The sequence below is a fragment of the Rhodococcus sp. H29-C3 genome (genome assembly GCF_030063405.1).
GTDB lineage: Bacteria > Actinomycetota > Actinomycetes > Mycobacteriales > Mycobacteriaceae > Rhodococcoides.
In genome coordinates this window covers 230,686-288,356 of sequence record NZ_JASITC010000004.1, presented here as the reverse complement: position 1 = coordinate 288,356, position 57,671 = coordinate 230,686, and the positions used below count along the sequence as shown (strand labels likewise).

The 57,671-nt window shown below is 62.1% G+C and carries 49 protein-coding genes, 1 tRNA gene and 1 pseudogene (2 of these 51 only partly in view); 39 read left to right on the top strand and 12 right to left on the bottom strand.

What is annotated here, in order from left to right:
- The 7 genes in view from QMK32_RS11500 to QMK32_RS11470 are tightly spaced (at most 60 nt apart) and all read left to right on the top strand, a layout consistent with a single transcriptional unit that may run on beyond the window.
- Positions 1–1,054: the 3' portion of a glycosyltransferase family 4 protein gene (locus QMK32_RS11500; protein WP_283475080.1), read on the top strand. 8 nt of this gene lie to the left of the window's left edge; the window shows 1,054 of its 1,062 coding nt (coding positions 9–1,062); the start codon falls outside the window, past its left edge; its stop codon occupies positions 1,052–1,054.
- A complete protein-coding gene (locus QMK32_RS11495) occupies positions 1,051–2,187 on the top strand; it encodes a glycosyltransferase family 4 protein (RefSeq protein ID WP_283475078.1) in 1,137 nt (378 codons plus the stop codon). The genes QMK32_RS11500 and QMK32_RS11495 overlap by 4 nt, the downstream gene beginning before the upstream one ends.
- Entirely contained in the window at positions 2,184–3,485 is a 1,302-nt protein-coding gene (locus tag QMK32_RS11490) for a lipopolysaccharide biosynthesis protein (protein ID WP_502943572.1), read from the top strand. The genes QMK32_RS11495 and QMK32_RS11490 overlap by 4 nt, the downstream gene beginning before the upstream one ends.
- A complete protein-coding gene (locus tag QMK32_RS11485) occupies positions 3,482–4,486 on the top strand; it encodes a CgeB family protein (protein ID WP_283475077.1) in 1,005 nt (334 codons plus the stop codon). Before QMK32_RS11490 ends, QMK32_RS11485 begins: the two co-directional genes overlap by 4 nt.
- Before the next feature lie 60 nt (positions 4,487–4,546).
- The gene (locus tag QMK32_RS11480; RefSeq protein WP_283475074.1) at positions 4,547–5,941 is read left to right on the top strand and encodes a hypothetical protein; all 1,395 of its coding nucleotides are present in this window, start codon (positions 4,547–4,549) and stop codon (positions 5,939–5,941) included.
- A gap of 3 nt (positions 5,942–5,944) precedes the next feature.
- A complete protein-coding gene (locus QMK32_RS11475; protein WP_283475073.1) occupies positions 5,945–7,339 on the top strand; it encodes a tyrosine-protein kinase domain-containing protein in 1,395 nt (464 codons plus the stop codon).
- Positions 7,336–8,712, top strand: a complete 1,377-nt coding sequence (locus QMK32_RS11470) for a glycosyl hydrolase family 28-related protein (RefSeq protein ID WP_283475071.1) — start codon at positions 7,336–7,338, stop codon at positions 8,710–8,712. Before QMK32_RS11475 ends, QMK32_RS11470 begins: the two co-directional genes overlap by 4 nt.
- 1 nt (position 8,713) lies before the next feature.
- Here QMK32_RS11470 and QMK32_RS11465 read toward each other — a convergent pair whose 3' ends face one another.
- Positions 8,714–9,823, bottom strand: coding sequence for a glycosyltransferase (locus tag QMK32_RS11465; RefSeq protein WP_283475341.1), 1,110 nt, complete (start codon positions 9,821–9,823; stop codon positions 8,714–8,716).
- Positions 9,824–10,220: 397 nt separating this feature from the next.
- Between QMK32_RS11465 and QMK32_RS11460 the strand changes: the two genes are divergently transcribed.
- Positions 10,221–10,919, top strand: coding sequence for a GNAT family N-acetyltransferase (locus QMK32_RS11460; protein ID WP_283475069.1), 699 nt, complete (start codon positions 10,221–10,223; stop codon positions 10,917–10,919).
- On the opposite strand, the gene QMK32_RS11455 is transcribed toward QMK32_RS11460, so the two are convergent.
- Entirely contained in the window at positions 10,861–12,273 is a 1,413-nt protein-coding gene (locus QMK32_RS11455) for a polysaccharide pyruvyl transferase family protein (protein ID WP_283475066.1), read from the bottom strand. The two genes, QMK32_RS11460 and QMK32_RS11455, sit on opposite strands and share 59 nt — an antisense overlap.
- Positions 12,274–12,451: 178 nt before the next feature.
- On the opposite strand from QMK32_RS11455, the gene QMK32_RS11450 reads away from it, so the two are divergent.
- The 5 genes from QMK32_RS11450 (at position 12,452) to QMK32_RS11430 (ending at position 16,950) form a co-directional block, all read left to right on the top strand.
- Positions 12,452–13,801: a glutamate-1-semialdehyde 2,1-aminomutase gene (locus tag QMK32_RS11450; RefSeq protein ID WP_283475064.1), complete on the top strand. Its 1,350-nt coding sequence runs from the start codon at positions 12,452–12,454 to the stop codon at positions 13,799–13,801.
- A gap of 353 nt (positions 13,802–14,154) precedes the next feature.
- Positions 14,155–14,406, top strand: coding sequence for an SHOCT domain-containing protein (locus QMK32_RS11445; protein WP_283475062.1), 252 nt, complete (start codon positions 14,155–14,157; stop codon positions 14,404–14,406).
- A gap of 139 nt (positions 14,407–14,545) precedes the next feature.
- Entirely contained in the window at positions 14,546–14,875 is a 330-nt protein-coding gene (locus QMK32_RS11440) for a heavy-metal-associated domain-containing protein (RefSeq protein ID WP_283475060.1), read from the top strand.
- A 348-nt stretch (positions 14,876–15,223) separates the two neighbouring features.
- Positions 15,224–15,802 carry a Chromate resistance protein ChrB gene (locus QMK32_RS11435; protein WP_283475057.1) on the top strand — a complete coding sequence of 193 codons (579 nt, stop codon included), beginning with the start codon at positions 15,224–15,226 and terminating at the stop codon, positions 15,800–15,802.
- The gene (locus tag QMK32_RS11430) at positions 15,799–16,950 is read left to right on the top strand and encodes an MFS transporter (RefSeq protein WP_283475054.1); all 1,152 of its coding nucleotides are present in this window, start codon (positions 15,799–15,801) and stop codon (positions 16,948–16,950) included. The genes QMK32_RS11435 and QMK32_RS11430 overlap by 4 nt, the downstream gene beginning before the upstream one ends.
- Positions 16,951–17,136: 186 nt before the next feature.
- Here the strand turns inward: QMK32_RS11430 and QMK32_RS11425 are convergent, their stop codons facing one another.
- Positions 17,137–18,195, bottom strand: a complete 1,059-nt coding sequence (locus QMK32_RS11425; protein WP_502943571.1) for a cation diffusion facilitator family transporter — start codon at positions 18,193–18,195, stop codon at positions 17,137–17,139.
- Positions 18,192–18,650, bottom strand: a complete 459-nt coding sequence (locus QMK32_RS11420; RefSeq protein ID WP_283475053.1) for an ArsR/SmtB family transcription factor — start codon at positions 18,648–18,650, stop codon at positions 18,192–18,194. The genes QMK32_RS11425 and QMK32_RS11420 overlap by 4 nt, the downstream gene beginning before the upstream one ends.
- A gap of 129 nt (positions 18,651–18,779) precedes the next feature.
- Here QMK32_RS11420 and QMK32_RS11415 point away from each other — a divergent pair, with 129 nt between their 5' ends.
- The 5 genes from QMK32_RS11415 (at position 18,780) to QMK32_RS11395 (ending at position 23,517) form a co-directional block, all read left to right on the top strand.
- A complete protein-coding gene (locus tag QMK32_RS11415) occupies positions 18,780–19,175 on the top strand; it encodes a GntR family transcriptional regulator (RefSeq protein WP_283475339.1) in 396 nt (131 codons plus the stop codon).
- Positions 19,175–20,032 (top strand): ABC transporter ATP-binding protein, encoded by an 858-nt coding sequence (locus tag QMK32_RS11410; RefSeq protein ID WP_283475051.1) that lies wholly within the window; start codon positions 19,175–19,177, stop codon positions 20,030–20,032. Before QMK32_RS11415 ends, QMK32_RS11410 begins: the two co-directional genes overlap by 1 nt.
- Positions 20,029–21,078, top strand: coding sequence for an ABC-2 membrane transporter-related protein (locus tag QMK32_RS11405; RefSeq protein WP_283475049.1), 1,050 nt, complete (start codon positions 20,029–20,031; stop codon positions 21,076–21,078). Before QMK32_RS11410 ends, QMK32_RS11405 begins: the two co-directional genes overlap by 4 nt.
- Positions 21,075–22,136: an ABC-2 membrane transporter-related protein gene (locus QMK32_RS11400; protein ID WP_283475046.1), complete on the top strand. Its 1,062-nt coding sequence runs from the start codon at positions 21,075–21,077 to the stop codon at positions 22,134–22,136. Before QMK32_RS11405 ends, QMK32_RS11400 begins: the two co-directional genes overlap by 4 nt.
- Before the next feature lie 94 nt (positions 22,137–22,230).
- Positions 22,231–23,517 carry a competence/damage-inducible protein A gene (locus tag QMK32_RS11395; protein ID WP_283475045.1) on the top strand — a complete coding sequence of 429 codons (1,287 nt, stop codon included), beginning with the start codon at positions 22,231–22,233 and terminating at the stop codon, positions 23,515–23,517.
- Positions 23,518–23,811: 294 nt separating this feature from the next.
- On the opposite strand, the gene QMK32_RS11390 is transcribed toward QMK32_RS11395, so the two are convergent.
- A complete protein-coding gene (locus QMK32_RS11390) occupies positions 23,812–26,127 on the bottom strand; it encodes an MMPL family transporter (protein WP_283475044.1) in 2,316 nt (771 codons plus the stop codon).
- A complete protein-coding gene (locus QMK32_RS11385) occupies positions 26,127–26,648 on the bottom strand; it encodes an SRPBCC domain-containing protein (RefSeq protein WP_283475042.1) in 522 nt (173 codons plus the stop codon). Before QMK32_RS11385 ends, QMK32_RS11390 begins: the two co-directional genes overlap by 1 nt.
- A 291-nt stretch (positions 26,649–26,939) precedes the next feature.
- Between QMK32_RS11385 and QMK32_RS11380 the strand changes: the two genes are divergently transcribed.
- From QMK32_RS11380 to QMK32_RS11305, 17 genes and pseudogenes are all read left to right on the top strand, one after another.
- Complete coding sequence (locus QMK32_RS11380) at positions 26,940–28,685, top strand: fatty acyl-AMP ligase (protein ID WP_283475040.1); 1,746 nt, start codon at positions 26,940–26,942, stop codon at positions 28,683–28,685.
- Positions 28,682–30,496 carry an acyl-CoA dehydrogenase family protein gene (locus tag QMK32_RS11375; protein WP_283475038.1) on the top strand — a complete coding sequence of 605 codons (1,815 nt, stop codon included), beginning with the start codon at positions 28,682–28,684 and terminating at the stop codon, positions 30,494–30,496. The genes QMK32_RS11380 and QMK32_RS11375 overlap by 4 nt, the downstream gene beginning before the upstream one ends.
- Complete coding sequence (locus QMK32_RS11370) at positions 30,493–32,130, top strand: acyl-CoA dehydrogenase family protein (protein ID WP_283475036.1); 1,638 nt, start codon at positions 30,493–30,495, stop codon at positions 32,128–32,130. Before QMK32_RS11375 ends, QMK32_RS11370 begins: the two co-directional genes overlap by 4 nt.
- Positions 32,131–32,214: 84 nt before the next feature.
- Positions 32,215–32,475 carry an acyl carrier protein gene (locus QMK32_RS11365; RefSeq protein WP_088945803.1) on the top strand — a complete coding sequence of 87 codons (261 nt, stop codon included), beginning with the start codon at positions 32,215–32,217 and terminating at the stop codon, positions 32,473–32,475.
- The gene (locus QMK32_RS11360; protein WP_283475033.1) at positions 32,472–35,471 is read left to right on the top strand and encodes a type I polyketide synthase; all 3,000 of its coding nucleotides are present in this window, start codon (positions 32,472–32,474) and stop codon (positions 35,469–35,471) included. The genes QMK32_RS11365 and QMK32_RS11360 overlap by 4 nt, the downstream gene beginning before the upstream one ends.
- Positions 35,471–36,475: a 3-oxoacyl-ACP synthase III family protein gene (locus QMK32_RS11355; RefSeq protein ID WP_283475032.1), complete on the top strand. Its 1,005-nt coding sequence runs from the start codon at positions 35,471–35,473 to the stop codon at positions 36,473–36,475. Before QMK32_RS11360 ends, QMK32_RS11355 begins: the two co-directional genes overlap by 1 nt.
- Positions 36,472–38,196, top strand: coding sequence for an HAD-IIIC family phosphatase (locus QMK32_RS11350; RefSeq protein WP_283475031.1), 1,725 nt, complete (start codon positions 36,472–36,474; stop codon positions 38,194–38,196). Before QMK32_RS11355 ends, QMK32_RS11350 begins: the two co-directional genes overlap by 4 nt.
- Positions 38,197–38,198: 2 nt before the next feature.
- Positions 38,199–38,432, top strand: a complete 234-nt coding sequence (locus QMK32_RS11345; protein WP_088945807.1) for an acyl carrier protein — start codon at positions 38,199–38,201, stop codon at positions 38,430–38,432.
- Positions 38,429–39,217 carry a 2-oxo acid dehydrogenase subunit E2 gene (locus QMK32_RS11340; protein WP_283475030.1) on the top strand — a complete coding sequence of 263 codons (789 nt, stop codon included), beginning with the start codon at positions 38,429–38,431 and terminating at the stop codon, positions 39,215–39,217. The genes QMK32_RS11345 and QMK32_RS11340 overlap by 4 nt, the downstream gene beginning before the upstream one ends.
- 4 nt (positions 39,218–39,221) lie before the next feature.
- Positions 39,222–40,328: an alpha/beta hydrolase family protein gene (locus QMK32_RS11335; RefSeq protein ID WP_283475028.1), complete on the top strand. Its 1,107-nt coding sequence runs from the start codon at positions 39,222–39,224 to the stop codon at positions 40,326–40,328.
- Positions 40,325–41,050, top strand: coding sequence for a thioesterase II family protein (locus tag QMK32_RS11330; protein WP_283475027.1), 726 nt, complete (start codon positions 40,325–40,327; stop codon positions 41,048–41,050). Before QMK32_RS11335 ends, QMK32_RS11330 begins: the two co-directional genes overlap by 4 nt.
- The gene (locus QMK32_RS11325) at positions 41,047–42,342 is read left to right on the top strand and encodes an MFS transporter (RefSeq protein WP_283475025.1); all 1,296 of its coding nucleotides are present in this window, start codon (positions 41,047–41,049) and stop codon (positions 42,340–42,342) included. The genes QMK32_RS11330 and QMK32_RS11325 overlap by 4 nt, the downstream gene beginning before the upstream one ends.
- Positions 42,343–42,392: 50 nt before the next feature.
- A pseudogene (locus QMK32_RS25370) lies at positions 42,393–43,055 on the top strand (MFS transporter); the annotation flags it as partial.
- Between the two features lie 126 nt (positions 43,056–43,181).
- Entirely contained in the window at positions 43,182–43,844 is a 663-nt protein-coding gene (locus QMK32_RS25365) for an MFS transporter (RefSeq protein ID WP_502943582.1), read from the top strand.
- Positions 43,841–45,358 carry a class I adenylate-forming enzyme family protein gene (locus QMK32_RS11315; RefSeq protein WP_283475020.1) on the top strand — a complete coding sequence of 506 codons (1,518 nt, stop codon included), beginning with the start codon at positions 43,841–43,843 and terminating at the stop codon, positions 45,356–45,358. Before QMK32_RS25365 ends, QMK32_RS11315 begins: the two co-directional genes overlap by 4 nt.
- Complete coding sequence (locus tag QMK32_RS11310; protein WP_283475018.1) at positions 45,355–46,902, top strand: phosphopantetheine-binding protein; 1,548 nt, start codon at positions 45,355–45,357, stop codon at positions 46,900–46,902. The genes QMK32_RS11315 and QMK32_RS11310 overlap by 4 nt, the downstream gene beginning before the upstream one ends.
- A 178-nt stretch (positions 46,903–47,080) precedes the next feature.
- On the top strand, positions 47,081–47,887 hold the full coding sequence (locus QMK32_RS11305; RefSeq protein WP_088945814.1) for an AfsR/SARP family transcriptional regulator: 807 nt from the start codon (positions 47,081–47,083) through the stop codon (positions 47,885–47,887).
- A gap of 55 nt (positions 47,888–47,942) precedes the next feature.
- On the opposite strand, the gene QMK32_RS11300 is transcribed toward QMK32_RS11305, so the two are convergent.
- Complete coding sequence (locus QMK32_RS11300; RefSeq protein WP_283475015.1) at positions 47,943–49,232, bottom strand: FAD-dependent monooxygenase; 1,290 nt, start codon at positions 49,230–49,232, stop codon at positions 47,943–47,945.
- A gap of 259 nt (positions 49,233–49,491) precedes the next feature.
- Between QMK32_RS11300 and QMK32_RS11295 the strand changes: the two genes are divergently transcribed.
- From QMK32_RS11295 to QMK32_RS11285, 3 genes are read left to right on the top strand one after another with little or no spacing between them, the layout of a single operon-like run.
- The gene (locus QMK32_RS11295; protein WP_283475014.1) at positions 49,492–50,724 is read left to right on the top strand and encodes a cytochrome P450; all 1,233 of its coding nucleotides are present in this window, start codon (positions 49,492–49,494) and stop codon (positions 50,722–50,724) included.
- A complete protein-coding gene (locus tag QMK32_RS11290; protein WP_283475011.1) occupies positions 50,721–51,758 on the top strand; it encodes a ketoacyl-ACP synthase III family protein in 1,038 nt (345 codons plus the stop codon). The genes QMK32_RS11295 and QMK32_RS11290 overlap by 4 nt, the downstream gene beginning before the upstream one ends.
- Positions 51,759–51,760: 2 nt before the next feature.
- Positions 51,761–52,423, top strand: a complete 663-nt coding sequence (locus QMK32_RS11285; RefSeq protein ID WP_283475010.1) for a hypothetical protein — start codon at positions 51,761–51,763, stop codon at positions 52,421–52,423.
- A gap of 127 nt (positions 52,424–52,550) precedes the next feature.
- Here the strand turns inward: QMK32_RS11285 and QMK32_RS11280 are convergent, their stop codons facing one another.
- From QMK32_RS11280 to QMK32_RS11270, 3 genes are all read right to left on the bottom strand, one after another.
- Positions 52,551–53,642, bottom strand: a complete 1,092-nt coding sequence (locus QMK32_RS11280; RefSeq protein ID WP_283475008.1) for a GGDEF domain-containing protein — start codon at positions 53,640–53,642, stop codon at positions 52,551–52,553.
- A gap of 242 nt (positions 53,643–53,884) precedes the next feature.
- Complete coding sequence (locus QMK32_RS11275; RefSeq protein WP_283475006.1) at positions 53,885–54,523, bottom strand: hypothetical protein; 639 nt, start codon at positions 54,521–54,523, stop codon at positions 53,885–53,887.
- Between the two features lie 139 nt (positions 54,524–54,662).
- Positions 54,663–54,735: transfer RNA gene (locus QMK32_RS11270), tRNA-Asn, on the bottom strand.
- Between the two features lie 189 nt (positions 54,736–54,924).
- On the opposite strand from QMK32_RS11270, the gene QMK32_RS11265 reads away from it, so the two are divergent.
- Positions 54,925–55,173, top strand: a complete 249-nt coding sequence (locus QMK32_RS11265) for a hypothetical protein (RefSeq protein ID WP_088944798.1) — start codon at positions 54,925–54,927, stop codon at positions 55,171–55,173.
- Here the strand turns inward: QMK32_RS11265 and dnaG are convergent, their stop codons facing one another.
- Complete coding sequence (gene dnaG / locus QMK32_RS11260; protein ID WP_283475002.1) at positions 55,174–57,105, bottom strand: DNA primase; 1,932 nt, start codon at positions 57,103–57,105, stop codon at positions 55,174–55,176.
- A gap of 42 nt (positions 57,106–57,147) precedes the next feature.
- Positions 57,148–57,671: the 3' portion of a deoxyguanosinetriphosphate triphosphohydrolase gene (locus tag QMK32_RS11255; protein WP_283475338.1), read on the bottom strand. 754 nt of this gene lie beyond the right edge of the window; only the last 524 of its 1,278 coding nucleotides appear in the window; the start codon falls outside the window, past its right edge; the stop codon is at positions 57,148–57,150.

Below are 57,671 nucleotides of genomic sequence, written 5' to 3'. Positions count from 1 at the left end.
ATCGGAGTGGAACTCGGCGGTTCCCGGTGGATTGAATCGATATTTCACCGACTTGTACTGCGCACTGGATCGACGCTCCGACATCGAGGTCTCTGCGGTGGCGTTCGGCAGCCCCGTACGAGGAGGGCAGTCATGGGGCAGCGTCGGCGGATCAACACTGCGCCGCTGCTCGGCAGCTTTTCTGGACTGCACGGCGCTACCCCGTCGCGCTGTCATCGATCGACACTTCTGCCTCTACGGGCGCGCGGTGAAGACGTACCCCGGCAATCATCGGCTCGTGGTGCATTTTCACGGCCCTTGGGCAGACGAAAGCCGAATGGTGGGTTCGACGGAGATCGCGGCGCGGGCCAAGTACATGATCGAGCGGGTTCGATACGCCGGAGCCGACCGATTGGTCGTGTTGTCCAACTACTTTCGGCAACTGCTCGTCGAGCACTATGGTGTAGCAGCCGACGACATCAGTGTTATTCCACCCGGTGTCGATCTCGACCGCTTTCGCTCGACCGACCGAGAGCATCCCGCACCGACGGTGCTGTGTGTTCGACGCCTGGAGCGCAGGATGGGAATCCATGTGCTCATCCGGGCCTGGCGATCAGTCGTGACGGCCCACCCCGATGCTCGCCTCGTCATCGTCGGTACCGGCACTCAGGAATACGCGTTACGCTCCCAAGCCGCGGAATCCGGTTGTGAGAAGTCGATTTCGTTCGAAGGCCATGCCACCGACGAACGACTGACCCGGTTGTACGAGCAAGCAGCCCTGACCGTCATCCCCTCGGTCGCGTTGGAGGGGTTCGGTCTCTTCGCACTGGAATCCTTGGCCTCCGGTCGCGCCCCGATCGTGACCGAGTGCGGTGGCCTTCCCGATTCGGTCAGAGCACTCGACGCCTCCCTGATCGTTCCCGCCTCGGATGCGGAAGCGCTCGGAGATCGAATCGTTCGTGGTTTGAACGGTCAGGTTCCCGGACCACAGCAGTGTCGGGCCCGGGCGGAGTCGTTCTCGTGGGAATCGAGCTCTGCGCGCCACATTTCGATGTACAAGGAACTGAGCTCATGACCAAGGTTCTTTTCGTCACCCACACCGCCGCGCCGTCCGGTGCAGAGTTGGCCACACTTCGCCTGGCAATTTCTCTGCACGACGTCGAGGTCGGTGCAGTGTTCACCGAAGACGGCCCGATGGTCGCGCGCATGCGTGCCCAGGGAATCGACACTCGTGTCCTGCGCAACACGTTCGACAGCCGCTCGATCACAATCGCGAATCGGACACCCCTTCGCCTCGTTGCCGGCTTTGTCGGTCTCGCCAAAGTGGGCTGGGGGGTCGGCGCAGCCGCCAGGGATTTCGGGGCGACCGTCTTGGTTGCGGAGAGCACCAAAGCACTGGTAGTCGCTGCCGTCGCAGCGCGACGTGCGCACATACCGCTTGTCTGGCACGTGCACGATCGGATTTCCGTTGCGTACTTCGGGCGCATGCTGTCCGTCCTCATTCGGATATTCGGATGGGTGGTCAGCCGTGGATATATTGCCAACAGCAGATCCACGATGAGCCTGCTCTTCACCTGGCGCAGAAAATCGCTCGTCGCCTACCCCGGCGTGCTTCTCGACGATCTCGACGATCGAGAAAGTCAACGCAATCCGGCAGAAACGATCATCGCCGTGGTGGGCCGCCTGACACCGTGGAAGGGTCAGGACCTCTTTCTGCGCGCACTTGCCGATGTGAAAGTGCGTCCTAGACACGTCTACCTCGTCGGGGGGACCTTCTTCGGCGAGGAGCCATTCCGTGACGAACTCAGGCGCCTGACTACGAAACTCGATCTGCCCGTTACGTTTACCGGACACGTCGACCACCCTGGTGAGTTCATGGGACGCGCCGACATTCTTGTCCACTGCTCGGTCGTGGCAGAGCCGTTCGGGCAAGTCGTGGTGGAAGGCATGCACGCCGGCTGCGCGGTCATCGCTACGCAACCGGGGGGTACTACCGAAATCGTCGACTCCGGCGTGAACGGGTTGTTGGTCGATGGTGGTGACCAGCAACAACTCACCGATGCTCTGAACGCCTTGATCGGAGACCGTGAACTACGTCAGCGACTGACGGTCGCTGGGCAACTGCGTGCCGAACAGTTCGACGTCTGCGTCTCTGCTCGCGCAGTGGGACTGTTCCTCGAGAACATCGCTTCGCCCGTGGCGTCATGAGAGGGGCAGGGATGCGCGAGGATCGGACCCTGACCCGCGTTGTTGCAATCGTGCGCGACATCTGTTTCGTCAGCTTCGGGAAGTACGGCCAATACCTCGTCACAGTCGTGACTCTCCCCTTGGCTGCGAGACTGCTCGGTACCGAAGGGCTCGGCTTGCTGGCAATAGGCATGGCGTCCTACTTCATCGGTTCCATGCTCGTCGATCTGGGCATCACGACATTTCTTGCCGCAATGATGAACAGCGCAAACGTCAATCAGCTTCGGGGTAGCTATCTGGTAATCCGAGTGGGCACCCTCGGAGCTATCGGACTCGGCCTGATCACGAGCATGGTGATCGGTGTCGACATCCACGTTCACATGGTCTTGCTCGGAATGTTCGCGGGTGGGTTCTGGTCCATGTCGGAAGACTGGGTTCTGATCGGGCAGGGTCGGTTCGGCGCCTCCATGGCTTACCAGGGTGCGGGACGACTCGGATACCTCGTTCTACTGGTGATCGTCCTGCCGCAACTGCCCTCTGCATCGATCGCAATCCTGTGCCTCCTTGCCTCATCCACCCTTACTGTGTCGCTGACCTGGCGAGACTCCTTCAAGAAGTTCGGTCGCCCGGAGCGTCCGCGTCAGGTCAAGACGATTCTCAGAATTGGCGCACCGGTTCTCACGTCGCGATTGCTGGTGACGAGCTACGGCCAGGGGGCTGCGGCGGTGTATTCGTCCGTACTCGCCGCCTCTTCGCTCGGACTCTTCGCGGCCGGTGACAGGCTCGTACGCGCAGTCCAGTCGTTGCTCGATCCGATCGGTTTCGCGATGCTTCCGCGGATGGCACGCAACAGCCAAGACACTCTGTTCTGGCGACGCGCAGTCCAAGCACTACTTGCGTGCGTGTGTGCGGCAGGCCTGGCGACTGCCGCATTATGGATCGCCGCACCGACGCTGATCGACATGGTCTTCGGCAGCGCCTTCGCCGACGCTGTCCCGCTGCTGCGGGCCGAAGTACTCATTCTCCCCGCGACCGCTGTGTCGTCGTTCATCACCACCGCCATACTGCCGGTGCGACAAGACACTTCCGGTGTACTGATCGGCGCAATCATCGGAACCTCCGTAGCCGCTGTCGCGCTGTATTTCGCGTTTCGAACACACTCGGTCTGGGCGCTGGTCTACGGCACGTTGTGCTGCGAATTTCTCGTCGCGTGCTGGTACCTCCTGAGGTTGAGGAGGCTCGTCGTGCGTGACAGGAGCGCACGGAGAACCGGGCCAGATTTGGTCCACAGCGCCGTTCTCGAGGAGCATCTCCGATGAAAATCCTGTATGTCGGTGACGACTGGGTCGGGAGCAATGCGCGTTCTCTTGCCAACGGCTTTCGCCAGGCAGGCCATGAAGTCATCATGATCGACTCGACGCCGGTGACACTTCCGAAGCGATTGTCGCCACCCTGGATCTACTCGAAGATCAAGCATCGACGCGCATCGTGGAGCGTCGATGCAGTTCACTCCCTGATCGACGACATCGCTGCCGAATTCCGGCCGGACATGGTCTTCGGCTTCAAGGCGATCCATCTGGACCAGCAACGACTTCTCGATACTCCGGCCAGACTGCACGTGCATTACAGTCCTGACGACGTTTTCAACCAGTGCAACACCACTCCCGGTTATCTCGAGTTCGAGGGCGAGTGGGACCTCATCGTCACGACCAAACACTACAACGCACCCGAGTTGCTCGAACGCGGTGCGCGGGCAGTGAAATTCGTCATGAGCGCTTATGACCCGGCGTGGCACCACCTCTCCGCACGCCATGGCCGGCGCCGGTACCTGATCGGCTTCATCGGCACATGCCGTCCCGATCGTCGCGATCACGTTGTTTCGCTCGCACGACACTACGGCGCTGCGATGCTTGTCCGAGGGCCGGGTTGGCGACGTGTTCCGGAGCTGCAGAGTACGCGAGCCAGAGTCGGAGGGCCGGTGTACGGCGAGGACTTCTCCTCCGAGATTTCCTCCGTAACAGCTAATCTCGTACTTCTCAACTCGAACAATCGCGATACTCACACGTGTAGGACATTCGAAGTCCCGGCGTCGGGCGGCCTTTTCGTCGGTGAACGAACCGCGGAACATGCAGACCTTCTCGCGGACGGCACAGAATGCGTTCTCTTCTCGAACCAGGACGAGCTGAGGGCCATCGTGGACATGTGCGAAAAATGGCCTGACCGAGCGCACAAGATCGCCGAATCGGGTTACCGGCGCATCGTGGGGGGCAGTCACCGATATGTGGATCGCGCCCGGGAGATCGTCGATGCGATCGGGTAGCGCTAGTACCTTGTGCAGCGACTGGAGCTTCGACAGCGCCCGAGAATGGGAGCCCCAGCGATGAACGATGCCGTATACGAGGTACTGCTCATAGCCGGAGCGCTGACGACGATCACGGTAGCTGCGATGTGGATCAAGGGAATCGTCCGTGTCTTTCTCATCGCACAAGCTGTGTATTGGAGCTTGTCCTACGTCGTGCGACCGATCGTTCTCTTGTGGGTGCAACCCCAGCCGACGTACGGCGATAGTGTGGCCGACCCGCGGTTGTCCACGATCGGGTACGACCATGGGATTTCGTCGGTCCTTCAACCAGTGGTGTTCGGATTGTGGACATACGCGACCGTTGTTGTCGGATACACATTCTGGATTCGACGACGGTCGGGTAGCAACCGGAACACAGTCGCTCGGCCGCGATCCCTCGCGGATAAAAATTTCATCCCTACCCTCTGGACAGTATTCGGGATCGGGATGGTCGGACGCGCGCTCCTCTACGCAACCGGTTCGAGCGCCTCAGCCGGGCAGACACAAAGCTCGAGCCCAATCCTGAGTTTCATCACGCTGATGGCAGTCATCGGCACCCTGGGCCTGATCGTCTTCCTCCGCTTCGACGATCCCAGGATGACTTTTGCAGTTATCGGATGTCTGACGGTCATGGAGCTGCTGTGGACTGTCGCAGTCGAATCGAAGACACCGATCATGGGTGCCGCCCTGGCGATCGCAGTTCGGTTCGCGCTCACTGGGTGGACGAGGGTCAAGCTTGCTGCGATCGCAGCGATTTCGGTTGTGGGAATCGCTGCCTTCGGCTGGCTTCAATCCTTCAAGGAATCCGATGTGGCGAAATCACAATCCGCGGTCCTGGATGCAAGCTATCCACCGATCTTGCAGCCGTTTCTGAGTATTCTGCGCCGATTCGACCTCTTGGAGGCAGCGACGGACAGCTACTACATGGGCGGCCGTCCATGGCTCACCATGACAGAAGTCGCCCACAATGTGATCTTCAGTTTCGTGCCCGAACAGCTGGTCGGGGGAAACAAGTTTCATGCCGGAACCGCGTGGGCGAACGAGGTTCGTGGCGCGTCCGTCGATATGACGAACGTGTCGGTCTCGCTCGCCGAGGGAAACATCAACGAGGGATTCGTCCTCGGCGGATACCCGGGGGTGGTTGTGGGCGTAATCTTCACGTTCGTCTTGCTGCTGAGTTGTGTGTGGGCGCTGCAGACCCGACACATATTTCTCATCTCCCTGGGTCTGTTGATGATCGAAGTTCCGGTCTTCTTCGAACGAGGAATTTTCGGCAGCGCGGAACTGCTCGGGAAGTCGGTCCAAGCAGCGGTGTTGGTCTGGATCGTTTATCTAGCAGTCGGGGAAGTTCGAAGACGTCCTGAGCGATCTTCGACCGACCACTCGTCGTATTCGGGTACACAGCTCATCGATGCGACGCGAGAGAAGGAGTAAGCGATGCGATTGATCGACTATTGGCACATAGCCCGCAGGCGCTGGATGATCATTGTGGCGATCACGCTACTTTGTCCCCTCGCTATCGTCGGCTACAGCGCTTCCCAGCCGACTACATATCAGTCGTCGAGTCGTGTCTACGTGACGATGGCGACCGGAACGTCGGTGAACGATGTGTACCAGGGCGGGCTTGCAGCGCAGCAACGCGTCACGTCCTATGTCAACCTGGTCAACAGTTCCATTGTCGCCCAGCGGGTCATCGATTCACTGTCGTTGCCGCTGACCGTAGGCGAGTTGCAGAGCAAGATCCATGCCTCGTTTCCGCCCGCAACAGCGCTTCTCGACATCACTGTCACGGACTCGACCGCCGAGGGCGCCAAGCTTCTGACCGACGCGGTCGTGGCCGAGCTGAAGACCCTGGTCGGTCAACTGGAAACGATACAAGCGGACGCTGCCCCTGCCGCGAGGGTTTCTGTGGTCGATCCCGCCGCCACGCCCATGGCGTCCACCGGCCCGAGCACCACACGACTTTTGGCGCTCGGGCTTCTCACCGGACTCGTATTAGGTTGCGTGGCTGCGCTTGTCCGGGATCGTACCGACCGCAGACTACGTACCTCGAACCAGCTCGAGGACGTTCTACCGGTTCCCGTTCTCGCTATCGTCGATGTGGGTGAACCCGGGGCGATCGGCGAGGTACGGCGACTACGCGCTCGGTTGTCGCGAGCGATGGGTGACATCCGAGGTATGACCACGATGCTCACGAGTTTCTCGGCACGTTCCCAACCGGACATTGCGGTGGACCTCTCGAAGTCATTCGCTGATACCGGCCGGCAGGTCGTGGTCATCGATGCCGACACGTCGGGTCACGGAATCTCCGAACACCTGTGCATGGAGACGGATCCGGGCCTGGCGGAATTGCTTCGCACGACGTCGTCGCCGATCGAGGCGTTGTCGACCTGCTCGATACCCGGAATCAGTGTGCTGTGCCTCGGCTCGGCCGACGACCAGACCTGCGATCTGCTGGCATCCGATCGGTTCGCCGAAATTCTGGCTATCCTCCGGGGCACGTTCGACCACGTATTTATCGGTACCGCTCCGATAGCGACTGCGGCAGGAGCACTCTCGGTCTCCGCACTGTGCGACGCGACAGTTGCCGTCGTCGAACTCGGGAATACGACGTCGCCCGAGGTGCTCGGCGCCCTGTCGACATTCGAGCAGGGTGGTTCCGGGCTGATCGGCGTCGTCGCGGTCTCGAGAAGGTCGTCGCGGTGGTTCAGCAAGGGTTTCCGACGGTCGGAATCAGGGCAGCGAGCAGCGCATAAGATCGCCGATACCCACCATGAATCGGTCGTGAGCGACGACCGTGAATCAGTCGATACGTTTCCGGCGAACCGGTGAACGACGATATCGTCTCGCGCCGACGACTGCTTGCGGCTTCGCTGGGCGCCGCAGCAGCATTACCGCTCGTTGCAGCGTGTGCGTCGCAGTCCACAAGGCCCGGAAACGAAAATTCCGACAACGCGTTCGAATCACCGCACGTAACGGATGCGCCCTCTGCGCGTAACGTCCGGGACTTCGGAGCCGTCGGCGACGGAGCGGCTGACGATACCGCGGCGATTGCACGGGCATGCGCCGGTGGCGACGAGGCCTTGGTCCTGTACATACCCGCTGGTACCTACCGAGTAACGGAATGGCCCGAACTTGTCGACTACGCAACGATACTCGGAGACGGTCGTGATGTGACTACGATCGAATATGCTGGCGACCGCCCATTGATCACCCTCCGCGGTGTACACCGAGTGAGTTTTGCGCGCCTCGGCATCTATGTGACAGGAACGAAGGGCGCAGCGGTGTCCTTGTCCGGGTGTTTCGGATGCTCGTTCGATTCGGTCGTACTGCGCGGTGGTCACGTCAGTGAGAATTATCCTGAGTTCGCCGAACAGCGCGGGGTGATTCTCGACGAGAACACTGGTGGCACAGCATTTATCAACTGCAACATCAGCAACTTCGGCTTCGGACTCACCACCAGTTGCATTCAGAACTACGTCACGTCTTCGAGGTTCGCAGGAAACTACATCGGTGTGTTGGGAACAGGTAACGATCACAATGCGGGACTATCGATGGTCAACGTCGAGTTCGTCTCCGACACCGATCCGAACACAACCGACAAACATGTGTTCGTCGACGGCGCCGCGAACGATTGGTGGCTCACCAATGTGTGGTTCGAAGGCGCCGACGTCGCGTTGTCCATCGGCGATATTGAACGCGGTGGACCAGCGCAATTCGGGTTGGTCAATTGCAAAATTGCGGCCCGCACGGTCTGCGTCGACTTCGTCTATTGTCGACAACCTTATCTCGCCAACATCCAATTCGATTCCGATACCGACAGTCCCGCAATCGAATTGCGGATCGATTCCCAAGGGTGCCCAGAGGGCACGGCGGTGAATCTGCTCTCCAGCACCTCATCCGACATCGATCCATCATCATTCCCCAAGGGGTGGAATGTCACCGGCCGGGGACGAATCAGCGGTGCCACATTCATCGGGACCGTGGCCACAGTCGCAGGGTCGGACAACGCGGACCTTTTACAGGCCCAGGACTCGCAGGGTGCGGTGCTTTCTGCGGTTCTGGCGAATGGGGCTTGGCTTTGCGAACGGCCCGACAGTGGCGTGATCCTCAAAGACTCGGCAAACAAATACTGGCGACTATCGGTATCGACCGATGGCAGCCTCGAGACCTCTCCCCTGGGCGAGCAACGACCGTCCGGTTGAGTCAGGTTCCACACACCTCGTCGACGACCGCTTGCATCTTCTGCCGAAATGCTTGGTGCGAAAACTGTTCGGCGTGCGCACGGATGACGGCCTCGTCATAGATCGAGCCGTCGAACGCAAGCATCGCCGACGCGAACTCCGTGACCAGTTCATGATCGGATTCACCTCGAACGAATTGGCCTGTCACACCAGGAATTACACTATCGAGGACTCCCCCGCTGCCGAGCGCTATAACCGGTGTACCGCAGGCCATTGCTTCGACAGGGACTATTCCGAAATCTTCGACACACGGCATGAGAAGCGCGCGGGTCCGACGATGCAAGCTCAACAACTGCGAATGCGTCACGTGGCCGAGGAAGGTAACAGTCGGACCCGCAATACTTCGGCAATAGTCGAGGCTGCGGCCATCGCCGGCAACCACCAGGCGCATTCTTGCGTTGTTCGCTGCCAGGATCGCCACATCCGGCCGCTTGTACGGCACCAATCTTCCGGCGAGCAAGAAGAAGTCCTCACGGGAGATACCCGGGTCGGGTGTGAATGCTTCGGTGTCCACGGGTGGGTGCACAATGACCGCTTCACGATTCCAGCACTGTTCGATGCGCTGTTTGACCAACGTGGAGTTCGCCACCAAGCGACTCAATCGCGGGGCGGCAGAGATCTCAGCTCGACGGGCCGATGAGGCCAACATAGTCAGGGCCGCTGCACCCACCCTTCCGCCTGCTTCTCCCCGCCGTAATGACGCGTTCCATGCCCAACGCGCTGGGCTGTGAACATACGCAATGGTGGCAGCCGAAGTCGCGAAGGCCGCTTGGGTGGCGAAGGCGTGATGGCTGATGATCACAACTTCCGCGTCGTCGAAGTCGATCCGCCGAAAGAAGCTGGGTATCAAGGGCATCAAGGGTGCGTACGAACGCTCACCACAGCAACGGTACAACCGGTTGAGAAGCGCGGTTTCCGGCGTACTTCGCAGTCCCGCAGGGATTCCGCAAGCGCGCACAATCGGAACGTGTACGCGGGCTTCCGGCCATTGTTTCGATAACTGTTCGACAACCTTCTCCGAACCGGCCACTTCGGTGAATCGCTCGTGAACCAACGCGATACGCGGTGTCATCGTCGCGCGCCGAAAACGCCGGTGCCGCAGCAGATGGATGACGACATCTTCCACCGTGATTTTGTACACCGCACGCATGAGCCGACAGTCGGAAGCACGCCGTCCATCCCTCTCGAATTACGTACCCGACCAACACGGAGAACATTACCCGCACACAGTGCTCACCACGTCACTTCAGCGTGGACGCAACTATCTTCACGGCACCGGATGGAATCGGAAAGCGACGAAATTGCGTCCGAAGTCCCTTCTCCGCTGGGTACACTATGTTCTCGTTGCGGGTGGAATTGCCCTTCGATTCTACGGTCGATAGATAACTGCAGTGAGTGTCCGACTGCAGTTGGTGTTCGCGGTGCAGCACCACCTGTTCAGTCCGACCCGTTGTGGCCAGAGGTGAAGCATGAAGCCCTACCGTCCACTGGTTGTACTCGGCGCCGTCTGCAAGTTCTATTCGAGGCCGATCAGACATTGGGCCGAATCCCACGGCGGCCGGGGACCGAACTTTCGGCTCGGCCCGCTCACCCCGCCGGGCCATCGGTTGATTCTTCGGTCCCCACGCCTGTCGGACGCTTCGGCATGGCGATTCCTCCGATTACGCGATCAGCAGTCGATAGAGCCATTCTGGGTGTCATCGACTCGCCCCTGGGCGGAACGCCACACAGTGGACGCGTGGGTGGACGACTTGCTGTATATGCGCCGGGAGGCTCGTGCAGGTCGCGCCCTATCTCTTGTCATCGAAGTCGACGGTCGATTCGCCGGCCAACTCAACCTCGATCACATCGACAGATGTGCCAAGAACGCCGAGATGGGAATCTGGCTCGACTCGGAATGCAGAAATTTGGGAATGGCCACTACTGCCTGCAACCTGCTCCTCGACTACGTGTTCGGCACCCTCGGACTGCGCAGAGTCACCGCTCCCGTGTGTGTCGACAATCGACTTGCTGCGCACAGCGCGAAGCAGTTCGGGTTTCGCCGCGAGGGCACGATGGTGAGCTACCTCGATGTCGGCGGGCAGCGCAAGGATCACGACCTGTGGGCGATCACTTCGGAAATGTGGGCGGTTCGATCCGGCGGTGGTTCGTTTCCCTCGGGGCAGTAGCGTCGCGCTCGACCAATTCGGCAGCACGTGCGAAAGCGAGACGGCTCGCGTCGATTTGTTCGACAGCACGGGCGAGCAACACCGACCTCGCCTCGTGCGCCGTGTCCCAGGCGTTGCGCATTGCCCGTGTCAATAGATCGTCGACGTCTTCCCGGTCGAGCCTCACGACGTCTATACCGCTCCCGAACATCGAGCCCAAGCCGCCGAACTTGTCGTCGTAATAGCTGGACGTCGACAGCGCGACCACCGGAATTCCCTGTGACAGCGCGAATACCGCGACGTGATAGGCACCGGTGACTACAATCCTGCATCTGCCGACCTCACGCGCGACGGCGCGGGCCCGGGCGAAACGCCCGAGTGGGCGTGCCACCGCAGGGAAACCGGTAAGGAGGGGAAGAGTCGAGCGGCGGTCTTCCGAGTCATGCTCGGAGACGATGAGGGGCACCAACATAGCGCCTGTTTCGGCGGCCACACCACGAACAATGCGCCCCACGGTGTCCTGCACCGAGGCGCCGACCGGTGCGTAGTCTGCAACTCGCAAGCACACGCCGATGTCTGTCCCGAGTTCCTGTCTCCGCGTGGAATAAGCAAGTTCGACGGCGTCGTCACCTGTCACCACGATGTGCTCGGACCGTACACCGAGCGAACGTAGAAGATCCGGACCCCGTCGGTCCTCGCGGACCGCGATGAAGTCGACCTTGGGTAGCACCGCTGCCGCACGTTCGATCAGGTCGGGGTCGTGTATCGGGCCTATCCCCTGTCCCAACATCACCGCAGGGATCCGATGCGTGACTGCGTATTCGAGGAGATCCAGGGTGCGCATGGTCTGAAACTTGTCCACGTCGGCCAGATACCCGCCGCCGATCGCGATCACCAAAGAAGCGTCGGCCACCGCATTCGGTAACCGACCACCATCGCGGCTCAATGCAACTCTGGCCGGATTTTTCGCAGTCGACGACTCGCTCGCACTGGGCTTCACTGCACGCACTGGAGCGGCTGCGGTCCGCACCAATCTCTCGATACGCGTCATCGCGGCGACAGATACACGCAAGACGGGCCCAGCCACAGTCGGTCCGAAAAATCCTGGAACTCGTCCCAGTCGATTCCATTTCGACCATTCGCCACCCGGCAGATAATTGACGGGTTCGGCATCGGGCTCGAACGCTCTGAGTAGAGAAGGCCTGCTCGTGAGAACGCCGATCCGTGCAGAAGGCCACCGCTGCGCGATCCTACGAATTGTGATGTCGAGAATTGCTAGGTCGCCCTTGTTGCTGAGCCAGTACTCACCGTTCTCCAGGAGAATGCGCAGCTCGCGCTTATCCGCTGACATCGAAGGAGCCTCGCTACTCGCCATGGCAACAGCTCCTTGGACTTCCGACGACTCGACTCGAAGATACCGCAGGTCTCGCCCAACCGCCGCGGTTCGAACGCAAAAACCATGTTCCGCACTGGCACATCTCCGGTTCACCACAGGGATCGGTATCGCTGGTGCCAGAATAGAAACGAACGCCCCTCGAGCTGGGAGCTCGTCCATGACCTATACCCCCGCCGGCACACCTCGATCGTTCGATCGCTCCGACACGATGCAGTCGCGTCTACACCACTTGGTTCCCGGCGGCGCCCACACGTATTCCCGTGGTGCCGATCAGTATCCCGAGCATATGGCTCCGATTCTGGTGGGCGGGTCAGGTGCTCGGGTGTGGGACGTCGACGGTAATAGTTTCGTCGAATACGGCATGGGTCTGAGATCGGTGACCCTGGGCCACGGGTACAGACCTGTCGTCGATGCGGTGTGCGCAGCCATCGCCAACGGCACCAATTTCAGTCGGCCGACCGAACTGGAACTGCAGGCAGCGGAGGACTTCCTCGAACTCGTTCCAGGGGCCGACATGGTCAAGTTCGCCAAGAACGGATCCGACACGACGACAGCTGCAGTGCGACTTGCCCGTGCCGTGACAGGCCGCACCGTAGTGGCGATCTGCGATCAGCCGTTCTTCTCCGTGGACGATTGGTTCATCGGCACCACTCCCATGAATGCTGGGATCCCCACCGAGCACGTGAGCTCGACCGTCCGATTCCAATTCAACGACCTCGAGTCCCTCTCTCGTGTGTTGGCCCTGCATCGAGTTGCGTGTGTCGTGCTCGAGGCTGCAACGGCCACAGCCGAACCAGCAGCCGGATTCCTCGAGGGGGTTCGCCGCCTGTGCGACAGTCATGGTGCGCTGTTGATCTTCGATGAAATGATTACCGGATTCCGATGGTCGGAGCACGGCGCGCAGTCCTTGTACGGGGTCCGGCCCGACCTTTCGTGCTGGGGGAAAGCAATGGGAAATGGATTTCCTGTAGCGGCTCTGGCGGGGCGGCGGGAATTCATGGAACTCGGCGGACTCAGAACGGACGAGGATCGTGTGTTCTTACTGTCCACCACCCATGGTCCCGAAACCGGTGCGTTGGCAGCATTCCGCGCTGTCGTCCGCGCGTACGCCGACGAGGATCCGATCGGACGGATGGAGCGCTCCGGCCGAAGGCTCGCCGACGGTGTCACTGCCGCAGCCGAGGAACTGGGACTGCAGAGGTACTTTCAAGTGTCGGGTAGGCCGTCGTGCCTGCTGTTCGTAACCCGTGGCCCCAACCTCGAGCGCTCCCAGGAATACCGAACCCTGTTTCTGCAAGAAATCCTGTCCCACGGGGTGTTGGCCCAGTCGTTTGTGACATCGGCGGCTCACACGGACGCCGATATCGACCTCACCGTCGAAGCGACGCGGTCGGCACTGACGGTGTATCGCAAGGCAATCGACTCGGGCAGCGTATCGGGCTATCTCAGAGGACGACCGGTAGCACCGGCGTTGAGAACAAGCGCCTACCCCAGGCGAATCGACTGACCGCGGTAGTGGCACGACAATCCCGTGACCGGAGGTGTTGTTACGCAGTCCAAAAAAATGCGTTCGACATGGCGTGTCACTTCGGGACAAACAACGGTGACAACCACAAAGCTTGTGAACCCCGTAGACAGTCCAAACAGAACCAGCTGTATTCACTCTCGTAAGTCGTTCCGTCGATTCAGTCGGCTCCGTTCTCAGCGCTTCTTCAGCGGTCGGTCTGCAGATAGGACGAAGGGCCCTATCTTTGTGCCCTGACGTGCACCGATACTGAAACTACCGACTTCCGAGTTGGCACACGGTGGCATTCGGTTCGGCCGCTGGTCGATTCACAGACAGTCCGAGGAGTAGACAAAATGATGTACTGGCATGGCAACGATCCCAGTGGGTGGAGTTATGCATTGATGATCATCGGGATGGTGGTCTTCTGGGGTGTACTGATAACCGGAGTGCTTTTGCTACTCCGATCGCAGGGGGCGCGTGGATCCCAGCCGAACCATCCCCCCGTGCTGTACACCGCTGAGCAGCTGCTGGCTGAGCGGTACGCCCGTGGTGAGATCGACGCGGACGACTACCGCGCGCGGCTCACCACTCTGCGCCAACAGTAGACAAATCCAACGCACCCGAAATAAGTGCTGACCCTGCCAGTTGTGGCTGCTTGTAACATTGACACCGGCATACCCATGGGGGGTATAGTCGATCTATCAAGTACCCCCCATGGGTATGCGCGCAAGTGATCGGAGACCAATGAACACCACCTCCAACTCGGATCTCACTTTGACCGACCTCTCACCGAACAACGGCTGCGGTTGCGGCTCATCGCATCCCTCGACGGCTACTAAAATCCCTTCGAGCCCAACCGGTCAGCAGTTTGCCGTCACCGGGCTCACCTGCGGGCACTACGCGCGGGCAGTCACCACCGAACTCGAAGCTATCGAGGGTGTCCGCCATGTCACCGTCCAACTCGTCGCCGGCGCTGTTTCGACGGTATCGATCGACTCCGCGTCGCTTCTCAGCCGGAGCCAAGTTGCGGCCGCGCTTGACGAGGCCGGTGACTACCATCTGACCTCTGACTGATCGAGCCGGGGACAGAGGAATGAAGGCCCTTATGGGATGTGCTAAGTCTTTCCACGGCCGGCGTCGGCGCGAGATATGCGCTGACCCGTGCGAGCGCAGTCGACCCCGCACCGCTGAACGCGGAATTCTCGGACCGATAGATGCAGCAACTTCTCTGCTGAGGAGTCGGCCGCCCACGGAGACCGCTCGTAACTGGTAGTCCCCCGCCGACGTGGCGCGGGACTACCAGTCCGATCACAGCATGCTCAGCCACCTCACCCTCGCCATCATCGATCGCCGATCATTGACGAAAGTGCAGCAAGTAACGCACTAACGGAATACGAATGTAACGGCTGATACATTAACCAGGTGCACGACGAAGAAACCCCTACACACTGGCGAATAATCTTGACCCAGATCCCGGCTGAACCATCGCGCCACCGGGTGGCGGTATGGCGCGAACTACGCAAAATGGGCGCATTGTCGATCGGCCAGGGCACCTGGGCCGTACCGAATGTGCCGGCATTCTCCGCCGGAATCGACCGCGCCACCGCCCTGGTCGAACGGGCCGGAGGTGAGATCGTCTTCCTTCACGCGACCGGTGCCACCACCGAGGACGGTGCCCGGTTCGAGGCGATGTTCACCGCCGCACGCGAGGAGGACTGGAACGAATTCCTTTCCGACTGCGATAAATACAAGGCTGAACTCGACAAGGAAATCAGGATCCGCAAGTTCACCTTGGCCGAACTCGAGGAAGAGGATCAGAGCCTCGACCGACTGCGGCGCTGGCATCGTGATTTAAGAGCACGGGATGTGTTCGGCACGAACAACTCCGACCGCGCCACTGAAGCGTTACAGGAATGCGGGCAGCGTTTCGAGGAATACTCCGAACGCGTGATCGCCGCCCTGCACGATCCCGAATTTATCGACAACAGTGACCACACATGAACAAAGAGACCGCAGTAGAACGGTGGCGAATGTGGCCCCTGTACGCGGCAGGATTCACCACGGCATTCGGAGCCCATGCCGTCGCAGCGAATCTCGTATTCGACCTCGACAATCTCGCCGACTCTCTTCTATACCTCGGCCTACTCCTGGCCCTCTACGACGGCGCCGAAGTGCTTCTCAAGCCAGTCTTCGGAACACTTGCCGACAAGATCGGGGCCAAACCCGTCCTCCTCGGCGGTTTGATCGGGTTCGCCGCAGCCTCCCTCTTGTTCGTCCTCGTCGCCGACACGAACTGGTTATGGCTCGCGCGCCTGGGGCAAGGTGCCGCGGCGGCGGCATTCTCCCCGGCAGCGAGCTCCCTGGTAGCGCGCCTGAGCCCGAAAGCCGAGCGCGGGAAAGGTTTCGGAACATATGGCTTTTACAAGAGCCTCGGCTACACTGCCGGCCCACTACTGGGCGGCGCAATAGTGTGGTTGGGCGATCTGGCACTGCTGTTCGCAGTGACCACCGTCCTCGCGGCCGTTGTCGCGATCTGGGCTCGAGCAGTCGTGCCGGCACTGCCTGCGCTTCCTCGTCAACGCCAAACAGTCGTTGATCTCGCCCGCCGTTTGAGCGACTCCCATTTCCTGCGGCCCACCATTGCGCTCGCCGCTGCAACCGCAGCTCTGTCAGTCGGAGTCGGATTTCTCCCGGTCTCCGGCGCCACCGCCGGCCTGGGGTCCATCGAGACAGGAGCAGCGGTGTCAGTACTGGCGTTGTGCGCTGCACTGATGCAACCACGTGCAGGCCGCGCCCTCGACAGTGGCACGATCTCGGCTACGGCAGGGATGGCCGCCGGGCTGGGCTTGACTGCTCTCGGGCTAGCCGCCGCGATGCTTCCCGGACTGGCCGGCCTCCTCGGTGCCGGCATCGCCATCGGAATCGGTACCGGGATCATCACTCCCCTAGCGTTCGCCTCGCTCGCCGCCTCGACCCCCGAAGAACGCATGGGCCAGACCATGGGTGCCGCTGAGCTCGGCCGTGAACTAGGCGACGCCGGCGGCCCACTCCTCGTCGCCGGGGTAGCGGCCGCCGCGACGCTCACCGCAGGTTTCGGCGCGCTCGCTGCCCTGGTGATGCTCATCGGCGTTGCAACCGCACGGCGGTGAGTATCGATATCCGATCCCAAACACTAGCAACGGAACTCCGCGGAGCACCGCGCGAAACTGAACGGAACCAGCGAGCACGGTACGCATACTGCGACCTGGAGGCGGCAGTCCACCGACGATCGACTCTCCACTCCGGCAGCAAGAATCGCGACTTGCCTGCTCTGCGGGAACGGAGCTACATGCTTCTCACAGGTGTCTGCCAGGCGTCTCGGACTCGTGGGCGGGGTACGCATGAATGAGAGCAGTCGTGAGCTTCGGAACGGTGTGGGTCAGGGTGTGCTCTGCGCGGTGGGCCAGCCGATGCGCGTCGACGAGACTGGTGGAAGGGTCGATATCGAGTTCGGCGTCAGCGTGCAATCGATGCCCTATCCACCGCATCTTGACGCTGCGCACAGCAAGGACACCGCTCTCCTGCGTCAACGCTGTCTCAGCTGCCTCGACGAAGTCCGGCTCGACACCATCCATGAGCCGCCGAAAAACATCGCGCGCTGCCGAGCGCAGTACAGCGAGAATTGCGGCGGTAATGATCAGACCCACGATCGGGTCGGCCAGGGGAAATCCCAGCGCCACACCGCCGGCACCGATCACCACTGCCAGCGAGGTGAAACCATCAGTACGGGCGTGCAACCCATCGGCAACCAGTGCGGCGGAGCCGATTTGGCGACCGACCCGGATTCGGTAGAGCGCGACGAGTTCGTTGCCGACGAACCCGACGATACCGGCAGTGGCCACCCAGCCGAGGTGTTCGATGGGGACTGGGTCGATCAGGCGACGCACGGCTTCGATGCCGGCGATCAGAGCGGACAACGCAATCATCGCGACGACGAACAAGCCGGCGAGGTCTTCGGCGCGTCCGTAACCATAGGTATAGCGCCGCGTCGCCGCTCTGCGTCCCAGGGCGAAGGCAATCCACAGCGGGATCGCCGTCAACGCGTCGGAAAAGTTGTGGATGGTATCGGCGAGCAATGCTACCGATCCAGATACCGCGACGATGATGACCTGCGCAATAGCGGTCACTCCCAGCGCAATCAAACTGATTTTGACGGCACGGATGCCGATTCGGCTGGATTCGAGGACGTCGTCGATACTGTCGGCGGCATCGTGGCTGTGTGGTGCGAAGATCTCACGCATTACCGAATGAATCTTCCCCGCACGGGCATGACCGTGCCCATGCCCGTGCCCGTGCCCGTGGCTGGGCTCCTCGCCGTTCATCTGGACTTCGTCGCCCCTGGGAGTATGTGTCATCGCCCCTCCTCCACTGAATGATGTTCGACGACCGCATGATTGAGCGAAAGCGCTGAACTGTTGCCTGGTTCGACCGCATTGTGTGGGTGCAGCTCGCGCAAGCCTGCCGTTGCGCGGTGGTGTCCGGGGATGCCGGGGCCGGCATGTTCGGCATTGAACACAGCATCGGTGACCAGCTGCTGGACATGCTCGTTCTCGAGGCGATAGATCACCTGCGTGCCCTCGCGCCGTGTGCGGACCAGACGCGCCATCCGTAGTTTCGACAGATGCTGCGACACGGACGGGGCCGGTTTACCAACGCGATCGGCGAGGTCGTTGACCGACAACTCTCGATCGACCAGCGCCCATAAGATCTGCACCCGCGTCGCGTCGGCCAGCATGCGGAACACCTCGACGACAAGGCCGACCTCGTCATCGAGTAAGCGGCGTCTGCATCCTGAACTATCTGCATTCATACGCAGATAGTAGCTCATGGGCCGATCGGGCCGTTTCGCAACAAAGACACTCGTTGTCGAAGTAGACATTCCGGTTCGACATCTTGTGCCATACTTATTTAACTAACATACTAGTGGAATGTGGAGCTCATGATCGTCTACCGGATAGACCGGCGTTCCGGTATCCCCACGTATGTGCAACTGGTCCTACAGACCAAACAAGCACTTCGTCGCGGCGATCTGGCCGTCGGAGATCAACTCCCCACCGCGAAGGACGTTGTCGGCGCACTCACAATCAATCCCAATACCGTCCTGAAGGCTTACCGCGAGCTCGAACGCGAGGGGTTGGTCGAGCCGCACCCCGGGGTCGGGACCTTCATCGTTGCCTCTCTCGCAAAACCTGGCATGGCCGAGAAGACCGCTCTGCAACGAGAGCTGAACCGATGGTTGGACCGTGGCATCTCGGCCGGCTTGGACAGAGCCGACTTCGAAGCTCTGGTTGCCTCTGCGCTCGACTCCCGCTACCAAAATGAAGGAGAGCAGTAATGACCGACACGGTTCTGTCCATGGCGGGCGTCGACAAATCGTTTCGCCGCACCACTGTCCTGAACGACTGCACGTTCTCGGTCGAACGTGGCACCGTCACAGCACTTGTGGGGCCGAACGGAGCCGGTAAGTCGACGATCATGTCGCTCGCAGTCGGGCTGCTCGCCCCTGACCGAGGAGACGTCACCGTGCTGGGTCAGCGCGTCGGGCAACGCGGGATCACTCCCGGATTGTCCTACCTCGCTCAACACAAGCCACTGTATCCGCGGTTCACGGTCAAAGAAATTCTCCGCTTCGGACGAAGTACCAATCCTTCCTGGGACCAGGACTACGCCTCCGAACTGGTCGAGGCAGCTGAAGTCCCGCTGTCTGCGCAGGTTAAATCTCTATCGCCAGGACATCGAACGCGCGTCGCACTCGCGCTCGCTCTCGGACGTCGACCAGAAGTGCTTCTGCTCGACGAACCCCTCGCAGACCTCGACCCCGTTGCCCGACGCGACGTCGCGCGGACCTTGATGCGTGACGCCGCCGAGCACGGCACCACCATCGTCTTGTCCTCGCATGTTCTTTCCGAACTCGCCGACGTCGCAGACCAACTATTGTTGCTGCGCGAGCACCGAATTCGACTTGCCGGTGCAATCGACGATGTCACCGATGACCATTACGTGCTGGTCGGGTCAGGTGATCCTGCAGCCGTCGCGAATCTCGGCGCGGTTGTTGCCGAGGTCAAAGGTTCCGGCGGCACTGCGTTCGTAGTGCGCGGGCCTCGGCCCTCGGCGGCACCTGGGTGGCAGGTCGACGACGCCTCACTCGACGACGTCGTGCTTGCCCACCTCACAGTCAGGAGTGCGTCGTGATCTGGGTGACGTGGAGGCAGTTCCGCGGGACTATCCTGCTGGGAGTCTTGGCACCGCTGTTGCTGGCGACTGCAATCGCGGCAGTAACTTTCCTTGCGGACCGCCTCGGGTCGAATTATGTGTTGTTCCGATGCTTCGGTCTGTCGACCACGACGTGCCTGACGGAGTCCTCGCTTACTCTTGCAAGCTTGGCAACCATTGCCCTGCCCGTCGTCCTCGGTGTGTTCGTGGGCGTGACGGCTTTCTCACGCGACATCGAACGCCGAACTCACGTACTGGGTTTGACCCAGGCAGTCGGGCGCATGCAGTGGTATTGGACGCGCGTGCTTGTCGTATTCACGCCGATCGTCTTGGCGATGGTGGTTCTGGGTTATGTGGTGCTGTGGTCCCGGTTCGGGACAAGTCCATTCGGGTCCAGCTTCGTCGACGCGTTCTATTCGCGCCTGGAGTTCCCTACCTTCGGTACCATAGGCGTCGTTCCCGCCGGTTACACCGCACTCGGGTTGGCCATCGGCAGCTCGGCAGCACTGTTGCTACGCAACACGATCGGCGCGATGGTGGTCACTATGGTTGCGACCGTCGCTGTCATCGTTGTTTTTCCGGGTCTGGTTCGAGAGCACTACGCGACGCCGGAAGTGGACCGTTTGACCCTCGACCAAAGCGAATCAGGCCAGAGCGTCGCGTACGAGATGGACCCGTCGGATGTACAGCGGCCAAGTTGGACGGTGGACTCCCTCTACGTCGATGCAGAAGGCAAACGCGTCGATCTCGCCTATGACGCATGTTCGACCGTCGACGACTGGCCTGACCCCGGCCCGCTGGAGACCACATCGGATTTCGACAACCGAGTCGACGCCTTCATGGCCGATCAGTCGCGTGCTCGTATCGAATGCCTGCGCGTGCAAGGTGCTGATCATTACGAGAACCTGTTGTTCGACGACCGGATGCTCTGGCGGTTCCAGTTCACCGAAGCTGCTCTGTGCCTGCTTCTTTCGTTTTCTCTCGCCGGAGGTTCGACCCTCGCGGTTCGACGGTTGCGACCGTGATCTGGTCCGCGTGGCGTCTGAACCGGGTGCCTCTGCTGCTCTCGCTGACATTCATCGCGATCCTGATCGTGGCAGCGTTGACGGCGGGGATATACATTCCGGACTATCCGAAGTGGACCTGGTCGTTCGGGGGCATTTGTTCGCGCTGGAACGACGTAGGGCCGTGCAGGCCAGAAACAGCGTTGACGTTGTCGACGCTGTTCGCGTTGCTGCTGCCGTTACTGTTCGGCATGTTCGTCGGTGTCCCCACGTTCGCCCGTGAAGTGGATTCACAAATGCACGTATTGTCGCTGACGCAATCGACAACCAGGGTTCAGTGGTACTTCGCACGCATTGCTGTGGTCTTCTTGCCGATCTCGGGTGCAATGACGTGCCTCGGGTTGACGTTGCACTGGGCCGCGGGACCATCACGGGATTCAATGAGCACGAGTGGCAAGCCGTCCTTTGCGTTCTCGCTGTTCGATTTTCCGCACTTCGAAACAGCCGGTGTCGTTCTCGGCGCCTACACGCTCGTCGTAATGCTCATCGGTAGCACTCTGGCACTCATGTTCCGCAACGGGACCATGGCCATGCTCGCCACTCTGTTCGTATTCCTTTTCGTCCCTGTCGCTTTCACGTGGATCGCACGTGAGCACTACGGAACACCCACGGTCCGAAGCGAAGCGATAGACGGTCTGTACCGCGAATCCGAATACCCTCCGAACCCGTACTACACCACGGACGGAACCTGGGTCATCGACGCCGGCTATGTCGACGCGAGTGGTGCAACTGTAAGGCCCGAAACCACACGCTGTCGGCCGCAATACCAGGATGGATCCGGAGAAAAGCGTGCCGATGAGTCGGACGAACAGCGCGCGGAACGGGCACGACTCGACAGAAAGAACCGTGCCGATCGATTCGATGCGTGTCTACTGGACCAAGGCGTCGACGGCTTCGACATTCGCTACTACACCGAGGCTGACTTCTGGCGGTTCCAAGCCATTGAAACTGGGCTGATGCTTACCTTCAGCGTCGCCATAGGTGCTATCGGACTGTTACAGGTCCGCCGTCTCAGCTGAACTCGAGGCGACCGGTCCTACTGAGGACATCGGTCGTCGTTACACCGGAGGCGGCTATCCGCGTAGATATGACGGTCGCCAGTATGGTCGAGGAATGACGGTGCGTGCGGGTGTTGTGGTTACGGGAACTGAAGTTCTGGCCGGTCGGGTCACCGACAGCAACGGCCCGTGGGTGGCCCAGCGACTATTGGAGATGGGAGTGGACGTTGCCCACATCACGATCTGCGGTGACCGGCCCGAGGACCTGACGGCGCAACTACAGTTTCTAGCGGATCAGCGCGTCGACTTGATCGTCACCACCGGAGGCTTGGGCCCGACCGCTGACGATCTTACCGTGGAGACCGTTGCCGCTCTGTACGGCCGCGAATTGCACCTCGACGACGAACTCGAGCAGCGCATCCACACAATCGTGCAGCGATGGCGGAGCCGGTTGAGTTCTGCAACCGACTCAGAGCCGTTGCTGGCAGGTATTCGCAAGCAGGCAATGGTTCCGCACGGTGCGTATTCCATTCCACCGACCGGAACCGCCCCTGGTGTCGCGATACCTGCCGGAGACTCCGGAACACTGCCCGCTGTCCTGATATTGCCCGGCCCGCCTCGCGAACTGCAGGCGATGTGGCCGGAGGCACTCAACAGCGCACCGGTCGCCGAAGTCCTGGTCCGACGCGCGCAGATCCGTCAGAACACCATACGGGCGTACGGGCTGTCCGAAGCCGACCTCGCTGCAACGCTACGGACCGCAGAGCGCCAGATCACGGGATTCGGCAATCTCGAGATCACCACCTGCCTGCAGCTCGGCGAGCTCGAGATGGTGACCCGCTATGCAGAGCATGCCGCAACCGCATACGCGGAGCTCGCAGGTCTCATCGACATACAACATGGCGCGCAGGTCTTTTCGATCGACGGATCCACCATCGACGACATCGTGGCGAACCGGTTGGCAGGGCATCGAATTGCCACCGCAGAATCGTGCACCGGTGGCATGATCGCCGCCCGTCTCACCGATCGCGCGGGTTCCTCGGCCTACGTCATCGGCGCGGTCGTGTCCTACGCGAACGAGGCGAAGACCGGCCTCCTCGACGTCCCAGCCGAGATGATCGAAGAATACGGCGCTGTCAGTGAAGAAGTGGCGGCTCAGATGGCGGAGGGCGCACGGAGCAGACTCGGCGTCGACATCGCGGTATCGACCAGTGGCGTCGCGGGACCGGGGGGCGGCACCGACCTCAAACCGGTCGGCACTGTCTGCTTCGCAATTGCCTCCGCCGACCGACCGAGCATGACCCGTACACTCCGACTCCCCGGTGACCGTGCAAGCGTGCGTGCGCTTTCCACCACAGCGGCGATGCACATGCTCGCCGACGCGTTGGGGCCTGCGAATTGACCGACACCGCTCAACCGCGGTGGCCGAGGGCAGAGTGGAACGCCGGTTACGCCCTGTGCGAGTCACATTGATGCTCAATGCATTCAGTGACTCGGTAACCGCTCGATCGAGCCAGCGACCAAGGCAACAGTGACATGGTCGATACCCATTCCTTCAGTCCGCGAGTTCGGCTACCTGGTCGAACTCGAAGGGCTCGAAGAACCGCAGGATCTTGGTGGTGATCGTCTCGAGCAGTGCTGCAACGCGGGCGGTGGCTGCATCCATCTGATGCATTTCAGCACTACACGGACAGTCCTAGGCCTGCACCTTGTCCGTCGAATCTGCCGTATCGGCGGACAGGACGGAACCGGCGGGCCCGGACGCGTCGTCGGTCAACGACTCTCCGTCGATGTCGATCGTCGGGAGAACCTTGCGTAGTTGCGCCGGCATCCACCAGGCGCGTCGCCCGAGCAGGAACATTGCCGCAGGGATGATCGTCATTCGCACAACGAAGGCGTCGAGGAACACGGCCGTCGCAAGCGCGAAGCCCATGGATTGAATGAACAAGTCGTCCTGTGCAACGAACGCTGCGAACACGGACACCATGATCAGCGCAGCGGCAGTGACGACCCGTGCGCCATGGGTGAATCCATCGACAACTGCAGTCGTCGCATCGGCCCCTCGCGAATACGATTCCTTCATTCGAGATACCAGGAAGACGTGGTAGTCCATCGCGAGGCCGAAGACGATCCCGATGAGAAAGATAGGCATGGACGATGCGAGCGGCGCCGCCGAGAACATCCCGAGTACTCCGTCCTGGAACAGCAGCACTGTAACTCCGAACGTCGCTCCCACGGAGAGCAGGAAGCCGGCCGCTGCGGTCAACGGCACGATGATCGAGCCGAACACCACCGTGAGTAGCAGGAACGCGAGCCCAACGACGATCAGCAGGTAGACCGGCAGCGCTGTCATCAGGCGATCGGTGACGTCGGTCTGAACAGCCACGATTCCCGTCACGCCGATCGTGGTCCCGGTAGCTGCCTCGACAGCGGTAGTTCCGCCGCGCAGGTCGGCCAGGAGTGTCTTGGTCGAATCGTCGTTGGGCCCACCAGACGGCGTGATCAGTACACGGGCACCGTCGGCGGTGTCGTTGAGTGCGATCACCTGCGCTCCCTCGACGCCGGGAACTTCGGCTGCCCACTCGACCACGGATGCGAAGGCATCTGGCACGGTCGCTTCCTTGCCGTCGATCACCATGAGCAACGGCGCATTTCGCCCTTCGCCGAAGCCGCGGTCGATGAGTTCTGCTGCGATACGCTGCGGCGTCCCTTCGGCCGCGGTCGCGTCGGAGGGAAGCGCCATTGCCAAATGCGTCACCGGGAGCGTCAACAGCACGAGGGCCACGACTGCGGCGACGAGCATCCGAATAGGGGCGCGTCGGACGACACCGACCCAGCGGCGACCCAGTGTCGTGTCTCCGGTGGCCGACTCCGTTGTCGGAGCAACTCCGGGTATGCGTCCGGCGAAGGTCTTGCGTCCGAAGACCCCGATGAGAGCGGGAAGCAGCGTCAGCGCGATCAGCACTGCGACGGCAACAGTGCCCGCCGCGGCAAGGCCCATCGACGTCAAGAACGGTACGCCGACGACGGCCAAGGCCGCGAGAGCGATCACGACCGTCGCTCCCGCGAACACGATCGACGACCCCGCTGTGCCTACCGCACGGGCGGTAGCTTCCCGACGGTCGGCGGAACGATCGAGCTCATGGCGGTACCGCGACAGAACGAAGAGCGCGTAGTCGATGCCGACAGCCAGACCGAGCATCGTTGCGAGCAACGGGGTCGTCGACCCCAGATCTGCGAACGCGGTTGCTGCGACGACACCCAGTACACCGATAGCGACACCCACGACCGCCGTGAGCAGCGGCAGTCCCGCAGCGACGAGCGACCCGAACGTGAAGACCAGAATGACCGCGGCGACGGCGAGGCCGATCAACTCACTCGCCGGATCGATGATGCCCGCATCCTCGACACCCGCACCGAGGTAGCCGACCTCGAGCCCGTCCTCGCGTGCCGTCTCGGCGATCGCGCTCACTTGTTCCTTGGTGCTTTCCAAGACATCGGCGGCGGCAGCGACATCGAACGCCCACTCGATCGTCCCGACTGTGCCATCGGCGCTGAGCGGGCTGAGCGCCGCAGCATCAGCACGCGCACGGTCCTCGGGCACCCCTTGTTCGAGTGCGCTGCCGACGAGTAGGTCGCTCTGCACTCCGGCCGCCGTCGCGGGATCGACGATGGTCGCCGACGATCCCAATTGGGGAAGCGCCTGCAGATCGGTCACCACGCGCTGAACGGCGGAGGACACTTCGCTGTCGAGCAGGGTCGAACCTGCAGGAGCACCGAGGACCATCGTCACGTCCGCTGCGGCTTCGGCGGGCTCACCGGCGAACAACTCGGTCGACATCGCCCGAGCCTGCTCGGCCGGGGTATTGGGAATAGTGAGGGAGTCCTGCATGGGCTTCGACATAGTGGCGGCGATGATGCCGGTCACGAACAAGGTGAGCACCCAGGCTGCTACGAACGACCACTTGTGGTCGAAAGCGAAACGCCCCAACCGGAAGAGACGGTGCGCCATCAGTTCTCTTCCGACACGATCGTGGCCGACTCTGAACGCACACGTACCTCATGCGCGAGAGCGTCGTTCATCGCGCGGAACTGGGCGAGTGTGTCCTTGCGCAACATCGAGCGCATGGGTGGGACAGCGAGTCCCCGAAAATGCTCTTCCTGCACCAGGCGGACCCGACCGGGACCGGACGGATCGATGGTGAAGAAATGCTCACCGTCGAACACTCCCGTGATCCAGAACTTTCCCTTCCAGCGAAATTCTCGATTCTTCGACACCGTCAGCACCGTCGGTGTGAACGTCGTCGTACTGCCTTTGGTATCGGAAAGAACGTTGGTGATTGTGGCCCCTTCGGTCAGCGGGCCCGTGGACGAGACGACGAACGGATTCCATCGCGGGTACGACTCGCGATCGACCAATACGTTCCAGACTTCGTCGGCCGAGGCCTCGATCTCGCGCTCGGCACGAATGACGAACGACGTGCGGGTGGACCACACTGCATATGCGACAGCCGCTCCGATCAGTACAACCATGACAATAATTCCCATCTTGGGCATCTTCTCTCGATCATTGACCGGTGTCCGTGTTCCGACACCCTCTGATACTGCGACGCCTTCGACCGTTCGGCCGAATCACGTTTGCGCACAGAAGGTAACAGCTTCCAAGCAGGATTGTCATGGGGCGCAGCCCATCGCGGCGACAGCAGATCGAATCCGCAAGAGTTCCTTTAGCGCCGTCGAAGTTCGATTCAAGGACAGCAGGATACGTTGGGTTTCCTTCCGAAACATCCGTGTCCGAAGACCTTCTCCAGGGAGCCGCGTTCGATGTCGAACTCCGATGGCACAACACATTTCGACGACTTCGTTTCACACTTTCGCGGCGTCGTCGCCGGAAACTCCGACCGCCTGGCCATCTCGTTCCTCTCCGACCGCGGTGAACCCGACGCGACGAGGTCGCTGACGTTCGGCGAGCTCGACACCCTCTCCGACGCCGTCGCGCGGCAGCTGCGTAGCGACTACGACGTCGGTGAGCGTGCGTTGCTGCTGTTCGCTCCCGGTCATGAGTTCCTCTACGCATTCCTCGGGTGCCTGTACGCACAGGTCATCGCAGTGCCTGCACCGGTACCGACCGACGCAAAAGGCATGGAGCGCCTCAGCAAGATCGTGCGCGACTCCGAGATCGGCGTGTTGCTGACCACCGACGCATTGCTACCTGCCATCACGACATGGTTGGCCGACTGTGGCCTCGACGAGGTCCGCAGTGTCGTCGCTGTCGACACGATCGAGGTACCCGATTCGCCGAACCCGCCGCTCGACATTCCGGCGGCCGATACCGTGGCGTTCTTGCAGTACACATCCGGATCGACGACCGACCCGAAGGGCGTCGTCATCACTCATCGCAATCTGCTTGCGAATCAACGGGAAATCCATCTCGTCACCCGCGCCACCCCGAACGACGTGGCGGCCGGATGGTTACCCCATTTTCACGACATGGGCCTGATCGGGCAACTCCTGCATCCGCTGTACGTGGGATTTCCAGGACACTACATGTCACCGGTCACGTTTCTCAAACGTCCGATGTTGTGGCTGGAGACGTTGTCCAGATTCTCCGGGACCATGACGGTGGCACCGAATTTCGCATTCGAGATGTGCACCAGACGTGTCACGGACGATGTGGTGGCAGGCCTCGATCTCAGCCACGTCCGCATCATCTTGAACGGTTCCGAACCGGTTCACCCGCAGACACTGGTCGACTTCTGCGAACGGTTCGCTCCCGCCGACCTCGATCCGAACTCGGTGTACCCCTGCTACGGCCTCGCTGAAGCGACCTTGCTCGTGTCGGGTGTGCGTGGAACCGGCTTCACCGTGTTCGATGCCGATTCCGATGCTCTCGAACGCAACGAAGTCCGTGCCGCGACGCTGCACGGGTCGGCTCGACCGCTCGTAGGTAGCGGAGTCGTCGGCGAATCCGACGTCGCAATCGTAGATCCGGTCACTCTCGAGCGACTCGAACCCGGACGCATCGGCGAAATTTGGGTTCGCGGAGACACTGTCGCACAGGGATATTGGAAGAACGTCGAAGCCACGGCCGCTACATTCGGCTTGTCCCTCGCAAATGAGCCCGGGTACATGCGCACCGGGGACCTCGGTTGTTTCGTCGGTGACGAGTTGTTCGTCACCGGCCGGTTGAAGGATGTCATCATCGTCAACGGCAAGAATCACTACCCGCACGACCTCGAACAGACGGCGAAGTCGGCGCACCCGGCTGTCGCACTGGGCCTGACCGCGGCGTTCGGGATGGGCGAGTTCCCGGAACGAGTCGTCCTCGTTCAGGAATTCCGCGAGGAGGATCTCGGCGAATTGGAGGTGGCCGATCTCAAACCGATTCTGCACGAATCGATTCGGCAAGGACACGGATTGATACTGAGCGAGATCGTTCTCGTCGATCGCAAGGTCGTCTCGCGGACGACGAGCGGAAAGATTCGTCGGGCGGAAATGCGAGACCATTTCCGCCACGGGCGGCTCGAGGACCGCGGTGTCGTACCGATCGCCGCATCGGTAGTTCGATGACATTCGGTGCCGTGGACTCCGGTGCCGACCTCGGTTCCGACCCGGCGCGATCGATCGATGAACTCGAGCGTCGGCTCGAAGTACTCCTCGAATCCGTCGACATGCAGTCCGTGGAAGATCTCGATGACGCCGACGAATTCCCCACCGAGTTGGTTGCGGCACTGGATCGTCTCGGAGTGCAGCGGTGCTATGTTCCGACCCAATTCGGGGGGTTGCTCGACGACTATTCCAGTGCTGGTCGCATCGTTCGTGCACTCTCCAGGGTGGATGTGACCCTCGCCGTCGCGCATGGGAAGACATTCCTCGGAGCAGTGTCGGCGTGGGTCGCCGGTGACGAACGACAACGCGAGCGGTTGGCACAGCTCATCTGTGAGGGCAAGCAGATCTCGTGGGGTTTGACCGAACGTGCCCGCGGAAGCGACCTGCTCTCGGGCGAGGTTCGTGCGGATACGGCCGAGATGCAGGTGGATTCGAGCCGAACCGGTGACGAGCCCGACACCGCGGGGTTCCGGCTGTACGGAGAGAAGTGGCTGATCAACAATGCGACTCGCGGCCACGCGGTATGTGTGCTTGCCCGCACTCGTGACGGCGGCACTGCCCGCGGTTACAGCTTGTTTCTCGTCGAGAAGTCGGAGCTGGACACCGCTTCGTTCGATACGCTTCCCAAGGAACCGACTCACGGTATCCGAGGCGCGGACATCAGCGGAATTTCGTTCGACGGTGCGTTCGTGCCGGCCAGAACGTTGGTCGGGCCGGAAGGCCACGGACTCGAGATCGTGCTGAAAGCACTACAGCTGACTCGCACAATGTGCTGCTACCTTTCCCTCGGCGCAAGTGATCACGCGCTGGCCATGACCGCTCGATTCGCACGAGCTCGGGTTCTGTACGGTCGCTCGCTCGGTGACCTACCCGCAGCCAGGACGGTGCTCGTGGAGTCGTTCGGTGGCCACCTGCTGGCTGAGGCGCTGACCGTCGTCGCGTCCAGATCGTTGCATGCGCTCCCCGGCGAGCAGTCCGCGCTGGCGGCCGCAAGCAAGTACCTGGTCCCGTCGACCGTCGAGAAGTCGTTGCTCGATCTGCGCAGGCTCATGGGAGCGCGGTCCTTGGTGCCGGGACTGGGGTCCGACGGGACGCTGTACAAGGTGGAACGCGATCATCGAATCGTGTCGCTGTTCGACGGAAACACGGTGGTCAACCTCAACACGATCGTCAGCCAATTCTCGGTCCTGCTCTGGAAGAACACCGCGCGTTCGACTCAGGACGAGATCGACTTTCGTATCTGCACGACGATCGCAGAACCGCTCCCCGCGCTCGACCTCGCGCGACTGTCCCTGGTTCCCCGTCGCGGGCTCGGTCTTCTGGCCAACCTCGAGAGTTCGGTGACAGCACTCGGCTGTCTCCTCGACCGCGAGCACGACGGCCAGGCCTACGCACTCCGGTGTGCTGAGGTTCTGGTCCGTACGGTCGAGAGGTTGTCTCGGCAGACTCGACTGCTGGATCGTGATCCGGTCGAGGTGCCTACCGCTGCCTTCGTTGCGGCGGAACATCTTTCCGCGTGCATAGCTGGGGCGGCGGCCATACAGATCTACCTGAACAATCCCCCCATCGGACCACTCTGGTCCGACGCACTCTGGCTCCAGTTGGCACTACATACCGCACTCGACCGAATCGGTGTACGCAGTTCGGTGCCGATCGACAGCATCGACGCAGGATATTCGGTTCTGCTGGACCAACTCGACCACCGTTCGCATCCCACCATTTTCGATGCGACGGCCTCGGCGTCCGTGAAACAGGAACGGGTGAATACGTGACCATTCTCGACACACTTCTCGGTGACCCGTACCAGTCCGCCAACCCGTACGGAGTGGCCGATGTCCTCGAAGCCGACGAGGCTCGCGAGTTCACCGCCGGAACGCTGACGCTGTTGGACGACTACGGCTTCGGCGCTGAGTTCGTGCCGATCGCCCTCGGGGGTCGATTCACCTCCATCGAACGACTCGTGCACGTCATGCGTCCAGTATTCGGGCGTGATGCGTCTCTCGGGCTCGGATACGGTCTGACCTCGTTCATGGCGGCGGTCAACGTGTACGCGGCCGGTCGCACCGATCAGCAGGTTGCTGTCGCACGAACGCTGATGTCTGGCCGGGCGATCTCGGTTGCTTATCACGAGTCGGACCACGGTAACGATTTCGGCGCGAACGACCTCGTCGCTACCGAGGACGGGGGAAATTACCGGCTGAACGGCGCAAAGAACGTCATCAACAATGCCGACCGTGCGCAGTCCGCAGTGGTGTTCGCCCGCACTGGCACATCTGGATTCGGCGGGCGCGAGCACTCGTTGTTCCTCGTCGACCTCGACGGTCCCGACTCGCCGGCATCGACGCCACGCCACCTGAGCCTGGCCCTTCGCGGTTGTCGCCTCGGTGGGCTCAGTTTCCGAAACACACCGGTAGACGCGTCGACCATGATCGGCGCACCCGGTACCGCAGTCGAGACGGCACTCACCTCGTTTCAGGTGTCCAGATGCGTGGCAGCAGGTGCGGGTCTGGGACCTGTGGACGAGAGCCTCTTCGCAGTGGCAGGCTTCGCAACTCGGCGGCGGCTGTACGGCAGCGATCTGTCGGATCTGCCACACGTCAAACACACGCTCGCGTCGTCGTTCGCGGATCTCATGGCTGCCGAATGTATGGTGGCGGACTCCGCGAACACACTGCACGAACTGCCAGCGTTCGGCAGCGCCCATTCTGCGGCCGCGAAATACATCGTGGCGAGGATTTTGGAGTCCGCGATGTCCGATCTCTCGGTCGTTCTGGGCGCACGCTTCTACCTTCGAACTGGTCCGTATGCACTGTTCGGTAAACACTTTCGGGATTTCGCAGCGCTTGCGATCGGCCACGCCGGTGGCGCGGCCTGCCAATTGGCGATCTTGCCGCAGCTGAAACGCCTTACCTCCCAGGGTGACGCTGCTCCCAAGACTGTGCCGGGAGCGGACCTGGCACCCTTGAACTTCGGGTCCCTTCGAATGTTCGCTCCTGGCCCCGACCCCGTACTGAACCGACTGCGAGTCAGCTTGGAGTCGCGCCCTGTTCATCCCGCACTCACCGACGTCTGGCAGATTCTGACGCAGGCTCTCCTCGACCTGCGCTCCGAGTCTGCGGCTCTTGCCCCGCACGACCTGGGCGTGGCCGCGCCTGCGGCCGCTATGCGGCTCACCGAACGATATGCACTGCTTCTGGTCACGGCAGGGATCGTCGAGCGCCTCGACGGTGACGCGCCGTCGTGGGCCGTTCTCGCGCTGTATCGCACGGCCGAGCGAATCGGCGGCATCCGGTTGGAACCACCGCAACACGTTGTGCTCGAGACGTTCACCGATGTTCTTCGGCGGATACAGGAAGGCCGAGCCTTCGATCTCCGAGCCCGCACAGTCCCCCGCACGATGCCCTGACATCGCCGCAAGGTCACCCACCCTCGTCAACGATCACGCACCACCACTCAACCACGCACTCCCATCACGCCAGAAGGAACGACTATGCCTGCTCGTCCGATCGACGAAACCGAATGGCTGATCGAGAAGGTCGCGGGATTCCTGCGAATCCCACCGAACTCGGTCGACATGGACCGTCCCCTTGCCGAGTACGGGCTCGACTCGGTCTATGCCCTCACCCTGTGCGGCGACATGGAAGATGCGTTCGGAATTGAGGTCGAACCCACCATGGCGTGGGACTACCCGAGCATCGCTGCCATGGCTGGCTTTCTTCGCACCCAGGTTGCGGCCAAGGCCGACTCGTGACCTCCGATCCCGCGATCGCAGTGACCGGAATCGCCTGCCGGTTCCCAGGTGCATCGGACGCCTCTGCTTTCTGGAAGCTTCTGCTCGACGGACGGCACGGCGCGAGCGAGGTGCCACCCGATCGGTGGACCACCGACGATTGGACGAACGGGTCGGATGCTCCGCGCCCGCCGAGCCGATTCGGCGGATTCATCACCGGACACTCAAATTTCGACCACGCCTTTTTCGGAGTTTCACCGGCCGAGGCGAGCGAGATGGACGTGCAGCAGCGGCTGATCCTCGAAATGGCTTGGCATGCAATCGAAGACGCGGGAATCGATCCGACGGCCCTGGCAGGCAGCACGACTGGCGTGTTCGTCGGAATGATGTCGAGTGACTGGACATCGATGGCGATGTCGAGTCCCGCGGAAATGACCCCGCACCGAGGCACGGGAGGTGGATACTGCATGGCAGCCAACCGGGTGTCCTACCACCTCGACCTGCACGGACCCAGTATGACCGTCGATACTGCGTGTTCCTCGTCCCTCGTCGCTATTCATCAGGCCGCCAGTGCAATTCGCGCGGGCGACATCGACACGGCTATCGTCGCCGGGGCCAACATGATGCTCTCGCCTGCACTGTCGGTGTTCTACGCTGAATCCGGCCTTGCCTCCACCGACGGCAGATGCAAACCGTTCTCCGCCGGGGCCGACGGGATCGGGCGCGGGGAAGGTATCGGCGTCGTCGTACTGCAACGGGAAACCGATGCCATCACCCGTTCGGGACTGTCGTACGCCCGCATTCTCGCCTCGGCTGTCAATCACGACGGGCGAAGCAACGGGATCTCCGCACCGAGTATGTGGTCGCAGATCGCAGTCCTCGAGTCTGCTTACGCGCGCGCTTCCGTGAACGCTGCCGACGTTGATTTCGTCGAAGGCCACGGGACCGGAACCGTACTGGGTGACATGATCGAGTCCCGTGCCCTCGGAAAGGTTCTCGGCGTCGAACGCAGCCGACCGTGCCTGCTCGGATCGGTGAAGGGCAACGTGGGTCACCTCGAAGGAGCCGCAGGGATCGCGGGATTCATCAAGGCAATTCTGTCCATCAAGAATCGCGTTCTTCCGCCGTCGTTGTTCGCCGATGCCGAGAACGAAGCCCTTGGACTGAGTGGCAAGGGCATGAGGCTCAACGATTCAATTGCGAAGCTGCCACGCACACCGATCGTCGGGGGAATCAGCTCCTTCGGAATGGGCGGTACAAATGCGCACGTGGTCGTCGGCTCACCGACCGACGTCCGTTCTCCGAGTCGACTGTCCGGGACCTCAGTGCTCACGATCTCGGCGAACGACGACAGCGCATTGACGTCGAACGTAACCGCGCTCGCCGATTTCGTAGACGGCGTGTCGCCGGATCGGTTCAACCAGATTGCGTACTCGACGAACATCGTCAAGACCGGTCTCCGCTCGCGTATCGCCGTTGCCGCCGACACTCCGAGCCAGGGCGCAGCGGCGCTGCGGCGCGCGGTCCTTCTCCGATCCGGCACCGCGTCCGGGCGCACCCCGGCCCCGGCCTTCCTGTTCACCGGCCAAGGGTCGCAGTACCCGGCTATGGGTCGCGCACTGGAGCGTCGCTGCCCGGTCTACTCGGATAGGTTGCGCGAAGTGGTCGACGCGGCGGCCGACGACCTACGTCCACACCTCGATCGCGTCCTCTTCGACGAAGATTCCGCCGAACTGGTGGCTCGGGCCGCGATAGCTCAGCCGGCGCTGTTCGCAGTGCAGTACGCCTTGTCTGCTGCCTTCGTCGACGTGGGTGTTCGTCCGGTTGCGGTTCTCGGCCACAGCTTGGGTGAATTCGCGGCCTCCGTGACTGCGGGTGCACTGACGATGTCGGACGCATTGGGTCTGGTGTCCATGCGGGGCACTCCGATGGACTCAGCAGCAGGCGCAGGTGGAATGCTCTCGGTCCGTGCCGACGTGTCGACGATCGTGGCGCACGTCGAACTGGACTCGACGCTGTGCATCGCTGCGATCAACGGGCCCGGCAGCACGGTCCTAGCCGGTGCGACCGAGGCTCTCGAGCGTGCAGAACGGGTTCTCGCGGCGTACTCGCCGAAACGCCAACGCGTCACCCACGCGTTTCACTCCCCCACCATGGAGCCTGCCGCGTCCATGCTCCGAGCATCGGGGATCAGAGTGCCACCGAACGCGACCACCGTTCCCTTCTATTCGACGCTTCGCGGCGGCGAGATCGACGGCGCCGATCTTACGCTCGCCTACTGGAGCGAACAGATGGTGCGGCCCGTCGATTACCTCGGGGCTATGCGCGCCCTTCTCGCGGACGCCCGGCCGTCGCATTTGATCGAGATCGGTCCCAATGGTGTCTTGACGACACTTGCCCGCGATATCGACACCACCGGGGCCGAGCGGCTCGTTCCGATGCCAGGGCCTGCGTCGGCGGGCACCGAATTTGCCGAGGTTCTCGCAGCCCTGTACAGCCAAGGTACCGACGTTGTCTGGGCACCTCTGTACCAGCAGCAACATCGAACCGTCCGACGTCTGCCTGGGTATCGATTCGACCACGATCGGCACCGGCTGGCGGGCAAGCCGACACTGCGGTTCCGTTCGAATGTGCCTGCTGTCGAGTCGATTCTGGACGATACCGCGGTCGGGGCTGCCCACGGCGGGGTCAGCGCCGAGTCGCCGCTGTTCACCACCGCCACATCCGTCCCGGACGAACTCGATCTCGAGACGTCGATCTGCACCCTGATCGCGCAGCTGGGCGGGTTCGAGACCGGAGAATTCACCCGATCCTCCCGCCTGCGCGACGACCTGGGGTTCGACTCGATCATGGCCGTTCGGCTCGGCGACCGAGTGAACGAACTTCTCGCTCCGACTCCGCCGATCGCGGTGGTCGATCTGGCCGACAATCTCGACACCGTCGGCAATCTCGTGGACTTCGTCCGTCACCACACCCGAACGTACCCGCACACAGTGATTCTCGAAGGAGCGAACTGATGCACGTGCTCGCAACCGGGACCTGCCTGCCCGGCGCTGCAGTCGACAATGCAGCTCTCGCCGGCCGTTTCGGAATGAACGCCGAATGGATCGAGCTGTTCGTCGGAACACGGACACGATACTTCGGTGTCGATCTCGAATCGGGTGAGCGCACCCACTCGATCGTCGATCTCGGTACGCACGCCGCACGGCAGGCACTCGATCGGGCCGGGCTGGAGCCGTCGGACATCGATTTTCTCGTGCTGGCCACCGCAACACCGGATTCGTTGATGCCGACATCGGCCACCGGAATCGCCGACCGGCTCGGCTTGAATCTCATTCCCGCGTATCAGCTCCAATCCGGCTGTTCGGGAGCGATTTCCGCGTTGGACGTCGGTGGGCGCATGCTCGACGACGATCGACGTATCGGCCTGGTGATCGGCGCCGATCTGTGCGCCAAGCACATGGTTCTCGACCGAGACATCAGCGGTATGCCGCCCGCGACGCTCGTGAACTACATGCTGTTCGGCGATGCTGCAGGCGCAATGGTGATCGCAGCCGATCCCACGGACGCCGTCATGCGGATCGACACCGTGCACTGTGTGTTCACCGGTCTCGACAGCGCTCCTGGACAGATCATCGAGTGGTTCGGAGACGCCGATCGACTCTCGGACATCACCGCCGTGCGGGAGGACTACAAGGCCATCGAACGACGTGTGCCGGGCATGAGTGTAGAAACGGCAGGCGAATTGCTTCGCCGTTCATCCTGGTCCGCGGACGATATCGACTTCCTCCTCCCACCTCAGCTGTCCGGCATCATGACCGCCCGCATCCGGAAGGAGATGGGAATGGACGGTGCCCGAGAAATCAGCTGTGTCGCCGCGACCGGCAACAGCGGAAATGCCCTGGCTTTCCTACAGTTCGACAGCCTTGCCGGAGTCATCGAACCCGGCAACCGGGCTCTCGCGATCGCCATCGAATCCAGCCGCTGGATCCGAGGCGGCATCACCTTGGAGGGACTGTGACCGTCACGAACGTCACGAGGGCGGTTGCGATCGCGATCGTCGGCAGCTCGACGGTCCGAGGGCTGCAGGCTCCCCTCGGCGCCGAACTGGCGCGTCACGGATTCGAATCCGATATCCGAGTGGGTGGATTCGGCGGATGGGCTCTGGAACTACTCCAGGACCGAGCCCCCGTCTTCGAACACGACCCGGACATGACGATCGTGATGCTCGACGCGAGCATCGTCCTCGATCGTCTCCCCGACACCTGGACCGCACGAGACGTAGCGGTTGCACTCGACGACGTCGCTACGACACTCGAGCGCTCGGTACGGAGCCACGCGGCTCGACGGTTGACGGTTGTCGCGACCGTGCCGCTGCCGGCAGCGGTGCTGTCGATGGCGATCGACCTGGTGTCCAAGGCGCAGATCGGGGCCGCCTGGCGTCGGTTCAACGCACGATTGCTCGATCTTGCCGTAGCCGACCACTCGATCGTCGTGCTGGACGCCGACGCCGTTCTCACGGAGTCCGGTCCGCTGTCCGACCCCCGTATGGCGTCGTATGCCGGCATCGCGCTCGGTAACGAGTTCATGGGGGCATGCGCTCGTCAGATCGGACACCTCACCCGATCGCGCCTGGGCCGGGCCAGCAAGGCACTCGCGCTCGATCTCGACGGAACACTTTGGGAGGGCGTTCTTTCCGAGGACGGAATCGAGGGAGTGAACCTCAAGCACGGTCTGACCGGCGAAGCATACTCAACGTTCCGACGCACCCTGCGGCAGCTTGCCTCCCAGGGCGTGATGCTCGCGATTCTGAGCAAGAACGACGAGGCGCTCGTCCGGCGAGCATTGATCGAACACCCTGATTCGGACATGAGCGAGGGTGACTTCGTTGCCATTCGTGCCGATTGGAATCCGAAGCCGGGAAACCTGGTAGCCATGGCCGCCGACCTGGGCATCGGCGTCGAGTCGTTCGTATTCGTCGACGACTCGGAATCCGAGCGGGGCGCAATGCATTCGGCCTTGCCCACCCTTCCTATCGTGGCGGTGGATGCAAACGAACCCGCATTGCACGTCGTATCACTGCTTCGTGACGGGTGGTTCACCACATCGACGATCACCGCCGAGGACACCGCCCGAACTACCAGATACCGAACGGAGTTGCAGCGCAGGACCCTCCGCGATGCAGCGCAGGACGTCGAGTCCTACCTGACCGATCTCGACACGAGGGTGGTCGTCTTCGAGCCACAGGGTGTCGAGATCGCCCGAATCGCCCAGATCACACAGCGCACCAATCAATTCAACCTCACCACGCTCCGGATGGACGAACGTTCGGTTCGAACCTGGATCGATGATCCACATCGTGCCGTCGTAGCGGTCGAATGCGCAGACCGCTTCGGCGATCACGGGATAGTGGGGGCGCTCTTCGTCGAACGGTCCGAGAAGACCACCTTCGTCCGAAACTTCGCGCTGTCCTGCCGGGTCCTCGCACGGGGGGTCGAAACGGCCTTGCTCGCGCACGTCGCACAGTCCGAATTCCACACCGGCAGAACCGAACTGATCGGCTGGTACGCAGCAACTCCGAAGAACTCGGCCACTGCCCGTCTGTACCCGGATCACGGGTTCCGGCCGTCGGGCGGTGACCACCGCGGCCTGCACGGGCTCGGGGCCGACTCGGAGGAATTCGTACTTGCCCCGGCAGACGTGCCGTCGGTACCCCCGTACGTAGACATCAAGGAGAGATGACCATGAGCATGAGCATGACGAAAGAGCGATTCGTCGAATTGGTCCGTACCGAAAGCGGTCTGGAGATCACCGAGTTCGGTTTGTCGACCCCTTTCGACGGCGTTGCGGGGTGGGACTCGATGTACCTGCTCAAGGTCATCACCGTGGTGGAGGCGGAAATAGGCAGACCGCTATCGGTCGTCCGGGCCATGGAGAGCAAATGCCTGGACGACATCTACCGGGTTGCCACCGCATGACGTCCCTCGTGCGGATGGTCGGCGGTCTCCGCGTGGTGCCGAACCACCGCTGGCACACCCTTGCTTTCCTAGCCGGCAGCACCGGTCGCAGCCCCGTCTACCTCGGCATCGAGGTGGACGCGTCGGCCATTCTCGCGAGACAGAGCGAGTCGGCTCGATGTTCGGTCGTCGCGCAGGTCGTCGCGGCTGTCGGGACCGTGTGGGCACGTCATCCCGAGGCGAACTCCTCGTTCGAGTCACTTGGTCTACCTCTCGTGGTACGGCATCGTGATGTCGACGTCAAGCTGGCGTTCGACGTCTCGGTCGACGGGACCAGGACGGTGCAGTCCGCAGTTCTCCCTGCTGCACAATCGATATCGCCCGCAGCGATCACCGAATGGATCACCGACACCCGAGAGCGCCTCGAGTCGGGCGATCGCGGACCTGCGCAAGCATTTCGGTTCCTACCCGGCGTCGTCGGCCGAGCCGTGTTCGACATTGCCACCTTCCTTCCGTGGAGCCACCGGGCCCTCGGAACAGTTGCGGTGACCTCGCTGGGCCATCGCCCGATTCGGCACTTCTACTCCGATGGAGGCACCACCATGACTGTCGGAATCGGCAGGATGATCGACTCCGTCGCACTCGTGGACGACCGAGCAGTCGACCGAACGATTCTTCCGCTGTCGCTGACATTCGACCATCGGGTGATCGACGGCGCACTGGCGGCCGAGGTCGCAGCGGACCTCGCGTCGGAGCTGGAAATGTCCGGATCGACCACTGCACCCGAGCTCGAACGGATCGTATAGCGCCATGGACTATCTCGACGAAGTGAAGAATCTGGTCGTCCTGCACGCACGGGCACAGGGAATGAGTGCTCGGCGTTGTCGGTCGACATTGGCCTCCATCACCACCCTGGACGACGGGGACGGCGGTTGGGCCGACGCATGGGTCGGTGCTGCAACCGCATTCGCGCATGAGGGGAAGCACCGAGACGCCGTTCAGTGTCTGAATCTGGCACGATTCCCGTTCGCGTCGACACCAGGGCAGAAGCAGGCCTACAAGGACTGCACCGTCCGGTTCGCAGCGTGGGCCGCCGACGTCGAGGGTGTGGAGAAGCTTGCGGCACGTATCGACGGCACCAACGTTCCCGTTTGGTTCCGTGGCCTGCCCAGCGATGGTCCGGCCCCGTTGCTTTTGGTGATCGGCGGGATCGTGAGCCCGAAAGAACAATGGGCGGACATTCTCGTTTCCGCCCGCGCACTCGGCATGGCCGTAGTGATCGTCGATTTCCCCGGTGTCGGCGAGAACTCGACTCGATACACGGGGGCCAGTTCGATGCTCATCTCCGCGGTGGTGGACGCGGTAGCAGCACGAATGATGATCGACGGCGTTCATGCTCTTGCGATGAGCTTCGGCGGCACTGTCGTCCTGCGCGCTGCGACGACAGATCCACGTATTCGTTCCATCGTGACCGTCGGTGCCCCTGTCCGGTATCTCTTCGGCGCAGCATCTCTCGCGGGCGAACTCCCCAGGACGACGGTTCGCACCCTCGAACATCTCACCGGCGCAACGGGATCGGATTTCGAATCGACCCTGGCGCAGTGCGCGCTCGACGATCACGAACTCGATCGGATCAAGATACCGGTGCTTTACATCAGGAGCAGTCGCGACGAGATCACACCGGCGGCCGAGTCGCAGCTGCTGCTCGACCGGCTGGTGTGCTCGCGTGTCGTCGAATTCGACGACGTTCACGGGTCGCCGACACACATGACGGCCGTACGACTGTTGACAATCGGCGCGCTGACCCGGCAGTCGGGACGAAGGCCGATCACCGGCACGGCGTTGTCGATATTGCTCTCGCTCGGCTCCCGGTTTCCGTTCCTGGCACCGATCGACCTGGGCCGGACTGCGGCATGACCGTCACCGACGCACCTACAGTGCTGTGCTTCCACCACGCCGGCGGATCCGCATCGGTATACCGACGCTGGACCGAGTCCGACGCATTGACCGTGGTGCCCGTCCACCTACCGGGCCGCGACGATCGCAGGCACGAGCCTTGCTTCACCAATCTCGACGCCCTGGTCGACCTTCTCGAGATCGAACTTGCAGAGGAGATGGACCGCCCCTACGTCCTGTTCGGCCACAGTATGGGCGCGCTCGTCGCCTACACACTTGCAACCCGAGCCCTCGAAGCAGGCCGTCGTCTCCCGGAATCACTTGTGGTGGCAGCAAGTTCACCACCACATCTGCCGACCCTGCCACTGCCACTGGACACACTGTCCGACCTCGAAATCGCCCGTAGCCTTGCGGCATTCGGCGGTCTTCCGCCTATGTTGCTCGAGCGGCCGGAATGGCTCGGCCCGCTCCTGACGGTGGTGAAAGACGACATCAGGGTCTGCCAGAGCGCGCGCCTTGCAACGGGCACATCGTTGCCGATACCGATTCACGCGATCGGTGGGACCGGCGATCTCCTGGTCGCCGCGGCGTCGCTGACACAGTGGGACCGACACACGACGAGCGACTTCACGGTCACCATGGTCGACGGCGGACATTTTCTCACGACCGACAACAGCGACGAACTGTTCGGCTTGGTCGAACGCATCGTTCGCACGACGGCTGAGTCGGTGGGCACCCGATGACACTGGACTCCGATCGTGACCTCCGTGCCGCGCGGCATGAGGGCGGCGACACGTCGCCGCCGCGCGGACTCGAGACCAGGCTCGCTCTCGCCGGACTGGCTGCATGGGTAGCCTTCTTCGCACCGACCCAAGTTCTTCTCGCTGTGGCGGCGGAACGCATGTACCCGGCCGACAAAGAGCTGTTCTTCGGTCTGATCTCCGCTGCAGGCAGCGTGGTGATGCTCGTCGCGTACCCCATAGTCGGTGCTCTGTCGGATCGTTGTCTACCTACGGTCGCCCGACGAACGGTGTCCATGATCGGTGTGGCCGTGGCCGTGGGCTGCCTGGTGATGGCGGGCCAAGCCGACAGCGGCCTCGAATTGGTGTTCTGGTGGTGCGCAACTCAGACCGGAATCGCCGCAATCCAGTGCGGGGTCGAGGCGAGTGTCGCCGACGAGATACCGACCCGACACCGCGCGCGGATCGGCGGAAAGCTCGCCGCCGCACAGATGTTCGCTGCTCTACTGGGAACGGTGGTCGCGTCGGTGTCGACCGATCTGTCGATTTCCTATTTGGTGGTTGCCGGCGTGGTCACGATGCTCGCGGCGCCGTTCATCGCGGTGTCGGTCGTCGCGGCGCCGACGGCGCGTGACCCGGCACCGGCGCTTGCACACCCGACGGCACCACCGATTCGCGTCGGTCGGTCGAGCTCGACATCCGAACTGTGGCTGGGGTGGACCAGCCGAACCCTGGTGCTGTTCGGACTCGGCAACGTCACCCAGTTCCTGTACTTCTTCGTTCACGACGAACTCGCGCGGCCAGAGCCGGCAAGCGCCCTCATCCTGTTGACCGGTCTTTTCGTGGTCTCGGTGGTGCTCAGCGCCCTGATCTGCGGCACGATATCCGATCGGATCGCGGACCGTACCGGACCCGCAGTGATCGGTTCTGCCGTCGCAGGTGTCGCCGCGTCGACCTTCGGCTTCGTGGACTCGTGGCCCCTGATCCTGTGTGCAGCAGCCGTACTCGGTGCAGGACTCGGCGCGTTCATGGGACCGGCCTTCGCACTGCTCACCGAACTCCTGCCCGATCCCAAGCACTACGGCCGTGACCTCGGCCTGCTCAATACAGCGGTCGTTGCTCCCAGCGCCCTCGCACCGATAGTCGGCGTCGCCATGCTGCAGTTGGAGCACGGTTTCACGGTGCTCTACATGGTCGCGGGCACGTCGCTCCTCCTCGGCTCGGTCACAATGTACGTGCTGCGTCTTCGCACTCGGGACAGTCGCGAGCACACTGTCGCGGTGAATCCGCTGTGACCGTCACCGAGGTGCGGGCTGTGCGACGGTCCTGGGTAGTTCTGGTCGCAATGTCGGCGGCCGTCACGATCGTCATCTTCAACAGCTCGGCCGTCAACGTCGCACTGCCCTCCATGTCGACGGACCTAGGATTGTCCTCGGCTGCACTGCGTCTCGTCGTGGTCGTCTACTCGGCGACATTCGCAGCCATGCTGTTGCCCGCAGGGCATCTGTGCAACCGAATCGGTGCCCGAACAGTCTTGTTGATCGGCCTCCTGTCCACGGGGCTCGGCGGCGCAGCAGCCGCCTCCGTCGACAACGTGCCTGCAATCATGCTCGCCCGCGCTCTGATGGGCATCGGTGCGGCCTTCGTGATGCCATCGACCCTCGCACTCGTCGTGGCGACCGCCTCGGATGCCGGGCGATCTCGCGCTATCGCCGTGTGGAGCGCGGTCTCGGTGGCCGGTGCCGCAGGTGGACCGATTGTGGGTGGAGTTCTCGTCGAAGGATGGGGATGGAACTACATCTTCGGCGTGTCCGCCGCCGGATCCGCTGTCATGGCCCTGGTGGTCCTCGGTGTGGTGTCACCGACGGCCACGCTGCCACGGTCTGCTGTGAACGGTCGGCTCCTGGTGCTGGCGTCCGGAGCGATCACCACCTTCGTCCTGGGTGTGACGGTCGTCAGCGACGAGATTATCGTCGGTGCCGTCCTCATCGGGGTCGCCGGGATCCTGGCTCTCGCGGCATGGGTTTCTCGGTCGCGCAAGCAATCCGGTTCGTTCTCGGCCGATCTCACGGACTCGGATCCCACGACAGCGCGCCATCGACGTCGGGAGTTCTTCGGGGCGTCCGTATCGAACATGTTGTTGTTCTTCGCGCTCGCCGGCACCCTGTTCGTGCTTACGCAGAAGCTTCAGTTCCAATTCGAACTGTCCCCATCGTCGGCCGGTCTCGCCGTAGCCCCGGTAACGGTCGCGCTGATCCTCGGGGTCACGTCGTCCACACCGTGTTCGAACCGTTTCGGTCGACGGCCGGTGGTAGTGGCCGGACTGATCGTCGCAGCGCTGGCATCGGTGACCCTGTCGCTGGTCGGAGGCGAACTCCACATCGTGCTCGGAGCGGTATTCGTAGCCGGGCTCGGCGTCGGGTTGGCCCTACCTCTGGTGACCGAGTCGATGGTCGCGGCAGTGCCCTCGCATCGGGTGGGTGAAGCCGCCGCCGTCAACGACACGATGCAGGAGATCGGGTACGCACTCGGCGTCGCCGTCCTCGGTTCCGTGCTGTCGGTCGTCTACGGCTCGAACCTGCACGGACCATCCGTCGACAACGCATCGCTCGGGGCCACTCTCCTCGAGGCCGATCGACTGGGTGACGACGCATTGCGCGAATCGGCCATGTCCGCCTTCTCCACAGGGTCAACGGTCGCCTTCTGTGTGGGCGGGGTGTTCCTCGTGGCAGGGGCAATCATCGCCCACCTGTACCTTCCCCCGGCAGAATACCGAGTCCGAAACGGAGCGCAATGAACACGACCCTTATTTCGACGCCCCCGACCTCTGAACCCCTGCACGTCATACCTTCTGATCTGCTCGACCTGACCGCGATCGAGTCACCGACGTCCGTCGCGCTCCACGCACCCGATGGGCGAACGGTCGACTACCGGACGCTCGCCGAGTTGGTCGCGACCACATCGACGGCTCTTGTGGCCGCGAGTGTCGGCCGCGGTGATCGCGTCGTCACCCGATTGACCAACGACGTTCCTGCTGTGGCGATGGTGTTCGCGGCTTGGTCAGTCGGCGCCGTTGCAGTCCCTCTCCCACCGTCCATGACGGATATCCAATTAGCCTCTGTCGCAGACGATTGCACACCCGCACTCGTGGTCGTCGAGCAGCTCCCGGAAAACACGGCGGCCTTCGCGTCTCCGGTGCTGACCTGGGTCGGCCTCGGCACCGCGAAGCCACCCGAACCGACCCTCCGACGACCGGTCCACGACGACGAACCAGCACTGCTGATGTACACCTCCGGCAGCACCTCCAAGCCCAAGGGCGTCATCTGTCCGGCAGCGGCAATCGTATTCGCTGTAGGTTCGATCGGGCGGCAGCTCGAGTACCGAGCAAGCGACACCGTTCTGCTCATGTCGCCTCTGTCCTTCGACTACGGCCTCTATCAGGTTCTGCTGTCGTTCGCGTCCGGTGCGTCCGTGGTACTCGCCGATGCCTCGAACGCCCTGGGCCTGCTCAGGACGATCAGATCGCGACCCGTGACCGTGGTGCCTGCGGTTCCAGCAGTTGCAGGAATGCTGCACACTCTGCTGTCCCGCGGCGGCAGCGTCGACACGGTTCGGATGGTCACCAATACCGGCGCGGACCTGCCGCCGTCCCGGATCGCCGAGCTTCGCATCATATTTCCCCATGCGGCGATCATCGCCATGTACGGCATCACCGAATGCAAGCGCGTCACCATCGCCGAGCCGGACCTGGACCTTCATCGTCCAGGGTCGGTGGGACGTGCTATTCCGGGAACTCGGATCACCGTGCTCGACGACTCGGGGCGCCCTGTCGAACCTGGGACCGACGGTCAGATCGTTGCCATCGGACCACATGTCATGGCCGGATACTGGGGCGCGGGCGAACTGACTGCCGAACGCTTCGGCGTCGACGCGCTATCGGGCGAACGAATGTTGCTCACCGGCGATTACGGTCGCATCGACGCCGACGGCTATCTGTACTTCACCGGTCGTCGCGACGACATCTTCAAAGCCGCCGGCGTCCGGACCAGCGTGTCCGAAATATCCGCCGCCGTCGAATCACTGGACATCGTGCAGTCGGTAATCGTCCTCAAGCCCACCGACGATCATGGGTTGTCGATCGTCGTGACGGCCACCGCGTCGGGAAGCGAAATTTTGAGCGCTCTAGCCACAATACTCGAACCAGCCAAGATACCGACACGATGCGTCGTACTCGACGAACTCCCCCTCACTCCCAACGGAAAAGTCGACACTCGCCGCGCAGAGCTCGCACTGACGAAGGACACACCATGACACGCAACACGGACATCGCTCGTACATTCGGGACACCGGTCTACATCTTCGACGCGGACAAACTCGACGCGGCCGCGCGCGATCTCACCCGCGCGCTACCACAGCCGAGTTCCATCTATTTCTCACTGAAGGCAAATCCCAATCCCGCAGTGGCCGAGGTACTTCGACTCGCAGGATGCTCCGCGGAAGTCAGCTCGATCGGCGAGCTCGACGCAGCCTTGTCCGCCGGATTCCCCGCGGCGGACATCATCTACACCGGGCCGGGAAAGACGGATGAGGAAATCGTTCACGCCATTGCCAGCGGCGTCCGGGAGTTCTCCTCCGAATCTCGAACCGACCTTCGGCGCCTGTCCGCCCTCGCCGACGGATTGTCCGTCGAAATCGGCATTCTGCTTCGGGTCAACAGCGATTCGGCCCCGGGCGGTGCAGGGATGCGCATGACGGGAGCGTCGTCGCAGTTCGGAATCGATACCGGCACAATGCCCTTGACCCGCGACGACATCGACCTTCCGTCGATCGAGGTGCACGGGTTCCACTTCTACCCTCTCAGTAACGCATCCGACGAGTCCGCGCTCGTGGTCGAGATGATCAACAGCATCGATACGGCCTGCAGACTGCGCGACGAACTCGGCATCGAGCTGAAGGTTCTCGATCTCGGTGGCGGTTTCGCTGCGCCGTACGCATCCTCCGGACGCAGGCCGATTTACCAGCAGCTCCAAGAGTCCATCGCGAGTGCGCTCGATGCCCGGCTGCCGGGCTGGCGTACCGGGGAGACAAGAATTGTGTTCGAGTCCGGCCGGTATCTCACGGCGGACTCCGGGGCGCTCGTCGCGCAGATCATGGATGTCAAAGACAGCCGCGACCGACGATATGTGATCACGGACACCGGAATTCACCATGTCGGCGGTCTGTCCGGCATTGGACGCGTTCTACCCGTGTCTGCACATGTCATGGCCGGGGCGACGCGCGGGGACGTCACCGGAATCGAGACCGACGACGACACGGATACGCGTGACATCGTCATCGCAGGGCCGCTGTGCACACCGGCCGACGTACTCAACAGGAACGCCGACCTCGCCGACCCCCACCCAGGCGACTTGATCGAGATTCCCAACGTCGGTGCCTACGGGCTGTCTGCGAGCTTGATGGGATTCCTTTCCCGACCCGCTCCCGCCGAGGTACTCGTTCGCGGAACCGAAACGATATCAGCCACAAGAATTCACTTCGACAGACAGGATCTGACTATGACCACACACGACGCACAGCAGCCGGCGGATCACACACCCGAGACGGCGTGGGATCGAAACTTCGAACGCCACATTTCGCGAGCCATTCCCCGCCTGTCGATCGCCGGCGGCCTGAAGGCCGACGAGGACCTCAAGAATGCCGGACTGGATTCGCTGGCGCTCGTCGCGCTGTTGGGCGACCTCGAACGTGAATACCGAATAGCGATCACCGATGACCAGCTGACGGCCGAGAACTTTGCCACTCCCGACTCGATCTGGTCGCTGGTCACGCGAGCACGAGACGCTGTCTCGTTGTAAGTCCGCGTAGCGGATACTTGCTCGGCAGTATCGATTCGGCAGTATCGATTTCGAGCAGGTGTCCGCAGCACGACCCCAATATGAACAGATCACTCTCACAACGAGAAATATGTCCAATTTCGGTAATATCGGACTTCGGCAGAAGCTAAGTAGAACCGAATGAAGGAAACTCACCAGAATGAGCGTGTCGAAACTCGAGGGTAGAGGTATTTCGATCAAAACATTCGGAGCCCTCGAACTGGATTCACAAGACACAGTGTTCGAGATTCCCAGCGGGACGAAGCTCAGGTCGGTGTGGGCATCCCTGGTGATCGACCCAGGCAATACCGTCTCGATGGAGACCGTGGCAGATATCGTGTGGGGGTCCAATCAACCCAAGCGCAGCCGTGAATCCATACACGTCTACATTTCGCAGCTTCGTTCGTTCCTCGATTCGTGTGGCCACTTTCCAGGACTCATCGAAACCCGAGCCGGCGGATATCGACTCGCAGTGAACAAACTTGACGTCGATTGGTGTGTGTTCGACGATGCGGTCAAGAACGCCCGCCCCAAGGCCAGATCCGGAGATCTCGACGGCGCCTGGGAGGACTTCGAAGTCGCACTGGCGTTGTACCGCGGCCCTTTTCTCTCGGGACTATCGGACAGTCCGCTACTGGAAGCAGCCGTGGACGAGATGAACGAGGGTTACCTCGCGTGTCTGGAGCAACGCAACGAAGTGATGCTGGCACGCGGAGAAGTCGCCCCACTGATCGGCGAGCTGCGTAAACTGACCCGGCAGTTTCCTGTGCGCGAAACGATGCACCGCCAACTGATGCGGGCGTTGTACCTGTCCGAGCGACAGATCGAGGCGCTCGAGGTCTACAACCGATTGCGGCACACGCTCCAAGGAGACTACGGAGTCGAGCCCGGTCGGCAAGTTCGGAGCGTGCACCAATCCATTCTCGAACGCGATTGCGAAGCGATCCGAGAGATGATCCTCTTGTAGTGCAACGCAATACACCGATACCGATGTCGCATCGGTATCGGCGTATTGCATGTTCTCAGACTTCGACGCGTGCCCCGGCGCGGATGGCCGCAAGTCGGTCGACGGCCTGCCTGGCAACACTGTCGGAGTTCAACAGGCTGTAGTAGATCGGACCCCAGATCCTTTTCTTCAGGAACGCCGATCGCTCGATAGCGCGGTAGATGGAACGGCGTCCGATCTCCGCGGCAATTCCCCGTTGCGCGAAGGCCAACTCCTGACGCATTTGCAGCGAACGTGCGGCCTCGACCGATTCCTCGCGCAGCGCCTGAAAACGTCTGCAGGCGTCGTCGACTGCGATGTCCGTCGAGTGGGTGAGGGCCGACGGCAACAGATCCGCCAGTACGACGCCGTCGAGAATAGCGTGATTGACACCCTGAGCCAGGACCGGTGAAAGTGTATGCGCCGCATCACCGATCGCCACGAGGCCCGGAGTCGACCAACGCGGTGTGTAGCTGGTGAAAATATCCAGCACGGACGTATCGCGCCACGAACCGATTTGTTCCGCAACCGTGTCGGCGAGTTCCGGTACGAGTCGGGCGATTCGATCGTGCAGCGCAGGCAAACCGGATGCGCGAATCTCACGAAGTCCACCCGGTGGGATGTTGACACCGAGACGTACGAGGTCCGGGATCGTCGGAATACACATGACGTGGGAATCGGCTTTCATGCGAACCTGATAGCGCGATCGGTCCCAGGATTCCGGCGCGGTCACCTTGATCCACAGCAAGTCACGTTGCATCGGTTTGCGCCGGGACGGAAGCGATGCCATCGCCGTCGTAGTCCCGTAACGTCCGTCCGCAGCGACCACGAGACGGGAGCGCACCGAATGCATTATTCCGTTGCAGCGGAAGCGGACTCCGCTGATCCGCCCGGAGGTACGGTCGAGTTCGGTGACCGTCGCAGCACGAATCATCCGGAGTTTCTTGTGATCGGCTCCGACGAACATCGCGTCGAGCAGCACGTCCTGGGGGACCTCGGTCGGTAGTTCGGAGTCGCGTCGAAGTTCCTCGAACCTGAGCGAGAGAACCGAGGTCCCGGAATCGACGATTCGGAGTCCGTCGACTGTCATGTACGACGCCGGGGACAGATGATCGAACACGCCGAGTGCTCGGAGCACGAACACCGAGTCCGGTGAGATGGACTCGCCGCGAAAGGATCTGGTCGAGGTTGCCGATCCCTCGAGTACAGTGACATCGACACCGTGCATCGCCAATGCCACCCCGAGCGCCATGCCTGCGGGACCACCGCCGACGACCAGTACATCGGTGTCGATCGTCTCGCCCTCGTTCGGAATGTATTCGCCCACGATGCGGCTCCCCTGGTTCTTGGATTCGAGTGTATCGACCGACCGTAGCAAGCAACGAATTCATTTGGATTGCACTGTGATTGCATCTCGCCAAAGACTCGCTAAAGGTCCTGCAGAGGAGCGTTGACCGGCTCGTACACACCAGCTTAACCTTCGACGAGATCGCTTCCCACGTCCCGAAAGGCTGCTACCGCAGATGCAGAACGGAAACGACGGCGCTCGTTGCCCATACTCATACCCCTTCGAGCGGCCCTCAGCCATGGAGATCGCCTCCGAGTACAGCACCATACAAACCGATGAGGCCGTCGCTGTGGTGAATATGCCGTCGGGCGATTCCGCTTTTCTCGTCACGCGATACGAAGACGTCAAGACCGTCCTCGGTGATCGACGATTCTCCCGAGCTGCCACGTTGGCCGAAGGCGCGCCTCGGCTGGGTCCGGTTCCACAGAACTTCCCCACCCTGCTCAACATGGATCCACCCGACCACTCCCGCGTCCGCAAGATGATCAGCGGCACGTTCACCGCTCGGCGCGTGAACACGCTCGTTCCGCACATCGAACAGCACGTCTCATCGTTCCTGACGGATATGATCGTCGCCGGACCCGACGCCGACCTGATCGAGTCGTTCGCAGCAAAGCTGCCGGTACAGATCATCTGTGAGTTGCTGGGCGTCCCCATGTCGGATCGTCCGCAGTTCGGTGCCTGGTCCAGGGCATTCCTGGCGACGACGAGCAAAGAATACACACCTGAGCAGGTCAAAGAAGCGCAGGTTGCGCTGTTCACCTATCTCAATCAGCTGATCGAGACGAAGAAGGCCGATCCGCAGGGCGACATACTCTCGGAACTTGCCGTTCAAAACGCGGAAGACCCCAGAATCTCCGATCTCGAACTGGTCTTCCTCGGTGTGACCCTCCTCGTCGCCGGGCACGAAACGACCGTCAACATGATCGGCAACGGAATCTTTGCTCTGCTGCTCGAGCCCACGAAACTGGACGAGCTCAGGGACCGTCCCGAACTCATCGACACCGCCATCGAAGAGCTACTGCGCCTGTTCGGTCCCGGGACGGAAGGGTTGCTGCGCATCGCAACCGAGGACGTCGAACTGTCCGGAGTCCTGATCCCCGCCGGTAGCGCGGTCCTCCCGAGTCTCGTTGCGGCCAATCGCGACGAGGACAAGTTCGAGGACGCGCAGTCGTGCGCCCTCGATCGAGACGAGGCTCAGCATCTGTCCTTCAGCCACGGCCCCCATTTCTGCATCGGCGCTTCCCTGGCCCGCGCCGAGCTCAGGATCTCCTTCAACGAGATCCTTCGCCGCCTACCCGGCCTCGCGCTTGCCGTCGATCCCGCCGAAGTTCCTCGACCGGAGGGCCTGCTGGTGAACGGCGTCGCACGGCTGCCCATCACCTGGGACGCCGACGCCGCACGCGCATTGCACGAGAAGGACTCCCACACGTTGCTCGACTCACACACACTGCAGGAGCAGATCCGATGAAGGTCACCGACACATACATCACCGGCACCGGGCACTGGTTGCCGGAAAGCGTCACCAGTCAATGGGCCGTCGAGGCCGGGTTGTACTCCCAGGAAGATCGCGACGCCGACGGCTTCATCGGCGCCTGCATCGAAAAGGAACTCGCTCCCCCACAGATGGCCGTCAACGCCGCGCGGGACGCCATCGACAACGCCGGTATCGCCCCCACCGACATCTCTGTCGTGTTCCACAGCAGCATCTGGTTCCAGGGCGTGGACATGTGGCCGTCGGCCTCGTACGTCGCCGCTCATGCCGCCCACTCGGGAGCCAGAGCATTCGACCTCCAGCAGCAGTGCAACGTCGGACTCGGCGGCATGGAGCTTGCGTCGCAGTTGTTGACTGCGATGGAAGGCGGAAACATATTGATGACGACGGCCGACCGCTTCGGTGGCGATCGCATCGACCGGTGGAAGACCGAGAACGGCGTCGTATACGGCGACGGCGCCGGGGCGATTGTGTTGAGCCGCAACCCCGGTGCCTTCCGAATCCTCTCCACGTTCACGCAGGCGGAGAACGACTTGGAGAAGGTCGTGCGGGGACCCGAGTTCCGCGAGAACCCCGAAGCCGGGATCATCGACATCACCTCCCGATTCACTCATTTCATCGGAACCGGAGGAATGCGCGAGGCCGCCGGTCGTCTCGTATCTGCGGTGAAAAACTCGGTGGCAGGTGCCTTGGAGGACGCGGACTGCGAGATCGGCGAGATGGCCCACGTCGTCATCCCCGCTGTCGGGCGGACCAAGCTGGATTGGCAACTGCAGGAGCTCATTCCGGTCGATCTCGACAGGACCAACTGGAGCTTTGCAAGTACGACCGGCCACCTCGGATCCGGTGACCAGTTCGTCGGGCTGAGCGCGCTGCAGGCGGCCGGAACACTGAGCGACGGCGACAAGGTTCTGCTCGTCGGCGGGGGCGCCGGTTTCACCTGCACGAGTGTCGTTCTAAAGTACAGTGCTACGAACTTCGGCACCGCACCATCGACTGAGGAGAAGTAATCGTGACGTCGGCAAAAGCAGGCAGTGCACTGTGGGCGTTCGCCGCAGTCATGTTTCTCGCCTACCCGATCATGCGGCCGTACTCGACCGAGGTCGGTATGGAAGGCGCCGAGGCATTCGCGCAGACGAATTGGGTTGTCGCCCACGTGAGTGCGATGTTGGGATTCGTTGCCATCGCGCTTGCCCTCCGAAGCCTTGAACACGTCGTCGCGGCGACAGCCGGTGCAGCGACTGCAGGAACTGCCGTTGTTCTCACGTGGATCGGCGTCGGGCTGACGTTGACCTACTACGGCGCCGAGGCCTTCGCCCTCAACGCCGTCGGCGCGAAGGCGGTCTCCGACGCCGAGCCCGCGATCATGGATCTTGCGGATCCCATCAGGAACGGCGCCGTGCAGATTTCGATGTTCGGTATCGGACTGGTCCTGGTCCTTGTCGGCGGCATCTTCGCAGCCCTGGCCGTTCGACGGTCCGGCGTGCTGCCAGCCTGGTCCGGCCTGCCGATCGCAGTGGGTCTCGCACTCTTTCTGCCGCAGTTCTTTGCTAGTCCCGCGCTCCGTGTCGGCCACGGGGTCGTCATGTTCGTCGGTTGTGTCGTCATGGCCTGGGCCATGTGGAATGCGCGCACCGAACGTGTCAAGACCGATCTGGCGGCCGCCTCCCGCTGAGGACGAGCATCCGACTGTGACGGCCTCGTCTGGTTCACCGCTGCAGTGAGCGATTCGGAGATGCCATCACAGCGGGCTGCGCAGTTGGCGACACCGAGTACCTGATTCCGTTCGAACGGTTCGACCGCTACTGGGCAGTCCCACACACGTGGGCTGTCAGAGCGGGTCCATCGTCCGACTTCCTTGGGCCGAGCAAACCGGTACGCATTGCCTCGGGGTCGACCACCGATATTGATCGGGATCTGCTGCGTTTGTCGAGATACAGGTCGCTGTCGGCGCGCGCCAAGATCTCCGCAACAGGTTCACCGCTGGCAGTCGAAGATGCGACACCGACACTGACGTGCGACAGGCGTTGGCGGGTGGCCTGCACGAACGCCTCCACTACCTCATCGCGGTGCCCGGCCAACATAGCCGCGAATTCGTCCCCACCGAGCCGAGCAATGACTGTTCCCGGCGGTGCCAACCCCCTCCAAACCTGTGCCAACTCGACCAACATCGCGTCACCCACGCGGTGCCCATCTGTGTCGTTGACGGTCTTGAAGTCATCGACATCGATCGCTACCACCGTCAGGGAGTTCGGAGCTGGTGTGTGTCGCCGGATCTGCTCGGTGGGGCGCGCTTCCGAGGCCGCTATTTCCCATCCCGCTCGATTGAACACTCCCGTCAACGGATCAGTGCACGAGGCGATGATCAACTCTTTGGTCACAGCACCGAACGTTTCCGCCGCACCGACGATTGCCACCACGAACACCAAATAGCTGATGGGAAACAACGGCGCCGGTGCCCACCACACCGCCGCCAGCACACACGCAACGAGGACACCGATCAAGACACGAGCCGGACGGTTCCGATGGAATGCGCGGATGTACATCGCCACAAACATCACCGCGATCAAACACAGAAACTGTGCCGAGGTCAGGACATGGAACGCCATCACCATAGGCGAGGCGATCAATGCAGCCCCCAACGCCACCCGATGCCCCACAATGGTGCGCGGCCGCACCCATAACGCAACCAACCCCGCGACGCCGACAACGATCGCAATCACCCCACCGGTGATGTTCGCGGTAATCCGATCACCGTGCGGCAAAATCGATGCTGCCACCCCCGCCACGTACAGCATCGTCGTCAACGCCAGATACTGCTTCAACAAACGTGTCTGCAATCGCGCCAACCCATGAGCCGATCCCGGATGCAGAAAGTGATTCAACAACGGCATGTATCACAGCCTGCCAGCAACGACACTCATAATCACGGTGACCGTCGCCGATGACATCACAAAACCCCGCCACGGCGCCACGGAACTCGGGGCACATCAAAGTATCCGGACTCGCCGGTGCGGTTCACCAGCGGAGACCTGCAAACACACAGCGGTTGCGAGGCTGGTTACATCACCGGAGAGCTCTGCGAGTCGCTTCGATCAGACATCGAAGTGACTCAGCTGCTGCGACGGACCATTCACTACCTCATTTCAACCGCCCACTCAGCAAAGAAGTTTTCCAGCGTACTGACTCCGGAAGCCGGAACGGGAATCATGTTGTCCGGGAATCGCTTCAGGCTGTCGAGCATCGACGCGAGTATCGACGGATCGAAACCCGCATCAACTTCGCCGGCGCGGCTCGACAGAAGTTCTCGCTCGAAGCGCAAACGAAGTGCGTAGACGAAGTCTCGCGCTTCCGCACGGTCGAAGAGTGCGACCACTTTTCGCCCCGCGAGTTCTTCCGGCGCGAACGTAGGACCCACCACACTCGCAGTCGCAGGCATGCCCGGTACAGAATCCAGAGCTAGGTCCATCAGCAAATCTTCATCACCGTGAACAAAGCAGGCGGCAGAAGGTCTCAACGTTCTGAATACGCTCGATCCGCCGGCCGAGGCCGATGGCAACAGCTTCGAATTCATCCCTCGCGACACGCACTTCACCACCCAGCCCTGCTGGTGAAGAAGTCCAAATCCCCGCGTCGGACGGACAGACAGATTTTGCGCTACCAAAGTTGCTCCGCCTGCCAGCAGAAAGCCACCACTGGCCGGCAGCGTGAAGAACAACCGCGCTATGCGAACCTGGAAGGCAGTGGGCATCCCGCTATCTCCCGGATCGCTCATGCGAAGACGACGGATCCCAGGTCGCCGCCACGACCCGAACGCAGGTGGACTCCCGACCGTCCGACTCTTTCTGGAAGTGTTTGGGCACGAAAAAGACCCTCTGTCCCGCACGTGCGTGCAGGTCAGAGGGTCTCTTGCGCTCCCCCGGCTGGACTCGAACCAGCAACCGTCCGATTAACAGTCGGAAGCTCTGCCAATTGAGCTACAGGGGATTACTTCACGGCGTCACACTCTCGTGTGCGCCGAGAGAAACCATAGCGCACACCCCCATGGGAGTACCAAATCGCCCTGGTGGAGCTGAGTCAGGCAGGATGGTGGAACGCGCGTAGAGGTAGGTGGAGGGTCGCCTACGTCAATGATCGCCAAACACTGATGACCAGCAACACTGTGGGAGGACTTTGATGATCCGTTTGGTTCTGGCTGCTGGAGCGGCGTACGTACTCGGAGCCAAGGCTGGTCGTGGTCGCTACGAGCAGATCCGTAAGACCGCTGCGGCCGTCGCCGGCAGTCCGGCTACGAAGAAGGTTCTCGATGTGAGCAGGCAGAAGCTGTCGGACTCGTTGAATACGCAGCCGAAGCTCGAGCCCATGAAGACGATCGACGACGAATCGCAGCTGTACATCCCGCAGGATCAGCTCCGCAGGAAGTAGCTAGCCGGCGGCTGAATCGTCCTCCACGTTGCCGATGGCCTGTTCGAGCAGGCTTCGCCGGTACTGTTCGAGGGCGATGACGTCGCCGAGCAGTGCGTAGTACTCGTCCGGGTTGTCCTGCGGTGACATCCGCTGCATTTTCGATTTGAGTTCGGCAACCTGCTCACCGACCCACACTTCCTGCAAGCGAGCCATCACGCCGTTCGTGTAGCGGGTCAGTGCGATGTCGGCGACGGGTATGTGTTCGACGGCCAACTCCATGACGAGTGACTGCACGACCGGGCTCTCCGCGCGTTTGGCGACGGCGTCGACCCATTCCCCTCCGCCGAGCCCCGCAGCGGTGCCGCCCGCGGCTGTGACGGCCGCGCTGACGGCCGCGTAGGCGGGGTGTGTGAATGTCTCCGGGGGCAACGAATCGAACACGGAGCCGGCGATCGACGGGTTCTGCAGCGCCGACTTGAGGGCTTCGCGCTGCGGCCACAGCGCGGGATCTCGCGGTTGCGGTCGCGGTGGGCCGGCCGGTGTCTCCGGCTTCGGCTCCTGACGCTTCTCGAACGGCACACGCTTGCTGTTGGCGTCTCCGCCGCCCCGAGCGATCCTCTTGGCTTCGTCCCGCACCCTGGCGAGCACCATCGCGGTGTCGTCCCAGCCGGTCCACCCGGCGAGCTGGCGGGCGTACTCGTCACGCAAGGAGCCGTCTTTGATGCGGGCAACAACGGGAACCGTCCGCTTCAAAGCTTCGACGCGGCCCTCGGGGGTATCCAGATCATGTTCGCTCAGCAGCGATTTGACGACGAACGCAAACATCGGTGTCCGACGCGCCACCAGATCGCGCACTGCAGGATCGCCGGATTTCTGGCGTAACTCGCAGGGATCCATCCCGTCTGGGGCGATGGCGACGAAGGTTTGCCCGGCGATCTTCTGATCGCCTTCGAAGGCTTTCATCGCGGCCGCTTTTCCTGCTGCGTCGCCGTCGAAGGTGTAGATGACCTCGCCGCGAAAGTAGCTGTCGTCCATCATGAGTCGACGCAGCATCGCCAGGTGATCTTCACCGAATGCAGTGCCGCACGACGCGACGGCGGTCTTGACGCCGGCCAGGTGCATGGCCATGACGTCGGTGTAGCCCTCGACGATGACGGCCTGGTGCGACTTGGCGATGTCTTTGCGTGCCATGTCCAGACCGAACAGCACCTGAGACTTCTTGTACAGCATGGTTTCCGGGGTGTTGATGTATTTGCCGGGCATGGTGTCGTCGTCGAAGAGTTTTCGTGCGCCGAAGCCGATGACGTCGCCGCTCTGACTGCGGATCGGCCAAACCAGGCGGCGGCGGAATCGGTCGATCGGGGTGCCGCGCTTGCCTGGCGTGGCCAAGCCTGCGTCGATGATTTCTTTGGCCTCGAAACCTTTGCTCAGCAGATGCTTGGTGAGGGTGTCCCACCCGTCGGGCGCGTATCCACACCCATAGGTGAGTGCGGCTTGCCCGTCGAAGTCGCGTTCGGTGAGGTAGTCCTGCGCCGCCTGCGCGTCGGGCTCGCGGAGCCGTGCAGCGTAGAACTCCTGAGCGGCAGCGTTGGCCGCGATCAGCCGCGCGCGTGTGCCGCGATCCCGCTGAACCGACGGCCCGCCACCTTCGTAGGTGATGGAGTAGTTCAGCCGGTCTGCGAGCTGCTCGACGGCTTCCACGAAGGAAATGTGCTCGATCTTCTGTAGGAACGAGTAGGCGTCACCGCCCTCACCGCAGCCGAAGCAGTGATAATGCCCGTGGTTGGGGCGCACGTGGAACGACGGTGACTTCTCGTCGTGGAACGGGCACAGCCCCTTCATGGAGTCGCCGCCCGCGCGCTTGAGCGAGACGTAGTCACCGACCACGTCCTCGATTCGAGTGCGTTCGCGGATGGCGGCTATGTCTCGTTCAGGAATTCGGCCGGCCACACCGGGCAGTCTAGTACCGCGCACCGGCTGCGAAGAATCAGATCAGCCCCAACTGGCCTGAGCTCCCAGGCTGCGCTTGTCGATCCGCTCGAGCCGACTTTCGGTATACGACGCAATTTGATCGACGACCACTCGAGTGCGCTGCGCGTCGTCCTGGGCGCGGTTCCATGCCGGTACGAGAATCGGGTCCAACTCCCCCGGCGCCGAGCGCAACAACCATTGCGCGACGCGGTGGATTCGTTCCCGCTGCCGTTCCTGACGCATCTTGTGGCCGGCGTCGGACATCACGTACCGCAACGCCATCGTCTTCAGGAGCGCCACCTCAGAAGCGACGACGGCGGGGATGACCAGATCGGCGTCGTACCGCGACAGTGACCCGCTGCCCCACTTGTCGCGGGTGCCGTTGATCGCAGCGGTCGCGAATCGCCCGACCAGTTCGCTCGTGAGGTGCTTGAGCTTCACCGACGCTTCGAGTGTCCCGTCGAACCGACCGGCCGTCACGACAACCGGCATGCGCGAGAGTCGATCCGCAGCCTCGATCAGCTCGGCTGCGTCGAGACCACGGA

Excerpts from the sequence above, each read along its gene's own strand:
- QMK32_RS11495 (WP_283475078.1), top strand. The coding sequence starts at position 1,051 with ATGACCAAGGTTCTTTTCGTCACCCACACCGCCGCGCCGTCCGGTGCA.
- QMK32_RS11490 (WP_502943572.1), top strand. The coding sequence starts at position 2,184 with ATGAGAGGGGCAGGGATGCGCGAGGATCGGACCCTGACCCGCGTTGTT.
- QMK32_RS11485 (WP_283475077.1), top strand. The coding sequence starts at position 3,482 with ATGAAAATCCTGTATGTCGGTGACGACTGGGTCGGGAGCAATGCGCGT.
- QMK32_RS11480 (WP_283475074.1), top strand. The coding sequence starts at position 4,547 with ATGAACGATGCCGTATACGAGGTACTGCTCATAGCCGGAGCGCTGACG.
- QMK32_RS11475 (WP_283475073.1), top strand. The coding sequence starts at position 5,945 with ATGCGATTGATCGACTATTGGCACATAGCCCGCAGGCGCTGGATGATC.
- QMK32_RS11465 (WP_283475341.1), bottom strand. The coding sequence starts at position 9,823 with ATGACACCGCGTATCGCGTTGGTTCACGAGCGATTCACCGAAGTGGCC.
- QMK32_RS11460 (WP_283475069.1), top strand. The coding sequence starts at position 10,221 with ATGAAGCCCTACCGTCCACTGGTTGTACTCGGCGCCGTCTGCAAGTTC.
- QMK32_RS11455 (WP_283475066.1), bottom strand. The coding sequence starts at position 12,273 with ATGGCGAGTAGCGAGGCTCCTTCGATGTCAGCGGATAAGCGCGAGCTG.
- QMK32_RS11450 (WP_283475064.1), top strand. The coding sequence starts at position 12,452 with ATGACCTATACCCCCGCCGGCACACCTCGATCGTTCGATCGCTCCGAC.
- QMK32_RS11445 (WP_283475062.1), top strand. The coding sequence starts at position 14,155 with ATGATGTACTGGCATGGCAACGATCCCAGTGGGTGGAGTTATGCATTG.
- QMK32_RS11440 (WP_283475060.1), top strand. The coding sequence starts at position 14,546 with ATGAACACCACCTCCAACTCGGATCTCACTTTGACCGACCTCTCACCG.
- QMK32_RS11430 (WP_283475054.1), top strand. The coding sequence starts at position 15,799 with ATGAACAAAGAGACCGCAGTAGAACGGTGGCGAATGTGGCCCCTGTAC.
- QMK32_RS11425 (WP_502943571.1), bottom strand. The coding sequence starts at position 18,195 with ATGACACATACTCCCAGGGGCGACGAAGTCCAGATGAACGGCGAGGAG.
- QMK32_RS11420 (WP_283475053.1), bottom strand. The coding sequence starts at position 18,650 with ATGAATGCAGATAGTTCAGGATGCAGACGCCGCTTACTCGATGACGAG.
- QMK32_RS11415 (WP_283475339.1), top strand. The coding sequence starts at position 18,780 with ATGATCGTCTACCGGATAGACCGGCGTTCCGGTATCCCCACGTATGTG.
- QMK32_RS11410 (WP_283475051.1), top strand. The coding sequence starts at position 19,175 with ATGACCGACACGGTTCTGTCCATGGCGGGCGTCGACAAATCGTTTCGC.
- QMK32_RS11395 (WP_283475045.1), top strand. The coding sequence starts at position 22,231 with ATGACGGTGCGTGCGGGTGTTGTGGTTACGGGAACTGAAGTTCTGGCC.
- QMK32_RS11390 (WP_283475044.1), bottom strand. The coding sequence starts at position 26,127 with ATGGCGCACCGTCTCTTCCGGTTGGGGCGTTTCGCTTTCGACCACAAG.
- QMK32_RS11385 (WP_283475042.1), bottom strand. The coding sequence starts at position 26,648 with ATGGTTGTACTGATCGGAGCGGCTGTCGCATATGCAGTGTGGTCCACC.
- QMK32_RS11380 (WP_283475040.1), top strand. The coding sequence starts at position 26,940 with ATGTCGAACTCCGATGGCACAACACATTTCGACGACTTCGTTTCACAC.
- QMK32_RS11375 (WP_283475038.1), top strand. The coding sequence starts at position 28,682 with ATGACATTCGGTGCCGTGGACTCCGGTGCCGACCTCGGTTCCGACCCG.
- QMK32_RS11365 (WP_088945803.1), top strand. The coding sequence starts at position 32,215 with ATGCCTGCTCGTCCGATCGACGAAACCGAATGGCTGATCGAGAAGGTC.
- QMK32_RS11355 (WP_283475032.1), top strand. The coding sequence starts at position 35,471 with ATGCACGTGCTCGCAACCGGGACCTGCCTGCCCGGCGCTGCAGTCGAC.
- QMK32_RS11345 (WP_088945807.1), top strand. The coding sequence starts at position 38,199 with ATGAGCATGAGCATGACGAAAGAGCGATTCGTCGAATTGGTCCGTACC.
- QMK32_RS11340 (WP_283475030.1), top strand. The coding sequence starts at position 38,429 with ATGACGTCCCTCGTGCGGATGGTCGGCGGTCTCCGCGTGGTGCCGAAC.
- QMK32_RS11335 (WP_283475028.1), top strand. The coding sequence starts at position 39,222 with ATGGACTATCTCGACGAAGTGAAGAATCTGGTCGTCCTGCACGCACGG.
- QMK32_RS11330 (WP_283475027.1), top strand. The coding sequence starts at position 40,325 with ATGACCGTCACCGACGCACCTACAGTGCTGTGCTTCCACCACGCCGGC.
- QMK32_RS11325 (WP_283475025.1), top strand. The coding sequence starts at position 41,047 with ATGACACTGGACTCCGATCGTGACCTCCGTGCCGCGCGGCATGAGGGC.
- QMK32_RS25365 (WP_502943582.1), top strand. The coding sequence starts at position 43,182 with ATGTTGTTGTTCTTCGCGCTCGCCGGCACCCTGTTCGTGCTTACGCAG.
- QMK32_RS11315 (WP_283475020.1), top strand. The coding sequence starts at position 43,841 with ATGAACACGACCCTTATTTCGACGCCCCCGACCTCTGAACCCCTGCAC.
- QMK32_RS11310 (WP_283475018.1), top strand. The coding sequence starts at position 45,355 with ATGACACGCAACACGGACATCGCTCGTACATTCGGGACACCGGTCTAC.
- QMK32_RS11305 (WP_088945814.1), top strand. The coding sequence starts at position 47,081 with ATGAGCGTGTCGAAACTCGAGGGTAGAGGTATTTCGATCAAAACATTC.
- QMK32_RS11295 (WP_283475014.1), top strand. The coding sequence starts at position 49,492 with ATGGAGATCGCCTCCGAGTACAGCACCATACAAACCGATGAGGCCGTC.
- QMK32_RS11290 (WP_283475011.1), top strand. The coding sequence starts at position 50,721 with ATGAAGGTCACCGACACATACATCACCGGCACCGGGCACTGGTTGCCG.
- QMK32_RS11280 (WP_283475008.1), bottom strand. The coding sequence starts at position 53,642 with ATGCCGTTGTTGAATCACTTTCTGCATCCGGGATCGGCTCATGGGTTG.
- QMK32_RS11275 (WP_283475006.1), bottom strand. The coding sequence starts at position 54,523 with ATGAGCGATCCGGGAGATAGCGGGATGCCCACTGCCTTCCAGGTTCGC.
- QMK32_RS11265 (WP_088944798.1), top strand. The coding sequence starts at position 54,925 with ATGATCCGTTTGGTTCTGGCTGCTGGAGCGGCGTACGTACTCGGAGCC.